Here is a 57,671-nt window from a genome sequence, read left to right as displayed (position 1 = left end):
TGGTCGCCGGGCAGGCCCATGCGGCGGCCGAGCCGGACGGTGCCCCAGAAGGTGGCGGCCACGACGCAGACCACCATGCCGGCCGTGGCCCAGCCGAGGCCGAGCACGTCGTCCAGGCTCAGCTGCAGCCCGAGGACGACGATGCCGACCCGCATCAGCCGTTTCCCGGCGAAGGTCAGTCCGGCCCGGGCACGGCCGCGCAGGGTCGTGCGCAGGCCGGGCAGGTTGGCGGCGGCGATGCCGAGGACGACGGCGGTGGTGGGCACCGGCACGGCGGGCAGCAGCAGGTGCACCACGGTCGCCAGGGCGGCGCCGACGGCGGCCACCAGCAGGCCGGGCAGCACGGCCGCGGCGGCGCGGCGGCGGCCCGCACCGGCTCCGGCGGGGGCCGCGGCACCGCGGGTGGCCGGGGCCGCCGCGGCGGGGGTGGTCGCGGGGGCGCGCGTAGGGGTGCGGAGGTTCACCGTTCGCCGACCGGCAGCCGGTAGACACGCCGCACGCTGGAGCCCAGGCGGGAGATGTCGGCCCCGTAGATGTGCAGCGATATCGCCTTTCCGCGGCCGCCGTTCCACACCTCGTGGATGTCGCCGGGCGGCGCGAAGCCGCAGACCTCGCCCTGGGCGTTGACGACGTCCTCGGTGGGGACGAGGCGGGAGCCCTCGCCGTCCGGGACCAGCCGGTAGCGGCGCTCGTGCTCCCGGCCCTGGTGCACGCCCGTGACGCACCACGAGACGTGGTCGTGGATGGACGTCCGCTGCCCCGGCAGCCAGACGAGGGCGACGATGGAGAAGCTGCCGTCCTCCTCGGCGTGCAGGACGTGCTGGCGGTAGCGGTCCGGGTCGCCCTCGGTGTGCCGCTCGGCCAGCAGGCCGGGGGCGCCGAGGTGCGGCGCGAGCCGTTCGCCCACCAGGTGGGCCGTGGGGCCGGGCGGCAGGCCACGGCCGACGGCCTCGCGCACCTCGTCGACGAGGCGGGCCAGCCGGGCGGTGGGCGCGGAGAGCGCCGGAACGGTCGCGGAGGTCATGCCCGCAGCGTCCGTGCGCCCGGGCCCGCGCGTCCACTGACAGTTCCTTCACCCCGCTTTGCCCCTCCTTATGGATGGGCTCCGGGTCAGCAGCCGCTGCGCCGCTCGGCGACCGTCCGGAGCGCGTCGAGCACCAGGACCGTGGCCGGGATCCGCAGGTGGTCCCGCGGCACGTACGCCGCGACCCGGCGGCGGGAGACGGGGTCGAGCGGCCGGCCGGTGACCCGGTCCAGCCGCATGAAGGACAGCACCAGCCCGGGCATCATCGCGACCCCCAGCCCCTCGGCGACCAGCGACTGCACCACGAGGTTGTCGTCGGTGGCGAAGGCGATGTCGGGGGCGAAGCCCAGCTCGGCGCACTCGTGGAGGAAGTTGACCCGGCAGCGCATGCAGCCGGCGATCCAGCGTTCGCCGGCCAGGTCGCCGAGCCTGACCGAGCGGGACCCCGCGAGCCGGTGCCCGGCCGGCATCAGGACCATGAGCTGGTCCTCCAGCAGCGGGATCTCGACCAGGTCGTCCGGCACCGCCTCGTGCAGCCCGGGGTAGGTGAAGGCGAGGGTGATGTCGCACTCGCCGCGGGTGACCCGCTCCAGGGAGTCGGGCGGCTCGTCCCCCAGCAGCTCGACCCGTATGCCGGGGTGCTCGGCCGCGAGCAGGGCCAGGGCCTCGGGGATCAGGGTGGCGTTGGCGCTGGGGAAGGCGCACAGCCGCACCCGGCCGGTCTCCAGCCGGGTCACCGCCCCTATCTGCTCCCAGGCCACGGACATGCTGTCGAGGATGGTCTCGGCGTGCCGGGCCAGGGCCTCGCCGGCCTCGGTCAGCCGCATGCGCCGTCCGACGCGGACGAAGAGCGCGGTGCCCACCGAACGCTCCAGCGCCTTCATCTGCTGGGTCACCGCGGGCTGCGTGTAACCCAGCGCCACGGCCGCGGCCGAGTACGAGCCGGCCGTGACCACGGTGTGGAACGTCTTGATGTGCCTGGAATCGAACACCCACGAATCATAAGAGGAACTTGGGTCAACCCGGCACGGGGCCTCCCGGTGCTTCTGGGACCCCTGCGCCGGGAGTGTTTGCGTCCGCAATCCGGTGCGCGGTGTCCGCTGTGGGTCCACCATGTCACTACGGCCTCAACCACACCGCGAGGAGCCTTCATTGAGCGCAGCGCGAACCGCCTCGTACCGCCGGTATCTGATGTGTCCTCCCACGTACTTCCGCGTCACGTACTCCATCAATCCCTGGATGGACCCCACGAAGCCGGTCGACCCCGCGCTCGCCCTGCTGCAGTGGGAGGACCTCCGCGACCGCTACCGCTCGCTGGGGCACACCGTCGAGATCCTGCAGCCGCTGCCGGGCCTGCCGGACATGGTCTTCGCCGCCAACGGCGCCACCGTGCTCGACGGCCGGGTCTTCGGCGCCCGCTTCGCCAACCCCGAGCGGGCCGCGGAGGCCCCCGCGCACCGCGAGTGGTTCCTGAACCGCGGCTACGGCGAGGTGCACGATCCGCACCACGTCAACGAGGGCGAGGGGGACTTCGCCGTCACCGAGAGCTGGCTGCTGGCCGGGAAGGGCTTCCGCAGCAGTCCGCTGTCGCACGCCGAGCTCCAGGAGTTCTTCGGCCGCCCCGTCATCGGCCTGGAGCTCACCGACCCGCACTTCTACCACCTGGACACGGCGCTGTGCGTGCTCTCCGGCGACGAGATCATGTACTACCCCGACGCCTTCTCCCCGGGCAGCCGCGCGGTGCTGCGCCGGCTCTTCCCCGACGCGCTGACCGCCACCCGCCAGGACGCCACGGCCTTCGGGCTCAACTGCGTCAGCGACGGCCTGAACGTCCTGGCCCCCTCCGGGGCCACCGGGCTGCTGCGGCGGCTGCGCGAGCGCGGCTACCAGCCGGTGCCGGTGGACATGTCCGAACTGCACAAGGCGGGTGGCAGCGTGAAGTGCTGCACCATGGAGCTGCGCGACTGAGCGTGATACCAAGGGGCACATGTCGCAGCAGCTGCCCCTCCGCACCTCGTACGACGCCGTGATCGTCGGCGGCGGCCACAACGGCCTGGTCGCCGCCGCGTACCTCGCCCGCGCGGGCCGCTCCGTGCTGCTGCTGGAGCGGCTGCCCGGCACCGGCGGCGCCGCCGTCTCCACGCGGGCGTTCACCGGTCTGGACGCACGGCTGTCCCGGTACTCGTACCTGGTGAGCCTGCTGCCCCGGAAGATCGTCGACGACCTGGGGCTGCGTTTCGCTGTGCGGCGGCGGCGCATCTCCTCGTACACCCCGCACGGTGACGGCGGGCTCCTCGTCGACGCCGAGTCGCCGTCCGCGACCCGCGAGAGCTTCGTCCGGCTGACCGGTTCCGACCGCGACTTCGAGGCCTGGCAGCGCTTCTACGGCATGACGCAGCGGGTCGCCGAGCGCGTCTTCCCGACGCTGACCGGGCCGCTGCCCTCCCGGGCCGGGCTGGAGCGGACCGTGGACGACCCGGAGGCCTGGTCGGCGCTGTTCGAACGGCCGCTGGGCGAGACCGTCGAGTCCGTCTTCGAGGACGACGTGGTGCGCGGCGTGGTGCTGACCGACGCCCTGATCGGCACCTTCAGCCACGCCCACGACCCCTCGCTGCTGCAGAACCGCTGCTTCCTCTACCACGTCATCGGCGGCGGCACGGGCGACTGGGACGTTCCCGTCGGCGGCATGGGCGCCCTCACCGACGCCCTGGCGGACGCGGCGCGGGCGGCCGGGGCGGAGATCGTGACCGGCACCGAGGTCACGGCGGTCGAGACCGACGGCACCCGGGCCGAGGTGTCCTTCGAGGGCGGCAGGGTGGGGGCGGGCCACGTGCTCGTCAACGCCTCCCCGTACGCGCTGGCCGGGCTGCTGGGCGAGGCCGCCCCGCAGAAGCCGGAGGGCGCCCAGCTCAAGGTGAACATGCTGCTGAGGCGGCTGCCGCGGCTGCGCGACACCGCGGTGGACCCGCGCGACGCCTTCGCCGGCACCTTCCACATCGCCGAGTCGTACACCCAGCTGGACCGGGCCTACCGCGAGGCGGCCGAGGGCACGGTGCCCTCGGCGCCGCCCTCCGAGATCTACTGCCACTCGCTGACGGACCCCTCGATCCTCTCCCCCGAGCTGGCCGCCCAGGGCGTGCACACCCTCACCCTCTTCGGGCTGCACGCCCCGGCACGGCTCTTCGCGGACGACCCGGCGCAGGCGAAGGAGACCCTCCTCAAGGCCACCCTGGCGCAACTGGACGCGGTGCTCGCGGAGCCGCTGGCGGACTGCCTGGCGGTGGACGGGGACGGACGGCCGTGCATCGAGGCGAAGTCCCCGCTCGACCTGGAGCGGGAGGTCGGCCTGCCCGGCGGGCACATCTTCCACCGCGACCTGGCGTTCCCCTACGCGGAGTCGGGCGGCGGCGCCTGGGGCGTGGGGACCGCTCACGCGAACGTGCTGCTGTGCGGGGCGGGCGCGGTGCGCGGCGGCGGGGTCAGCGGCGTCCCGGGCCACAACGCGGCGATGGCGGTGCTGGGCGGCCGGTGACGCGGGGCGCTACTCCTGCTCGGCCTCGGGCGGCCAGGCGTCGCCCCACGCGACGTCGCGGGCCGCGCGGTACAGCGGCCCCTGCCGCTTGGTCACGGTGTCGCGGCGCAGGCCGTCCTCGACCGTGCACAGGTCGATGAGGACCTGCCCCTTGCGGATCTGCGGGTGCCGCACCACCCGGTCCGGCACACCGGCCCGGGCCGCGGGGAAGCGGGCGGCGGCGACGTAGCTGAACTTCTCGTCCTCGTACGGCAGGGAGCCCCCCTTGACCTGCCGGTGCAGCGAGGTCCGGGCGACCCGAGCCGCGAAGTGGCACCAGTCCGGGGCCTGCACCGGGCAGGTGCCGTCGTGGGGGCAGGGGGCGAGGACGTGGAAGCCCTCCGCGACGAGCCTCTCGCGCGCCGCGAGGACCCGCGCGTAGCCGTCGGGGGTGCCCGGCTCGACGACGAGCACGGCCCCGCGCGCCGCCCTGGCGGCCTCGGCGACGACCGCCTCGCGCTCCGGCGCGGTGAGCTCGCCGATGACGTACGAGAGCGTGACCAGGTCCGCCTCCGGCAGCCGGGCCCCGCTGCCCAGCGGTGTCTTCTGCCAGCGCGCGTCCCGGACGGCCGCGTGCTCCGAGTCCGCGGCCAGCTCACGGCCGAGCGAGAGCGCCGCGTCCGACCAGTCGAGGACGGTGCTGGTGTGCGTCCCCTCCTCCCAGGCGTCGGCGACAGCCCAGGTCGCGGCCCCGGTCCCGCCGCCCACGTCCAGGTGGCTGTCCGGCGCCCACTCCCCCGCCCGGGCCCGGAACTCCGCCAGCGCCGCGCCGACCGCGGCATGGGTGGCAGGCATGCGGTACGCCGCGTAGGCGGCGACGTCGGAGCGGTCGCGGAGGATCGGGGTGCTGCTCGGAGTACGCCCCCGGTAGGTGGCGATCAGCCGGTCGACGGCCTGGGTGGCACGGCCGGGCGGGAGCCCGTCGAGGAGACCGGCGAGGGCGGATTGCAGAGAGGACACAAGGGTCAAGGGTAAGGCTCGCCCGGAGCGGGCCGGGCCGGTCGGCGGCACCGCCTGCGCCTCCACGGCCGCGGCTGACGGGCCGAGCCGGGGCCCGGCGACCGTTCGGGCAGGCGGGACGGGGCTTCGAGCCGCGTTCGGCTGTCCCGCCGTCTCGCGCCCCGCGGGCGCACAGATGCGGGCTGCGGACGGGGAGGGTGGGCGCGGGCCTTCTCGGCGGTGTGCGGGTCGGTGGTCGGCGGGGGTTCAGGCGCCGGAGCGGGCGGGCTTTACGGCGGCCGAGGTCTCATCGCCGTCCGCGGGTATGGATGGCCGGTTGCCACGCCCACCCTTGGTGGGTGGCGCGCCCGCCGCAACCCACGTCCGCGGGTGCTTCCCCTGCAGTCCTTTCGGAGATCGGGCTCTGCTCCGCCGAGCATGCCGGCGAAAGCGGGCCCGATCTTCCCCCGCTCAAAGATCGGGCTCTGTTTCGCCACCTGTATCGGCGAGAGCGAGCCCGATGTCCCCTCAACAGCACCTCGAAGCACCCGCGGACGCCGGTTACGGCGGGCGCGCCCACCACCACGAGTGGGCGTGGAAGCCGTTATCTCCACCCGCGGACGGCGACGAGACCCCGGCCACCGTCAACGCACCCCGCTCCGGCGCCTGAACCCCGCCCCGCACCCACCCGCGGACCGCGGCCAAGGCCCACGCCCACCCCTCCCCCTCCGCAGCCCGCCGCTGTGCGCCCGGAGGGCGCGAGACGGTGGGACAGCGGCACAACCAGGTGAGGAACTCAAAGTCCTGGCCGGCCCGGGGGTGTGGCACCCGGCACCCGGCACCCGGGGACTCCGGAAGCCAGGCCCTAGGATCAGCCGCCATGACCTCTGCGGGCGATCAACCAGGCGACCCACGGCGGGACTTCGGCCGGCTGTGGGGCGCCTACGCGGTGAGCGCGGCGGGGAGCGCGGTCGGCTCCGGGGCCCTGCCGCTGGTGGCCGTGCTGGCGCTGGACGTCACGACCTTCCAGGTGTCCCTCCTCGCGGCGCTGTCGGGGCTCGCGGGCGCCGCCATCACCCTCCCCCTGGGCGGCCGCGTCGAGCACCGCCGCAAACGTCCCGTCATGATCACCGCCGATCTGCTCCGCTGCCTCGTGCTGCTCAGCGTCCCCGTGGCGGCGGCCCTCGACGTGCTCGCCTTCGCCCAACTGTGCCTGGTGGGCATCGTCCAGGCGGCCGCGGCCATCGTGTTCGGGGCGGCGAGCACCGCGCACCTCAAGGGCCTCGTCCCGCCGCGGGAGCGACTGCGGTCGGCCTCGCGACTGGAGACCACCAACTGGCTCAGCCTGAGCGCGGGGCCGCCGGTCGGCGGGCTGCTCGTCACCGCCTTCGGGGCGACCGTCACGCTGGCCGTGGACGCGTTCTCCTTCCTGCTGTCCGCGCTGGGCGTCCGCCGGATCCGCCGTCCCGAGCCGGAACCCCCGGCACGGTCCGGGTCGCACGGCCGCGGCCGGGACCTCGTGGCCGGCTGGGCCTACGTCCTGCGGCACCGCGGACTGCGACCGCTGTTCTGGAACGCCATGCTCTTCGGCGGGGCCATCATGATGAGCAATCCGCTGCTGGCCGTCCTGATGCTCCGTGAACTGCACTTCACCCCCTGGCAGTACGGTCTGGCGCTGGGGCTGCCGTGCCTCGGCGGCGTCCTGGGCTCCCGCCTCACCGCCCCGCTGACCGGCCGGCTCGGTCCGCACCGGGTGCTGCTCCTGTCCGGGGTGCTGCGCACTCCCTGGCTCCTGCTGCTCGCCTGGGCGCCGGCCGGCCCCCTCGGGCCCGTCGTCCTGATCACCGCCGACACCTTCCTGCTGCTGGCCGCCGGGGTCTTCAACCCGTCCTTCCTGACGTACCGCATGGCCGCCACGGACGACGGCGTCATGACCCGGGTGGTCACCGCGTGGTCGGTGGGCTCCAAGACGGCCCAGCCCCTGTCCATGCTGGTCGGCGGTGCCGTCGCCGCCGCAGGGGGCGTCCGGCTGGCGATCCTCGTCGCGGGCGTGCTGTGCCTGGCCAGCGCGCTGCTGCTGCCGTGGCGTGCGCTGCCGTCCGCGGCCGCCGGCCCCGGGCCGGCGGAGGCGCGGGCGGAGGCACGGGAGGACGCGCGGGAGGAAACCGGGCCCTCGGAGAAGCCCGCCGCGATGTGAACGGGCGCCCCGCAACGGGGGGTTGACGTTGACAACCCCGGGTTGTCACCCTGGGGGCATGGCTGACACCAAGGACCTCTCCCCGTACGAACCGGCCCTCCGCCGCATCAAGGAGGTGCGGGCCCAGGCCGTCCACCACGCCCGCCTGGCCCAGGAGTTCGCCGCCGAGCGCCGCACCCTGATGCAGGAACTGATAGACCAGGGCGTGTCGCAGGCCGACATCGCCCGGGAGCTCGGCGTGAGCCGTCAGGCGATCCAGAAGATGCTCGCCTGAAGCGCGGCGCGCGGACCATGGCCCCGGGCGGCGGTCCGTGCGAGGGTGGCCGCATGCTTCCCATCACCGTGCGCAGGGAGAACGGACGGCGGCACGTCCGGGTCTCGGAGAGCGAACTCGCGGAGCTGGTGGGCGGGATCGGGGCCGGTGGCGATCTGTTCCTGATCGTCCAGCGGATACCGGACTTGCCGGAGCACTTCCTGCAGGTGTGGCACATGGCCGGCGACGACTACTACCAGCTGGAGCACCGCGACGGCGGGAACGACCGCCACTACGTCGTGTATGTCGACACCCCCGAACCCGTGGCGGACGTCGTGGCCGCGATGACCGGCTGGGCCCGCGGGGAGAAGGGCTGGGACGACGGGCTCGCCTGGACCCGTCTGAAGCTCCGGGCCCCGAAGCGGGCCCGCCCGCTCGAGCTCGACGACCACGAACGCGCACGCCTGGAGGCGCGGGTCCGCGAAGTGCTGGTCGGCGGATACGCCACACGGGACGAACTGGCCGAGATCGCCGAGCAGTTCCCCGTCCCCGGGAGACGGCGTCCGGTCTCCCCCGAGCAGGCACGGGAACTCGCCGACCGGATGTGGCTGGAGCGCGTGGCGGAACAGGCCCACTGGCAGGGCGAGACCGACCCGGAACGGCTCACCGCCGCGTTCGAGGCTCTGGAGGCGGCGGGCATCACGGCGCGGGAGAACTTCACCGGCCCCCGCTCGTCCGGCGACTCCGGGATCGGCGCGGCGGGCGCGCCGGACGCCCGCGGATTCGTCTGCTTCCACCCCGGGTGCACGGACGCGGCGGCCGCCGGACGGGGACTGCCCCTCCTCTACGGCGGCTTCGACGGCTCACCCGGGACGACGGCGGCGATCGGCCGGGAGGTCGTCGCGGCCCTGACGGCGGCCGGTCTGCCGTCGGAGTGGGACGGCGCACCGGGCAGCGTCATCACGGTGACCCCGCTTGACTGGCGCAAACGGCTGGTCGGCTAGGCCCTGTCGTCAGCGCGGGGCAGGGGGACCCCGACGACATCGCCTGACGCCCGCCCGGGGGGCTCCGGGGCGTCCGACGTGCCGTGCCAGGAACGCCAGAGGGCCGCGTAGGCGCCGCCGGCGGCCACCAGGGCGTGGTGGGTGCCGAGTTCGGTGACCACGCCGCGGTCCATCACGGCGACGCGGTCCGCGTCGTGCGCGGTCTGCAGCCGGTGGGCGATGGCGATGACGGTGCGTCCCCGCAGGACGCGGGCGAGGGCGCGCTCGGTGCTGCGCGCCGTCGTGGGGTCGAGCAGGGCGGTGGCCTCGTCCAGGACCAGGGTGTGCGGGTCGGCCAGGACGACCCGGGCGAGGGCGAGTTGCTGCGCCTGGGCGCCGCCGAGGCGGTGGGCACCGCCGCCGAGCTCGGTGTCGAGGCCGTCCTTCAGCTCACCGGCCCAGCCGGCGTCCACGGCGGCGAGCGCGGCGCGCAACTCCTCGTCGGTGGCGGACGGTCCGGCGATGAGCAGGTTGTCGCGGAGCGTGCCGTGGAAGACGTGGTGCTCCTGGGTGACCAGGACGACCTGGCGGCGCAGCTCGTCCGGGGCGAGGTCGGCGACCGGCACGCCGCCGACGGTGACGAAGCCGCTGCGGGGCCGGTCGACGCCCGCGAGCAGCCGGCCGAGGGTGGACTTCCCGGCCCCGGACGGGCCGACCACCGCGAGCCGTTCCCCGGGCCGTACGTCCAGATGGACGCCGTGCAGCACGTCGCCGCCGTGACCGTAGGCGTAACGGACGTCCACGATCTCGATGCGGCCGTCGGCGGGCACGGCCGCGGTGGGCGGCCCGGCAGCGGGGACCACGGCCAGGCCCTCGACGCGCGCGTACGAGGCCGCGCTGCCCTGCAGGTGCTCGACCCACATCAGGAGGTTGTCCAGCGGCCCGACCATCTGCCGCAGGTAGACAGCGGAGGCGATCACGGTGCCGAGGGAGACGGCGCCCCGCGCGTGCAGCGCGCCGCCGGCGAGCAGCACGCACACGACCGGCAGCGTGTAGGAGACGTCCACGGCCGGGAAGAGCACCGTGCGCAGCCCGAGCGTGCGCAGCCGGGTGCGGCGGGCCTCCGCGATGGCCGCCTCGGCCGTGGCGACACGGCGTTCCTGCAGGCCGAGGGCCTCCACGGTGCGGGCCCCGCCCGCCGTGGCCGCGAGCTCCTCGGCGAGCCCCGAGTTGGCCGCGCCCTCGGCGAGGTAGGCGGCGCGGGCCCGGCGCAGGTACCAGCGCAGGGCTACCGCCATCACCGCCATGCCGGCCAGACCGCAGAGCCCGAGCAGCGGGTCCAGCAGGACGACGGCGCAAACGACGAACAGCACCTGGACGCAGGAGATGAGGACCTCGGGCAGCGCGTCGCGCAGCGTGACGGCGACGGCGGTGACGTCGGTGGTGCCGCGTGCGGCCAGGTCGCCGGTGGGGACCCGCTCGACGGTGGCGGCGGGCAGCGCGAGGGTACGGTCGAGGAAGCGTTCGCGGATCCGGGCCGCGGCGCGCTCGCCGAAGCGGGCGCCCGCCTTGAGGGCCTGCCGGGACAGCAGGATCTGCAGCAGTGTGCAGGCGGCGATGGCGAGCGCCAGCCGGTCCACGGACGCGAGGGCGGCGCGGCCCGGCGCGTCCTTGACGGTGTCCACGATCGCGCCGAGCAGCCGCGGCCCGGCGAGCCCGGCGGCCGCGGCCAGCGCGTTGAGGACGAGTACGCCGGTGAACGCACGGTGGTCGGCGCGGAGTTCGCCCAGGGCCGCACGGCGGACCCGGGCGCGGTCGGCGACCGGCAGCGCGTCCGCCGTCATCCCGCCACCTCGCCCGCGCCCCGTGCCACCAGCGCCCGGTAGCCGGCCTCGTCGCGCATCAGGTCGTGGTGCGCGCCGGTGGCGGCCGCCTTGCCGTCGACGAGGAACACGACGACGTCGGCCTGTTCGAGCACGAGCGGGGACGTCGTGGTGACCAGGGTCGTGCGGCCCTGCCGTGCGGCGCGGAGCCGCGCGGCCATCGCGGCCTCGGTGTGGGCGTCGACGGCGGAGGTCGGTTCGACGGCGAGCAGGGTCTCCGGGGCGGCGTGCAGGGCGCGGGCGAGTCGCAGGCGCTGCCGCTGGCCTCCGGAGATGTTGCGTCCCTGCGCGGCGACGGCGGAGTCGAGGCCGTCGGGGAGGGCGTCGACGACGTCGTCGGCGACGGCGGCATGGACGGCCGCGCGGATCGCGTCGTCTGCGGGCTCGTGGCGTCCGGCGACGACCTCGCGGACGGTACCGGCGAAGAGGTCGGCCTCGTTGTCCGCGACGAGGACGCGGTCGCGCAACTGCCCGACGGGGATGTCGTCCAGCCGGACGTCGCCCCAGGTGGCGTCGGAGGAGGCGAAGCGGCCGAGCCGGTCGACGACGGCGACGGCGTCCTCGGGGTGGGTGGCCGCGAGCGCGGTCAGCAGCCCGGGGCGGACCTCCACTCCGGAGTCGGGGTCGCGCAGCACCGCGGGCCCGTCCGGGACGTGGGCGGTGGCCCGGCCCGGGTCGTCCGGGTCGTCCGGGTCGCCGGCGTGCTCGGGCCGCAGGGCGAGGAAGCGGGTGACCCGCCGGGCGGCGACGGTGGCCCGGGCCAGGTCGGCGCCGCCCTCGATGAAGAAGGCCACCGGAACCACCAGGACGGCGACGTAGCCGTAGACGGCGACGAGGTCGCCGACGCTGATCGAGCCCTCCGCGGCCATCCGCGCGGCCAGCCAGGTCACCACCGCGAGGAAGAGCGCGGGGAGCCCGTTGCCGAGGGCACCGACCCAGCTGGTCACGGCGCCGACCCGGTACCCCTGCTCGCGCAGGTGCGCGGAGTCGCGGCGGTAGCGCGCGGCGTGGGCCTCCTTGCCGCCGAGGCCGCCCAGCACCCGCAGTCCGGTGACCACGTCGACCAACCGGGCGGTCAGTGCGCCCTGTTGCTCGCGGTAGCCGGCGCCGACGCCCTGCAGCCGGCGCAGCAACGGCCCGACGGTGACGGCGAGCAGCGGCACTCCGGCCAGCACCACGGCGGCGAGCAGCGTCGATATGGACAGCAGCAGCACCGCGACGGCCACGTAGGCGACGACGGCGCCGACCCCGGGTCCGGTCACGGTGAGCGACTGGGCGATGGCCTGCACGTCGCTCATGCCGATGGCGACGACCTCGCCCGCGGTGACCCGGCGCGGCAGGGTGGCGCCGAGGCGCGTCGCGTGCGCCACGGTGGCCCGGACGGTGCGGAAGGAGGCGTCCATCCGGACCTTGGTCATGGTCCGGTGCCGGGCGATGCCCAGCCACGCCGTGACCGCGCTGCCGGCGAGCAGCGCCGCGGACCAGCCGGCGAGGGCGCCGTGATCGTGGGCGCGCAGGCCGTCGTCGACGGCGCGCGAGAGCAGGTAGGGCGACAGGGCCAGGCTCGCCGTCCATGTGCTGCCCAGCACCGCACCGAGGGCCACGCGGCGGCGCTGGCTGACGACCAGCCACCACAGGAACCGGACCGGACTGCCGATGTCCATGGCGGTGGGAGCGGTGCGACTGCCTGGCATGGCCACACCATACTGACCCGGTCCGTCCGCTCCGTCACCCTCCCCCCACCCGTCCCGGAACGAGCGGTTCCGACAGCGCGCGCCCGTATACGAAGGGACGGCGCGCACCGCGCTCCGGCCGGGGGCGCACGAACCGCACGCCGGAGTGCGTCCGGAGCGCGGACAGGGGACCCTCGACCCCGTACGATCAGGAACGATCCCCAGACGGCGTCGTACCGCATCACAGGACCCCCCAGCGGACAGATCAAGCCGAATGTGAACTTCAGGACAACTGGCCTCCGAAATTTCGTAAACCGCAGCGAACGCACAACTGTTTGGCATAGCGTTCCGGGTTACTACGGCGCACGGCTGCTTGGGGAAGTAGCGGGTGCGCCCACATTTGTCGCGTTGTGCCAGGGGGGTCCATGCGGCGTGTCGGTATACCCAATTCAGGCCCGACGGATACGTCTTCCGCGCGCGGCCGTACGGCCACCCCGCGCGGGCTGAGCGACAAGGCGCGCTGGTACCTGCCGGCGGCGCTCGTCACGGACGCGGTGGGGATCGCGCTCCCGGTCGGGGTCGTCTTCGACGCCACGTTCCAGCCGCACCCGGTGCTGTGCGCCGTGACCGCCGCGGCGGCCTGGCTGATCGTCCAGACCGCCCGGCGCCGGTACGCCCAGCGCGCGCTCGGCGAGTCGCGCAGCGGGCTGTCCGTGCTCTACGACTGGCTGGTCCTGCTCGGTGTGCTCGCGGTGGTCCGCGCGCTGCTCGGCGAGCAGTCCGAACCGTCCGTGGCGCTGCTCGCGCTCACACCCGGTCTGCTGCTGACCACCGCCTGCCGCAAACTGACCTACCGTCATCTTCTGGCGTCCCGGCGCGAGGCGCACGCGGTGCGCCGTGTCCTGGTGATCGGCGAACCCAGCGCGGCCGACTACGTCGTCGACCAGCTGGCCGCGCGCACCGACCACGAGTACGTCGTCGTCGGCACCATCCCGGTCGGCCTGGCCAACCTGGAGTGCGGCGCGCCCGTGGCCGCCCGGCTGGAGTCGCTGGCGCCGGCGCGGCCGAGCGCCGATTCCGGTGCGGTGCTGACCGCGGCGCGGGAACTCGGCGCCGACCTGGTGCTGGTCGCGCCCGGCCCGCGGATGGCCGGCGAACGCCTGCGGCGGCTGTCGTGGTCCGTGCACGACGCGGGCATCCCGCTGGCCGTGCTCCCGGGCCTCACCGACGTCGCGGTGCGGAGGGTGGAGCTCACCTCCGCCGCCGGTCTCACGCTGCTGCACATCAGCCCGCCGCTGCGGCGCGGGGTGCAGGTGAGTCTGAAGGAGGTGCTGGACCGCGCCGGGGCCGCCGTCGGACTGCTGCTGCTCTCCCCGCTGTTCGGCCTCATCGCGGCGGCCATCCGGCTCGGCTCCAAGGGACCGGTGTTCTACCAGCAGATCCGGCACGGGGTGAACTGCGTGCCCTTCACCATGTGGAAGTTCCGCACGATGGTGACGGACGCCGACGACCGCAAGCCCGAGCTGGCCTCCGCCAACGAGAACGACGGCCTGATGTTCAAGCTCCGCCGCGACCCGCGCGTCACGCGGGTCGGGCGGATCCTGCGCCGCTGCTCACTGGACGAACTGCCGCAGCTGATCAACGTGCTGCGGGGCGAGATGTCGCTGGTCGGCCCGCGCCCGCCGCTGCCGGAGGAGGTCGCCCGCTACGACGAGGTCGCGCTCCGCCGGCTGTCGGTGAAGCCCGGCCTGACGGGCCTGTGGCAGGTCAGCGGACGCTCGGACCTCTCGTGGGACGAAACGCTCCAGCTGGACCTCCGGTACGTCGACAACTGGACCTTCACCAGCGACGTCGACGTGATGGCCCGCACGTTCCGGGCCGTGGTGGACGGCCGCGGAGCGTACTGAATGTCAGGAAGCAGAATCGTCCCTCCACCAGCGGTACGTGGCGGCGATCCCGTCCCGCAGCGGGATCTCCGGCTTCCAGCCGAGGGCGGAGAGCCGGGAGATGTCCAGCAGCTTGCGCGGGGTGCCGTCGGGCTTGGAGGTGTCCCAGGCGATGGCACCCTCGTAGCCGGTGACCTCCCGTACGGTCTCGGCCAGTTCGCGGATCGTCAGGTCGTTGCCGCAGCCGATGTTGACCGGCTCCTCGCCGTCGTAACCGCGCAGCAGCACCGCGCACGCGGCGGCGAGGTCGTCCACGTGCAGGAACTCCCGGCGCGGGCTGCCGGAGCCCCAGAGCACCACCTCGGGGGCGCCATCGCGGCGCGCCTCGTGGAAGCGGCGGATGAGGGCGGGCAGCACGTGCGAGGTCTCGAGGTCGAAGTTGTCGCCGGGGCCGTACAGGTTGGTGGGCATCGCAGAAACGAACGAGGCGCCGTACTGCCGCCGGTAGGACTGCACCTGGACGATGCCCGCGATCTTGGCGAGCGCGTACGCCTCGTTGGTCGGCTCCAGCGGGCCGGTCAGCAGGGCGTCCTCGCGGATCGGCTGCGGCGCGTGCTTGGGGTAGATGCACGAGGAACCGAGGAAGAGCAGCCGGCCCACCCCGGCCGCGTGCGCCCCGGCGATCACGCTCAGCTGGATGCGCAGGTTGTCCTCGAGGAACTGCACCGGGTAGGTGCTGTTGGCCATGATGCCGCCGACCTTGGCGGCCGCCAGCACCACCGCGTCGGGCCGCTGCTCCTTCAGGAACGCCTCGGTGCGCGCCGCGTCGCGCAGGTCGAGTTCGCCGCGGCCACGGGTGATCACCTCGTGCCCGTCGGCGGTCAGCCGCCGGGTCACCGCCGATCCGACCAGACCGCGGTGGCCCGCGACGAAGATCCGGGCGCGGTCGGGCAGGAGTGCGTTCGCTTCGCTCATGGAAGCGGATTCTGCCAGCAGGGCTCACCCCACCGGGGGTGAATCCAAACATCAGTACGCAAAAGAAACATAACCGACCCAAGGGGGGAGATCGCATGGGCAAGAGCGCCCTGATCACCGGTGTGACCGGCCAGGACGGCTCCTATCTCGCGGAGCTGCTGCTGGGCAAGGGGTACACCGTGCACGGCCTCGTCAGACGGTCGTCCAGCTTCAACACCGAGCGGATCGACCACATCTACCAGGGGCCGCAGGAGGCGAACCGCTCCTTCGTGCTCCACCACGCCGACCTCTCCGACGGCGTGGCCCTGGTGAACCTGCTGCGCGACCTGCGGCCCGACGAGGTCTACAACCTGGGCGCCCAGTCCCATGTCCGGGTGTCCTTCGACGCCCCGCTCTACACCGGGGACGTCACCGGACTCGGCTCGATGCGGCTGCTGGAGGCGGTGCGGGCCAGCGGCGTGGAGACCCGGATCTACCAGGCCTCGTCCTCCGAGATGTTCGGCGCCACCCCGCCGCCGCAGAACGAGCGGACGCCCTTCCACCCCCGCAGCCCGTACGGCTGCGCCAAGGTCTACGGCTACTGGGCGACGGTCAACTACCGCGAGGCGTACGACATGTTCGCGGTCAACGGCATCCTCTTCAACCACGAGTCCCCGCGCCGCGGCGAGACCTTCGTGACCCGCAAGATCACCCGCGCCGTCGCCCGCATCAAGGCCGGGCTGCAGGACCGGCTCTACCTGGGCAACCTCGACGCCGTCCGGGACTGGGGCTACGCCCCGGAGTACGTCGACGCGATGTGGCGGATGCTGCAGCGCGACCAGCCGGACGACTACGTGGTCGCCACCGGCGAGGCCGCCACCGTGCGGCAGTTCGTGGAGACCGCCTTCGCGCACGTGGACCTCGACTGGGCGGAGTACGTCCGCTACGACCCCAAGTACGAGCGCCCCAGCGAGGTCGACGCGCTGATCGGCGACGCGAGCAAGGCGGAGGAACTGCTCGGCTGGAAACCGTCCGTAAGGGTGGACGAGCTGGCCCGGATCATGGTCGACGCCGACCGCAAGCAGGTCGAGGACCAGCTCGCCGGCGTGACCGTGCGCATCGACCGCTGAACAGGCCCCGGGGTACGCCGCGTTAAGCCCTGGCAACGCCCCGCCGAGCCAAGAGTGAACACAATTTCGTCAAACTTTCACACGAGGGGCTTCACAGACCCCTACGCTGCCGTCCACAGGCGGGCGAATGGGCCGCTTGTGCACGAGTGAGGCCTTGGGGGGCACATGCGAAGACTTGGGGCGATGACCGCCGCCGGGACACTGGTGGCGGGGGCTCTGGCGGGGGTGGGGGTGGCCGCGGCTCCGGCCGCGACCGCGCTCACCCCGCCGGTCGCGATGACCGCGGACGAACTGCCGACCTGGCAGACCAACGGCATCGTCTGGGCGATGGCCCAGTCGGAGGGGGTCGTCTTCGCCGGCGGGACCTTCTCCACCGTCCGCCCGCCCGGCAGCGCGGCGGGCACCAACGAGCAGTCCGCGGTGAACTTCGCGGCGTTCGACGCCGCCACCGGCGCACCGACCGACTGCCATCTGTCGTTCACGATCGGCCCCGGCAGCACGGCCACCGTGCGCGCCCTCGCCGTCTCGCCGGACGGCGACACCCTCTACGCGGGTGGATACTTCAGCGCCGTGAACGGCGTCCAGGTCAACAGCCTGGCCGCCATCGACATCGCGACGTGCACGCCGGTCGCCTCCTTCCACCCGGGGATCTCCGCGACCGTCAGGGCGCTGGACGTGACAGCGGACACCGTCTACATGGGCGGTGACTTCACCACCGTCGCCGGGCAGTCCCGGCGGTACTTCGCGGCGCTGACCACGGCAGGGGCGCTGAAGGCCTGGGACCCGCAGGGCGACGAGCCGGGGCGGGCCGTGCAGGCCGCCCGGGACGGCTCCCACGTGATGATCGGCGGTGACTTCGACACCATCGGGGGCAGCGACTCGCACGCCCTGGCGGTCGTCGACACCGGCACCGGCGCGCTGACGAAGGCGTACCCGGTGGGCTTCTTCCCGGCCACCTCGGTCGTCAAGGACATCACGGACGACGCCACGGGCCTGTACGTGGCCAACGAGGGCACCGGCGGCGGTGTCTTCGACGGCCGTACCGCCTTCGACCTGAGCGACTTCGACCAGCGCTGGCGCGACACCTGCCTCGGCGCGACGCAGTCGCTCGTCGTCTACCGGACGGTGCTGTACAGCGGTTCGCACGCGCACGACTGCAGCAGCATGGGCGAGTTCCCGAACCAGCGGCGCAAGCACCTGCTGGCGCAGTCGGTGGACGACCCGAAGCTGCTCGGCTGGTTCCCCGACACCAACGACGGCCTCGGCGAGAGCATCGGCCCGCGCGTGATGTCGGTGTCGTCCGCGGGCGGCAAGGACTACCTCTGGGTGGGCGGGGAGTTCACCACCGTCCAGGGCGCCCCGCAGCAGGGCCTGACCCGCTTCTCCGACGGTCCCGACACCGGAAACCCGACCACGCCGGAGGCGAGCGCGGCGAGCCTGGCGGCCGGGCAGGTCAAGGTGAGCTGGCAGGCGAGCCTGGACGACGACGACAGCGCGCTGACGTACAAGGTCTACCGGGACGGCTCGGCCACCCCGGTGTACACCACCTCCGGCAACTCGCTGCCGTGGGTCCGCCCGCAGCTCAGCTTCACCGACACCGGGCTGACCGTGGGCTCGACCCACAGCTACCGGGTCAGCGCGAGCGACGGCACCAACACCAGCCCGCTGTCCTCCACCGCCACGGCCACCGTGGCGAGCGGCAGCAACAGCTACGCCGCGGCGGTGCTCTCCGACGGCGCCAACCTCTACTGGCGCTACGACGAGAGCGGCGGCACCTTCGCCGCCGACGCCTCCCCCGCGGACGACAACGGCGACTACGTCGGCGCCCCGTCGTACCGGCAGAGCCCCGGGGCGGTCAGCGGTTCCAGCACGGCGATCGCCTTCAACGGCTCGAACCAGTGGGTCTACAGCGACCGCAGCCACCCGCGCCCGGCCACGTTCAGCGTGGAGTCGTGGTTCAGGACGACCACGACCTCGGGCGGCAAGATCGTCGGCTTCGGCAACGCCACCACGGACACCAGCAGCCAGTACGACAAGCACGTCTACATGACCAACAACGGCCGGCTGGTCTTCGGCGTCTACACCGGCGCCACCAACACCGTCACCAGCAGCGCCGCCTACAACAACGGCGCCTGGCACCACGTGGTGGCCACCCAGGGCGCCGACGGCATGAAGATGTACGTCGACGGCACCCTCGTCGGCAGCAACCCGCAGACCTCCAACGAGAACTACACGGGTTACTGGCGGGCGGGCGGCGACAACCTCAACGGCTGGCCGGACCAGCCCTCCAGCGGCTACTTCAGCGGGCAGATCGACGAGACCGCCGTCTACCCGTCCGTGCTGACGGCCGCCCAGGTCGCCAACCACTACGCGCTGGCGAGCGCCCCGGCCGACACCGTCACCACGCTCACCCCGGCCGAGGACACGTACGTCAACGCCGGTGCTCCGTCGGCCAACTACGGCACCTCGGGCTCGCTGGCCGTCCGCGGCAGCTCGGCCTACCTGACGTACCTGCGCTTCAGCCTGCCGCCGGCCCCGGCCGGCCAGACCCTGAAGAGCGCCGTACTGCGGGTCATGACCAGCAGCGACCCGACGGCGGGTACCAATGACACCGTCTCCGTCGTGCCCGTCACGGGCGCGTGGACGGAGACCGGGGTCGCGTACAACAGCCGGCCGGCGCTGTCCCCGACCGTGCTGGGCACGCTGAGCGGGGCGACGACGATCTCGACGTCGTACACCGTGCCGCTGGACGTCTCCCAGCTCACGGGTTCGCTGGGCGGCTCGTACGCCCTGGCGCTGACCAGCACGGGCACGGACGCGATGTGGCTCTGGTCGCGTCAGGCCGCGTCCCAGGCGAACGGACCGCGGCTGGTGCTCACCTTCGGTTCGTAACAGGCAATCCGGAGACCCCGGCGGAAAGTGCCCGCCGGGGTCTCCTCCGGGCCGCCCGTCACGGCGTACGCTGCCGTGGCAGGCGGTCCGTTCCCGCACCGCCGGGGGCGGCGAGGGCTGGGGGGCTCATGCGCACTTGGGGAAGACTGTCCGCTGCACTGGTTCTGACGGCGGCCTCGCTGGCCGGCGCGGGGGTCGCGGCGGCACCGACCGCCGGGGCGCTCACGCCGCCCGTGGCCATCACCGCGGATCCGCTGCCGACCTGGCAGACCAACGGCGTGGTGTGGGCGATGGCCCACCAGGGGAGCACCGTCTTCGCGGGCGGGACCTTCTCCGCCGTCAGGTCCTCCGGGTCCGGCGGCACCACCCAGTCCGCCGTCAACTTCGCGGCGTTCAACGCCGCCACCGGCGCTCCCACCAGCTGCCGGCTCTCCTTCACGATCGGCTCGGGCACCGCGACCGTCCGCGCCCTGGAGGTCTCGCCGGACGGGCGCACGCTCTACGCGGGCGGCTGGTTCAACGCCGTCAACGGAGTGACGGTCAGCAGCCTCGCCGCGATCGACATCGCGACGTGCACGCCCAACGCCTCCTTCCGGCCGTCCTTCTCGGCGACGGTGCGGGCGATCGACGTCAGCGAGGACACCGTGTACGTCGGTGGTGACTTCACCTCCGTCGCGGGACAGTCCCGGCCGCGGTTCGCGGCGCTGTCCACCGGCGGCGCGCTGCGCGCGTGGAACCCGAACGCCGACAAGCCGGGCCGGGCGGTCCAGCTGAGCCCGGACGGCGCGCACGCGGTGATCGGCGGTGACTTCGACACCGTCGGCGGCACCGGCTCGCACGCCCTGGCCGTGGTCGACACCGGCACCGGTGCCGTGACCAGGGCCTACCCGGTGGGCTTCATCCCGGCCACGTCGGTGGTCAAGGACCTCGCCGCGGACGCCACCGCGGTCTTCACCGCCAACGAGGGCACCGGCGGCGGTGTCTTCGACGGCCGCATCGCCCTGAACACCAGTGACTTCGGGCAGCGCTGGCGGGACAACTGCCTGGGCGCGACGCAGTCCGTCGAGGTGTACCGGACCGTCCTGTACAGCGGTTCGCACGCCCACGACTGCAGCAGCATGGGCGCCTTCCCCAACCAGCGGCGCAAGCACCTGCTGGCACAGTCGGTCGACGACCCGGCGCTGCTGCCGTGGTTCCCCGACACCAACGACGGCATCGGCGAGGGACTCGGCCCGCGCGTGATGACCGTGGCCTCCTCCGGGGGCACCGACTACCTCTGGGTGGGCGGGGAGTTCACCACCGTCGCCGGCGCGGCCCAGCAGGGCCTGACCCGCTTCGCCTCCGGCCCGGACACCGGGGCGCCGAGCGTGCCCGAGGTGAACGTGGCGAGCATCCGGCCGGGTCAGGTCACCGTGCGCTGGCGGTCCAGCCTCGACCTGGACGACGGCCCGCTGACCTACCGCGTCTACCGCAACGGCTCCACCACGCCGATCCATACCGCCACCGGTTCCTCGCTGCCGTGGGCGCGCCCGCAGCTGGCCTTCACCGACACCTCGGTCACGGCGGGCACCACGTACTCGTACCGGGTCACCGCGAGCGACGGCACCAACACCAGCGCCCTGTCCCCCGCCCAGTCGGTGACCGCCGCGTCGGCGACCCAGGCCTACCCGGCCCGGGTGCTCGCCGACGGCGCCACGCTGTACTGGCGCTACGACGAGGCCTCCGGCCAGTTCGGCGCCGACTCCTCCCCCGGCAACGACAACGCGGTGTACCTCAACGGCCCGTCGTACCGGCAGACCCCGGGCGCCGTGCCCGGCAGCACGGCACTGGGCTTCAACGGCAGCAACGACTACGCCTACAGCGACGCCCGGCACGGCCGCCCGGCCGCGTACAGCATCGAGACCTGGTTCCGGACGACGACCACGGCCGGCGGCAAGCTGATCGGCTTCGGCGACCGCAACGTGGACGACAACCTGAGCAGCAGCTTCGACAAGCACATCTACATGACCAACAACGGGCGCCTGGCCTTCGGGGTGCGCAACGGCGGCAACCGCACCATCACCACCACGGGGACCTACAACGACGGCGGCTGGCACCACGTCGTCGCCACCCAGGGCAGCGGCGGCATGCGGCTGTACGTGGACGGCGCCCTCGCCGGCAGCGACCCCACCACCACCAGCCAGAACTACTCCGGCTTCTGGAGGGTCGGCGGCGACAACCTCAGCAGCTGGCCCAACCGCCCCACCAGCAACTACTTCGCCGGTCAGCTGGACGAGACGGCCGTCTACCCGTCGGTGCTGACCGCCGCCCAGGTCGCCGACCACCACACGCTGGGCACCGGGGGCGGCGGCACTCCCCCCGAGTCCGAGGTGACCGTCGAGGCGGCCGAGGACTCGTACGTCAACGCGGGCGCGCCGTCGGCCAACTACGGCACCTCGGGCTCGCTCGCGGTGCGCGGCAGTTCGGCGTACCTGACCTATCTGCGCTTCTCGCTGCCGGCCGCGCCCGCCGGGACGGTGCTGAAGAGCGCGCGGCTGCGGGTGCACACCAGTTCCGACGCCAGTGCCGGATCGGCCGACGGCCAGAGCGTCGTCCCGGTCACCGGGAGCTGGACGGAGACCGGCGTGACGTACACCGGCCGGCCCGCGCTGTCCTCGACGGTGCTCGGCACGCTCACCGGGGCCACGGCGGCCCAGAGCGCGTACGAGACGGCGCTGGACGCCGGCGCGCTGGCCGGGGCCCTGGGTAGCTCCTACGACCTCGCGTTGACCAGCACGGGCACCGACGCGCTGTGGCTGTGGTCGAGCGAGGCGGCGGGAGCGGGCAACCACCCCGTTCTCGTACTGACATTCGGCGCACCTTAGTGCTCACATTTTCTTCAAACACCGTCCATCAGTCGTATGTCAACCCATACCCTGCGGTGCACGGGCGGCCAAGCGGGACGCTCGGGGGCATTGGGGCCTTGGGGGGCACATGCGCAAGCTCAGATCCATATCCGCTGCCTTGACCCTGGCGGCGGGATCCCTGGCGGCGGGGGCGTTGGCGCCGCAACCGGCGGTGGCACTGACACCGCCGGTGGCGCTGACGGCCGACAGCCTGCCGACCTGGCAGACCAACGGCATCGTCTTCGCCATGGCGCAGGCGAACGGCACCGTATTCACCGGTGGCACCTTCTCCTCGGTCCGCCCGTCCGGGGAGGCGGCGGGCGGCCCGAACGAGCAGGAGGCGGTCAACTTCGCCGCCTTCGACGCGGCCACCGGCGCGCCCACCGACTGCAGGCTGTCCTTCACCGTCGGCTCCGGCACGGCGACCGTGCGGGCGCTCGCCGTGTCACCGGACGGGGCCACGCTGTACGCGGGCGGCTTCTTCGGCGCGGTCAACGGCACCCCGGTCAGCAGCCTCGCCGCGATCGACATCGCCACCTGCACCGTGAAGACGGACTTCGCCGTCGCGGTCAACGCGACCGTGCGGGCGCTGGCCGCCACCGCCGACACCGTCTACCTGGGCGGTGACTTCAGCTCCGTCGACGGCCAGCCGCACGACAACTTCGCCGCCGTCACCACCTCCGGCGACGTCACCGCCTTCACGGCCAACGGCGACGCGCCGGGCCGTGCCCTGGAGATCACCCCGAACGGGGCGAACATCGTCCTCGGCGGCGACTTCGACCGCGTCAACGGCACCTCCTCGCACGCCCTGGCCGTGGTCGACGCGACGACCGGCGCCGTGGTGAAGGGTTACGGGTCCTCCTTCATCCCGTCGACGTCGGTCGTCAAGGACGTCACGACCGACGCCACCGGCGTCTACACGGGCAACGAGGGCACCGGCGGAGGTGTCTTCGACGGCCGCATCGCGCTCAACCTCAGCGACTTCAACCAGCGCTGGCGCGACACCTGCCTCGGCGCCACCCAGTCCGTCGAGGTCTACAAGTCCGTGCTGTACAGCGGTTCGCACGCGCACGACTGCAGCACCATGAACGAGTACCCGAACCAGCGGCGCAAGCACCTGCTCGCGGAGTCCGTCGACAACCCCGCGAAGCTGGGCTGGTTCCCCGACACCAACGACGGCCTCGGCGAGGGCATCGGCCCGCGCGTCATGTCGGTCTCCTCGTCCGGCGGCACCGACTACCTGTGGGTCGGCGGCGAGTTCACCACCGTCAACGGCGTCGCCCAGCAGGGCCTGACCCGCTTCTCCTCGGGTCCGGACACCGGCGTGCCGACCACCCCGAACGTCAACGCCTCCAGCGTCACCCCGGGCTCGGTCAACGTCCGCATCCAGACCAGCCTGGACCTGGACGACAGCTCACTGACCTACCGCGTGTACAAGAACGGCGCCGCCACCCCCGTGTACACCACCACGGCCTCCTCGCTGCCGTGGGTGCGGCCGCAGCTGACCTGGACCGACACCGACGTGACGGCCGGTGCCACCTACACCTACCGGGTCACCGCGAGCGACGGCACCAACACCACCGTCAAGTCGCCCACCCAGACGGTCACGGCGGCGACCGTGCCCGAGGCGTACCCGACCCAGGTCCTCGCCGACGGCGCCACGCTGTACTGGCGGTACAACGAGACCGCCAACACCTTCGTCGCCGACAACTCGCCGGCCGACGACGGCGGCAACCACGTCGGCGGCCCGACCCGCGGAGTCAGCCCCGGCGCGCTCGCCGGCAACGGCAGCACCGCCGTGACGTACAACGGCACCACGCAGTGGTCGTACAGCGACGCCAAGCGCAACCGGCCGTCCTCGTACAGCATCGAGACCTGGTTCAGGACGACCACCACCACCGGCGGCAAGATCGTCGGCTTCGGCGACCGTACGACCGAGGCGAGCGCCACCACCGACAAGCACGTCTACATGACCAACGCCGGCCGGCTGATCTTCGGAGTGCGCAGCGGCAGCAACCGCACCATCACCACCTCCGGGGCCTACAACGACGGCGAGTGGCACCACGTCGTCGCCACGCAGGGCTCCAGCGGCATGCGGCTGTACGTCGACGGCTCGCTGCAGGCGTCGAACTTCCTGATCACCGGTGGCAACGACTACGTGGGCTACTGGCACGTCGGCGGCGACAACCTGTCCGGCTGGACCAGCCGCCCGACGAGCAATTACTTCGCCGGCTCGATCGACGAGACCGCGATCTACCCGAGCGTGCTCTCCGCCTCGCAGATCGCCCAGCACTACAACCTGGGGAAGAACGGATGACCCACCCGCCCCGCCGGGTCGCCACCGCCGCCGCCGTCCTCGTGACGGCGGCGGCGGTGCTGCTCACCGGCTGCTCCAGCGGCTCGGACGGCAAGGACACCGCGGCCAAGGACACAACCGCACCCACCGCCGCCGCGTCGGCCTCGGCCTCGGTCTCCGCCGAACCGGCCACGCCCACCGACCCCGCATCCGACGCGGTCCCCAGCGGACCCAAGGTCCCCGAGGACGAACTCACCCCGGCCACCGGCTCCTTCACCAAGAAGGAGAAGGGCTACCTGTCGGGGCGGGTGCCCAAGGGCACCGACCCCGCGGCCGTGCTGCAACTGGGCCAGGAGACCTGCGACCGCATCGCCCGCGTCGCCGAGGTCGACAAGGACGCCGCGATCGGCGGCATCATCACGGGGCAGATCGGCGGCGCCAAGGGCGCCGTCACCCACCTGTGCCCGGCCCAGCAGGACGTCCTGGCGGCCGCCGAGACCGGCTTCGCCGACGGCTCCTACACCGTGGGCGCCGAGGCGAAGGCGGGCAGCGTCGTCGCACCCGGCACCTACCGGGCCCTGACCCCCACCGAGGACTGCACCTGGACGGCCGGGACGAAGACCGGCACGGCCCACAAGGTCACCATCACCGCGGCCGTGAGGACGTTCGACTCGCGCGGCTGCTTCGCCTGGGCACGGGAGGGCCGATGACCGAACTCGTGAGCAGGCTCCCCGTCGTGGTGGCGATCCCGACCAAGAACGAGGCGGAGAACATCGCCACCACGGTCGGCTCGGTCATCGGCCACTTCGAGGCGGTGGTGGTCGTCGACTCCGACAGCACCGACGACACCCGCGCCATCGCCGAGTCCCTGGGCGCCCAGGTCGTGCCGTACACCTGGGACGGCAAGTACCCCAAGAAGAAGCAGTGGTGCCTGGACAACGTCCACCCGGACATCCCCTGGCTGCTGTTCCTGGACGGGGACGAGGTGCCCACGCCGGAGCTGATCGCCGAGCTCCGCGAGGTCTTCGCGCGGCAGCCCGTCCTGCCCGCGGCCTTCGACATCCCGCTGCTGTACTGGTTCGCCGGACGGCCGCTGCGGCGCGGCTACACCGTGGTCAAGCGGTCGCTGCTGGACCGCACCCGGGTGTCGTACCCGGAGGTCGACGACCTGGGCGCGCCCGGCATGGGCGAGCAGGAGGGGCACTACCAGCCGACCGCCGACGGACCGGTGGGCCGGCTCAAGGGCCGGATCGAGCACCGCGACCTGGACCCGGTGCGCACCTGGTTCGAGCGGCACAACCGCTACTCGGACTGGGAGGCCTGGCTGGAGCACCACCCGGGCGCCAAGGAGCAGGTGCGGGGGCTGAAGACCCGGCAGGGGCGGCTCTTCCAGAAGGTGCCGTTCAAGCCGCTGCTCTTCTTCGGCTACACCTACCTCGCCCGGCGCGGTTTCCTCGACGGCCGCGCCGGTTTCGACTACGCACTCGCGCTCAGCTTCTACCGCTGGCAGATCGGGCTGAAGACGCGCGAGAACGTTCCGTCGTAGCCGTCCCGTACACCTCCTGGAGGACGTCGAGGACGGCGTCGAGCGACAACTCGTCCCGGATGAGGCGCCAGGCGGCCTGTGAGGCCGCCTGGTTCGCCTCGGGCTCCAGCAGCTCCAGGACCGCCCCCGCGATCTCCTCGGGGCGGTGCACGACCCGTCCGGCGCCGGCCCGCTCGATGTCGGGGGCGAGGCCGTTGGACTCCCGTACGACGACGGGCGTGCCCACCGACATCGACTCCAGCAGCGACATCGCGAACGGCTCGTCCACGGACGGCAGGACGTAGACGTCGGCGGCGCGGAAGGCCTCCAGCGCCTCGGCGTGGCTGAGCGGGCCGACGTGCCGCACGGACTTCTCGACGCCCAGCGTGCGCACGGTCTCCAGGGTGCCGGCCAGCTCCCCGGAGTCCGGCCCGGCGAGGACGAAGCGGGCGTCCGGGTGGCGCCGCAGCACCTCGGGGATCGCCTCCGCGAAGGCCTTGGGGCGCTTGCGGGTCTGGAAGCGGGCCAGGTAGAGCACGGTCGGCGGCCCGCTGGGGACCCTCGGCTGGTGCAGCGCGGTGCCGTTGGGCAGGCGTACGGGGCGGGCCAGGTTGCCCGCGCCCACGACCGCCTCCAGGTCGGTGCGCTCCCACTCGGTCAGGTGCAGCACGGCGTCGGCGCGGCGCAGCAGCCGCTTGGTGGCGAGCGCGTCGAGCACCTTGGCCAGCGGCTTGTCGCTGGGGTCGACCATCCCGTGGGTCTGCAGCACCAGCGGCCGCCCGCACTGCAGGGCGGCAACGGCGACCGGCAGGGTGATCAGGTCGCGCATCAGGTGGACGTGCACGACGTCCGCCGAGCGCACCAGCCGCCGCGCTCCGGCCAGCAGGGACGGAGAGGTGATCCCGGAGACCTCGAAGCGCGGCAGCACGTGCCGGGCCCGGAAGATCCGCGCGGGCACTCCCTCCACCTCGTCGGGCAGGGGGCCCTCGGGGAAGCCGTCGCCCAGGGTGACCAGTTCGGCGTCGACACCACGGCCGCGCAGCCCCCGGGCGAGGTTGAGGGCGACCCTGGTCGGGCCGCCGAAGGCGTTGGTGGGCGTGTGCAGGGTGACGACGTGCAGCACCTTCACGGCTGGGGCTCCTTCACGGCTGGGGCTCCTTGAGCGTCCGGGTGCCCTCGGCGGTGTGCAGGGTGAGTTCGGGCAGGTCCTTCGACAGGACGGTTCCGGCGCCGACGACGGCGTGGCGGCCGACCGTCACCCCGGCGAGCACGATGGCGCGGGCGGCGACCCAGGCGCCGTCCGCCACGGTGATCGGCGCGTTGCGGTAGCGGAAGTCGACGGTGCGGTGGTCATGACTGCCGGTGCACAGCAGCGCCTCCTGGGAGACGCAGACGTCGGTGCCGATGGTGATGGGCTCCAGGTTGAGCAGCCAGGCGCCCTCGCCGATCCACGTACGGTCGCCGACCGTCAGCTTCCAGGGCCACAGCACCCGGACGCGGTGCCGGATGAGCACCCCCTCGCCGATGGTGGCGCCGAAGGCCCGCAGGATCGCCACCCGCAGCCGGGCCGGGCAGAACCAGGCGGAGAACACGGTGTTCATCACCGCGAACCACAGCGCCTGGACGGCCTTGCCCCGTCCCTTGTCGTACCCGGCCAGTGTGAAGGCCGACAGATCACGTGCCGTCACGGACGCACCCCCAAGAACCCCAGCCCCTGGTGCCCTCCCCGGCACCGTTCGCACAGATTATCCGTGGACACGCTTCCGGGGAGGCAGGATCTATAGACTGCGCGAGGGGAATCGTTGGGGGGCTGTTGCATGGCCGTTCAGGCACACGAAATCCAGCCGCGCGGATTGCGACCGCGAGGGCCCGGCGGGCCGGGGGGCCCGGCCGGTCCGGGGACGGGGGCGGGAGCCGAGGGCGTCGAGGTCCCGCCGGTCTCGCCGCGGGCGCTGCTCTCCCGCGCGCTGGCCGTACCGCTGATCCTGGGGCTCGGCCTGTTCCTGCCCGCGGTGGTCGCGGTGCAGCCGGGCCCGGGGGTGCACGACGGCGTCTTCTGGCTGCAGATGGTGCTCACCTGCTACTCCGGCACCCGGCTGGCGGTGATGGCGCTGACGGCCCACCGCAAGCTCATCCAGGGCTCGTTCTGGCTCTTCGTCTACGTCGCCATGGGCGTCGCCCCGCTCGTGCAGGACGTCCTCGACCAGACGCCGACACCGGTCGTCGGCACCCGCGCGGACCTGCTGGTCGCGGTGGCGCTGGTGCTGATCGGCTGCGCGGCCTTCGACGTCGGCGCCCTGCTGTCGCGGCACCGGCCGATCCGCCGGGCCCGGCGCAAGGACCGCTCCGCCTCCTTCCACCGCAGGCGGGTGTTCCTGCTGGCGGCGATCGCGTTCGTCGGCAGCGCGCTGCTGGTGGTCAAACTGGGCGGCCCCGCGGTGTTCTTCAGCAGCCGTCAGGCCATCACCGACACGATCCGGGCCGACGGCGCCGCCTCCGCGGAGTCCAACGTCGGCTCCGCCTTCCTGCGCGGGTTCGGGACCGTCCCCGCACTGCTGGCGCTGCTGGTCTTCACCCGCTGGCTGGTGACCTCGCGGCGGGCCCGCCGCCGGCCGCTGGTGATCGCCACCTGGGTTGCCCTGCTGCTGCTCAACGGGGTGGTCAACAACCCGATCAGCAACCCGCGTTACTGGTTCCTGACGGTGCTCTTCTCGTTCCTCTTCACGGCCTTCCCCAAGAGCCCGACGATGTACCGGACGGCCCTGGCGCTGGGGGTGCTGGCCGCGCTGGTCGTCTTCCCGTTCGCCGACCGCTTCCGCTACGACGACGACGGCTACAAGCCGGTGCAGACGACGTCCGTCTTCGAGCCGCTGGCGATCAAGGACTACGACCAGGTCGGCATGTTCGCCAACACGATCACCTTCTCGGACTCCGGCCCCGGCCACTTCTACGGCCGCCAGCTCGCGGGCTCCGCGTTCTTCTTCGTGCCGCGGTCGGTCTGGCAGGGCAAGCCCCGCGACACGGGCGTCATGATCGGCCAGTGGATGGGGATGAAGAACGTCAACCTGTCCTCCCCCATGTGGGCGGAGGTCTGGATCGACTTCGGCGCCGGGGGCGTCGTCGTCGGCTTCATCGCCCTCGGCTACCTCGCCGCCCGGGGCGACCGCCGCTACGCCCTGCGCACCTCGGTGGACCCGCGCCCGGGCAATGTGATGGCGATCGTCATCCCGCTCGTCGCGGGCTACTCCTTCATCCTCCTGCGCGGCCCGCTGCTCCAGGCCTCGGGCCGCATCGGAGTCGCCCTGATCTGCTTCGCGCTCGTCACGACCCTGCGCTCCGACGAGCGCAAGCAGCTGCGCTGAGCGGGCCGGCGCGGGCCGGGGGTCAGCGCCCGGCCGCACCCGCCGCGGGAGTCGTCAACGCGTCGAGCGCGCGGCGCAGCTGCGTGCTGGAGGTGTGCACCGTGTACGGGAAGTAGACGACCTCGACGCCGACCGTGGCGAAGTCCCGCTCGAGCCTGGCCCCCTTCTCGGTGCCGCGCCAGTCGTCGCCCTTGAAGATGACGTCGAACCGGACCTGCTCCCAGGTCTCCAGCTTGTCCGGGACGGTCTCGACGAACGCCGCGTCGACGAAGCGCACGCTGCGGACGATCTCCAGCCGTTCGATGAGCGGGACGACCGGCTTGCGCCCCTTGGCCAGGGCGGCCATCTCGTCGGAGACCACCCCCGCGACGAGGTAGTCGCACTGGCTGCGGGCGTGCCGCAGGATGTTCAGGTGGCCGACGTGGAACAGGTCGTAGACACCAGGTGCATACCCCACACGGTGCGCCATGTTGCGAATCCCCCCACAGGAATACAACCGTTCCGCGAGTTGCGGAGTCTCAGACATTAGCGTGAAGCCAGTGTGTTTCTCCGGTGAACGGATAAGGTGAGCATCTGGTCACTTCTGGGGGGAAGGGGTCCTTCCGTGCCCGAGTTCAAGGGCCGCACTCTGCTGATCGTCTCCACCAACTACGCGCCCGAACACGCGGGCATCGGCCCGTACGCCACGCAGATCGCCGAACACTGGGCGGCCGCGGACGGCGGCGGCGCCGAGGTCCACGTGCTCGCCGGGATGCCGCACTACCCGTCGTGGCGGCTCGACCCGGCGTACCGGGGCGTGTGGCGGATCGAGGAGCGGCGTGCCGGGGTGCGCGTGCACCGTCGGCGGCACACCGTGCCGCCTCGTCAGACGGCGCTCAAGCGCGCTCTGTTCGAGGCCTCGATCCTCGCCCACGGGCTGGTCGCGGCGCCCCGTGTCCGGCCGGACGCGGTGGTGGCGCAGATGCCGAGCCTGGCCGGCGGGGTGATCGGCGCGCGCATCGCCGCCCGGCACAAGGTGCCGTACGTACCGATCGTGCAGGACCTGATGGGCGCCGCCGCCGCGCAGAGCGGCATCCGCGGCGGTGACCGGGCGGCGGCGGCCGCCGGGGCCGTGGAGGCGTACGCGCTCAAGCGGGCCACGCTGGTCGGGGTGATCCACGAGAGCTTCGTGGACAAGGTCGCCGCGATGGGCGTGGACCGGGGACGCATCCGGCTGGTCCCCAACTGGTCCCACGTGGCCCGCCCTTCGCGGCCGCGCGAGGAGACCAGGGCCCGGCTGGGCTGGGGCCGGGAGCAGACGGTCGTGCTGCACTCCGGCAACATGGGGCTCAAGCAGGGCCTGGAGGTGCTGGTCGAGGCGGCCCGTCTCGACCCCTCGGTGCGGATCGTCCTGATGGGCGACGGCAACCAGCGCGAGCACCTGCGGGACCTGGCGGCGGACGTGCCGAACCTGGAGTTCGCGCCGCCCGCCGACGACGCCGACTTCCCCGACGTGCTGGCCGCCGCCGACGTCCTGGCGGTCACCCAGCGCGCCTCGGTGCTGGACATGAGCATCCCGTCCAAACTCACCTCCTACTTCGCCGCCGGACGGCCCGTGGTCGCCTCCGTCGCCGCCGAGGGCGGCACCGCGCAGGAGGTGCTGCGGTCCGAGGCCGGGCTGCTGGTGGAACCGGAGGACCCGGGGGCGTTTCTCAAGGCCGTGCGCGCCCTCGCCCAGGACCCGGAGGCCGCCGGTGAACTCGGTGCCCGGGGACCCGCGTACGTGACGGCGCACCTGAGTCGTGAGGCCGGATTGTCACGGATCAGTGCGCTCCTCGCGGAGGCACTGGACACGGCCGCAGAAGCTGTCGATCCTGAGGGATCGGACGTATGGGGGGTTCCACGCACGTGAGCGATCAACCGCACGCATCGCAGATGTCCGAGGCCCACGACGAACCGGACCTCCTGCGCGACCAGTTCCGTCAGCTCGTCCGCTACCGCGCGCTGCTGGTGGCCGGTGTGCTGATCGGGCTGCTCGGCGGCGGATACCTGGCCGTCTCGGGCAAGGACACCTATGTGGCGACCAGCGAGGTCGTGCTGCGGGCGGCCACCGTCGACGAGTTCGCGGCCGGCGGTACGGCGCCCGACAAGGCGATCAACATCGGCACGGAGCGGCAGACGGCGATGAGCAACGAGATCGCCAAGCGCGCCGCCAAGAAGCTGCACCTGCCGGAACGTTCCGTTTCCTCGCTCCAGTCCGACCTCCAGGTCACCAACCCGCCCAACACGCTGGTGCTGCGCTTCGCGTACACCTACACCGACCCGGACCAGGCGGCCCGCCGCGCCAACGCGTTCGCCCAGGCGTTCATGGACGCGCGCCAGGAGGCCACCGAGAACACCATCAAGAACACCGTCCACAACCTGCGCAAGCAGCTCGACCCGGTGGTCAAGCAGCGCCAGGAACTCGACGACCAGATCGCCAGGCTGGGCGAGGGACCCACCCTCGACGCGGCCACCACGGTGCAGGCCACCCTCGTCGGCCGCATCTCCGAACTCAGCACCAAGATCACCAGCCTGCAGACCCTCGACACCACGCCCGGCAAGTGGATCCGGGTCGCCTCCCCGCCGGCGGCGGCCTCCGGGCCCGGGCTGCCCATGATGCTCGGCCTCGGCGCGCTCGTCGGCATCGCCGTCGGCCTGCTGGCCGCCTGGGTACGGCTGGTCTTCGACCCGACCGCGCGCTCCGAGGGCGACGTCGTGCGGGCACTGCGCGCGCCCGTGCTGGGCACCCTGCCGCGCGGCAAGGGCGGGCCGCTGCTCGCCGTCGACAACGCCGACCCCCGGCTGGCCGAGGAGTTCCGCTCGGTCGCCTTCCGGCTCGCCTACGACCAGCGGTTCGCCGAGCACCGCCGACTGCTCGTGGTCGCCCCGCGCGGCACCGGCGAGACGGCCGCCTCGGTGGCCGTCAACCTGTCCGCGTCCTTCGCCGAGATGGGCATGGAGGTGCTGCTGGTCGAGGCCGACCTGCGCACCCCCGGGCTGTCGGCGCGGCTGCGCGCGGCCGACGGCTCCCGGCCCGGCTGGGCCCGCGCCCCGCACCTGAGCGAAGGCGGCTGGCCGGCCGGTCTGCAGGTTCCCATCGACGCGGGCGAGTCGGGCTCCTTCGACCTCGTACCGGGGCGCCGGGTGCGCAACGTGGCGCGTGCGCTCACCTCGTCCGCGGCGAGCCGGCTGTTCGCGGAGGCGGACGCCCCGGGCGCCGCGGTGATCGTGCTGGCCCCGGCAGTCCTCACGTACGCCGACGCGCTGGCGCTGGCCGACCGCATCGACGGGGTCCTGGTCGTCGCCGACCCGCACGCGGTGCACCGCGCCGACCTCGACCGGGTGCGCCAGCTGATCAGCGGCGCGGGCAGCACCGTGCTGGGCGCCGTCCTGCACACCTCGCCCGGCCGCGGCTGGTGGGCCCGGCGGTCCCGGAGGGCGGCGCGCAAGCGGAACGCCGCCGCGGCGCGCTCCGAGGCCGCGGTCCCGGCCGCCGGGGCCGCGGCCTCCGCGGAGGGCGGCGTCACGGTCCCGGCCGCCTCCACGGCCAGGGCGTCCCTCCCCTCCGGCGACGACACCCCGGCGCCGACCACCGACACCATCCCGCTGCGCACGGTGACCCGGTGACGGTGCGCCCGGCGCCGGGCGCGAAAACCGCGATCGTCTGCTCCGTGCTCGACCAGGGCGTGGCGGCGCTCACGAACATCCTGGTGCTCGTGGTCGCCGCCCGGCTGTCCAGCGCCGCGGGGTTCTCGGTCTTCTCGATGGTCTACACCGTCTTCTCCGTGCTGCTGGGCGTCAGCGTGTCGTACGTCGGCCAGGCCCTGGTGCTGGAGCGGGGCGAGGCGGCCTCGGTGGCCGCCGCCTGCCGCTCCGCGGCGTCCTTCGTGGCCGTGGCGTCCACGGTGGCCGGGGGAGCCATGGCGGCGGTGCTCGCCTTCGTCCCCGGCGAGACGGCATGGGCGCTGGCCGTGCTGGGCATGGTGCTGCCGCTGGTCCTCACCCAGGACGGGCTGCGCTACTGCTTCTCGACCCTGCGGCTGCCCCATCTCGCCCTCGTCAGCGACGTGCTGCGACTGGCCGTCGCGCTCCCGGCGCTCGCCCTGCAGCCGCACGGCACGGGCCCGGCCCGGCTGGTCGCGGTGTGGGGCCTGTCGGCGGTGCCCGCGCTGCTCGCCGGCGCCGCACTGCTGGCCCCCAGGCTGCGCGGCACCAGGGCCGACCTGCGGCGCTTCGTGCGCCGCGGCCACCTCGGGCGGCGCTTCGTCGTCGAGTACGGCGTGGGCAACGCCTCCAGCCAGCTCGCGGTGGTCGGCCTCGGTCTGTTCGCCAGTCAGCTGGCGGTGGGCGCGCTGCGCGGTACGACCACGCTCTTCGGCCCGATGAACGTGCTCTTCAACTCCGCCACCGCGTTCGGGCCCCCGCTGCTCAACCGGGTGCCGGGGATGCGCGGTCAGGTCCGGGCCACCGCCGTTCTCGCCGCCGTCCTCGCGGGCGTCGCCGCCGGCTGGACGGCCGTGCTCGTGGCGCTGCCGGACCGCGCCGGCCGCGAACTGCTCGGCGAGACCTGGTCGGCGGCGTCCCGCCTGCTGCCCGCCACGGGCACCCAGTACGCCGCCATCGCCGCCGGCACCAGCGCGCTGCTCACGCTCCGCGTCCTGCGGCCGAAGGCCACCCTGCCCATCCAGGTGGTGTTCTCCCTCGCATCGGTCGCCTTCATGATCGGCGGCTACGCCCTCGGCGGCGTCCTGGGCGCCGCCTGGGGCCTCGCCCTCGGCTCGGCCCTCAAGGCGCTGGTCCTCTGGGCCCGCATCGCCGTCGTCCGCCGCGAGGCCGCCCCGGCGGACGACCCCGAAAGCCGCGCCGAACCCGCCCCCGCGTAGCGCCGGGCGGGGGCGTAGAGCCCCGGTTCGCGTACCGTCCGGTGCCGGTGGTCGGGCGGTTGCGCGGTTGCCGGCTTGCCTGCGCGCCGGTGGGGCTGGGGCCGGTGGGTGGGGGTGGGTTTCGTCTGGCTCCCTTCGGTCGCACGGCGGCGGGCTGCGGATGGGAGGGTGGTGCGGACTCCCGATGTCCGGGCTGCGGGTGCGTGCGTGGCGCCTGAACCCCTGCCACGCACCCGCCCGCACACCGCAGCGAAGCGCCGAGCCGCCGCCCTCCCATCCGCAGCCCGCCATCGGTGCGACCAAAGGGAGCCAGACGAAGCGACAGCCAGACCACCCACCCCCGCCATAACCCCCACAACCCCGGGCGGCCACGCCCCCTCACACCTACCCGCTGCCCAGGCCCGCTCGGGCGCCGGAGTGCGGGAACAGCGGGGCCGGGGGCGGGAGGCGTCCGTCGTCGCCGGCCGCGCAGCGGTGCGCGATCAGGGCGGCGGCGCCGGGGAGGAACGGCCCGAGTTCCCCGGCGAGGGTGCGGCAGGCGAGCACGAGGGCGGCCAGGACCGCGTCGAGGCGGTGTCCGGCGGAGGCGCTGCGGTGGCGGCGCTCGGCGCGGGCCAGTTCCCAGGGCCGGGTCTCGTCGATGCAGCGGTTGGCCTCGTCGACGATCCGCCACACGGCGGCCGTGGCACGCCGGAAGTCCATGTCGTGCAGCGCCGCCGCGACGGCGTCCGGCGTCTCCTGACACGCCGCCAGCACGGCCTCCGTACCGGGCTCGCCCGCCCCGCCCCCCGCGGGGACCACGCCGTCACGGAACCGGTGGACCATGGTCACCACCCGGTGCACCAGGTTGCCGAGCCCCCCGGCCAGGTCCGCGTCGGCCCGGGCGACCAGCCGTTCGCGCGTGAAGTCGGCGTCGCCGACCCTCGGCACCTCGCGCAGCAGCCACCAGCGCACGGCGTCCGTGCCGTGCTCGGCGGCCAGTTCCTCCGGGTCGACGGTCGCGCCCGCCGACTTGCTGATCTTGCGCCCCTCCACCGTCAGGTAGTCGTGGACGAGGATGTCCGTCGGCAGCGGCAGCCCGGCCGACAGCAGCATCGCGGGCCAGTAGACGGCGTGGAAGCGCAGCACCCCCTTGCCCACCAGGTGCACGCGCCGTCCGTCGCCCGCCCACCACCGGTCGTACGCGGCACCGCGCTCCCCGTCGGGGCCGCCGTAGCCGAGGCTGGTGACGTAGTTGCCGAGCGCGTCCCACCAGACGTAGATCACCTGCCCGGGATCTCCGGGCACCGGGATGCCCCAGCCGCGGGCGCGGGTCTGGGAGCGGGAGACGGAGAAGTCGCGCAGCCCGCGCGTGAGCAGGGCGAGCACCTCGTTGCGGCGCGCGGCCGGTTCGATGCGCAGCCGCCCGTCCTCGATCAGCGCGCGCAGCGCGTCGGTGTGGCGGGACAGCCGGAAGAACCAGTTCTCCTCCGCGACCGTCTGCGGCTCGGTGCCGTGCTCGGCGCAGCGGCCGCCGACCAGGTCGTCCGGGGTGTAGAACTGCTCGCAGCCCACGCAGTACAGGCCTTCGTAGTGCTCTCGGTAGAGGTCGCCCGCCTCGGCGCAGCGGCGCCACAGGCGCTCCACGCCGGCGCGGTGGCGGGGGTCGCGGCTGGTGCGGATGAAGTCGTCCAGGGAGAGCGCGAGCGGGGCGTCCAGTGCGGCGAACGCGGCCGCGTTGCGGTCCACGAGGTCCTGGACGGGGATGCCCTCGGCCTCGGCGGCCAGCACGTTCTTCAGCGAGTTGTCATCCGTGCCGCTGAGGAAGCGCACCGGTTCGCCGCGTCTGCGGTGGTGCCGGGCGAGTACGTCCGCCTGCACCAGTTCGAGCGCGAAGCCCAGGTGGGGGCGGGCGTTGACGTACGGGATCGTCGTGGTGACGTAGAAACGGGACGTCTGGGGCGCGGTCATCGGAACCTCCGGGAGGGACGGGGGCGGGGCTCCGAGCGCAAAAGGATCGAGGCCCCGGAAGGGGGCCTCGGAAGACGCGGACGCGTCCGGTGTCAGCGGCCCCGGGCGGGGGCCGTCATTCGCCGGTGGTGCGGGTTCGCGATCATGCCTCGATGCTAGCAGCGGGCGCGCTCAGTTCGCGGAACCATTTCGCGAGGAAGGCGACGAGGAAGAGCGCGTGCACGGCGAACAGCACGGTGTACGCGGCGAGGAAGACCCGCGGTGCCCCGAGGGTGAGGAAGACCAGGCAGAACACCCCGTAGTCGACGGGCAGCAGCGCGAAGGCGCGCAGCCGTGACGGCGCGGCGGCCGGGACCGCCTGCGCGGCCGCGGGGGGCTTCGGCTTGAGCTTGTCCGCCAGCAGGCCGCCGCTGAAGATCATCACGGCGACGAACTGGAAGCCGAGCGGCAGCAGCAGCCAGCCCTCGGAGGGCAGGTCGAAGAAGCGGTGGAAGGAGATCAGGACGGCCGCGTGGATCGCGGTGATCTTCCCGGCGTCGACCACGTGGTCCAGCCACTCCCCGGCGGGGCTGCCCCGCCCCAGCAGCCGCGCGAGCTGTCCGTCCGCGGAGTCGAAGGCGAAGCCGACGACGAGCCCCAGGTACACGGCCAGGGCCAGCGGCCACGAGGGCCGGGCCAGGGCCAGGGCCGCCACCGCGCCCAGGCTGAAGGCGGCGCTGACCAGGGTGACCTGGTTCGGCGTCAGCCCGGCCCGGTAGGCGCCGGCGGCGAGGACGCGGCCCGCCGGGCGGTTGATGTGGCGCGAGTACAGCGACACGCCCTTGGCGGACTTCTGGGCCGTGCGCAGCTCGCGCAGCGCGCCACCGATGGTCAGCGTCACGTGATCCCCCAGCAATGCGACATTCGTGCGCATCACATCATGGCAGGACGCGGGCCCGGCGTGGGGCGGGTCGGCCTCCTGAGTGGCCGTCACACCGGCGGCGGGTCCGCCCGTCCCGTCATGTGGGTGAGCAGCAGGGCGATGTCGTCGTTGCGCGGGCCGGACCGCTGGGCGTGCCCGAGGAGGCTGTCGGCCAGGGCGTCCATCGAGGCGTCCGGGCCGGCCCGGGCGACCTGCGCCGCCAGGTCGGCGGCGGACGCGTCGAGGTCGACGCCCGGGGTCTCCACCAGGCCGTCGGTGTACAGCGCGAGCACCGCGCCGGGCGGCAGCGCGATCTCCGTGGTCGGGTAGCGGGCGTCGGGGTCCACGCCCAGCAGCGGGCCGGGCGGCAGCGGCAGCACCTCGGTGGTGCCGTCCGGATGCCGCAGCACCGGCGGCGGGTGGCCGGCGGTCGCGATGCAGGCGGTGTGCCGTTCCAGGTCCAGCTGGGCGTAGAGGCAGCTGGCGAGCAGGCCGGGGTCGAGGTCGACGAGCAGCCGGTTGGAGCGGGCCAGCACTTCGCTCGGCGAGGCGCCCGCGACGGCGCGGACGGCGGTGCGGACCTCCCCCATGAGCGCGGCGGCGTTCACGTTGTGGCCCTGGACGTCGCCGATCGCCACACCGCAGGTGGTCGTGTCGAGCCGGATCACGTCGTAGAAGTCGCCGCCGATGTCGATGCCGCGGGTGGCCGGCATGTAGCGGGCGGCCACCTCCAGGCCGGGGACCTCCGGCAGGGCCCGGGGCAGCAGCCGTGCCTGGAGGCTGATGGCGAGGTTGTGCTCGGCGTCGTACAGCCGCGCCCGGTCCAGGGCCTGAGCGACCAGACCGGCGATCGAGATGAGGACGCTGCGCTCGCCCGAGGAGAAGGGGTGCGGGCGGTCGTAGGCGAGGGCCATGGAGCCGACGGGCCGGCCGGAGGTGATCAGGGGCAGGAACGCCCAGGCGGCCTTGCGGTCGCGGACGACCGTGCCGGGGTAGATCCGCAGCAGTTCGTCGACGTTGGCGAAGAAGCTCGGGACGCCGGTCCTGAGCACGCGCACGGCGGGGTTGTCGAGGTCCATCGGCATGCTGTCGACGGACTCCATGAAGTCCTCGTGGTAGCCGCGGTGCCCGATGACGCGCAGTCGTCCCTCCTCGGCCGTCAGCAGCGCCACGGCCTGCACGCCGAAGACCGACAGCATCTGCTCGACGACCAGGTCGATGACGTCCTGCGCGCCGACGGCCTCGGTGAGCGTGGCCGCCATGTGCAGCAGGTGGTAGAGGGCGATGGCCCGGTCCGGCGTGGGGCCCGCGGGGAGCTGCGCCGCGGGCGTCTCCGCGGCCTCGGGCGTGGGGGCGGGGGTGACGCGGACGCTGACGCCCGTGCCGTCCGGGTAGAGCTCGAAACTGAGCCACCGGTCCGGTGGCCGGAGTGCCGTGGCCGTGCCGGGACGCCGGCTGATCATCGCGCCGCGGAAGCGGTCCTCGAAGACCGGGTCGTCCAGCCAGGGCAGCAGCTCCCAGGGTTCGGTGCCCAGGAGGTCGGTCACCTCCGCGCCGAGAAGGGCTGCGGCGGTCTCCGTGACGAAGGTGATCCGGCCGTCCAGGTCCAGGGCGAAGGAGCCCTCCGGGAGCCGTTCGGCGAGGTCGGCCGCGGCCGACGCCTCGCTGGGGCCGTGGGTGCGGGTGCGCAGCGCGGGCAGCACCCGCGGCTCGTCGGGGGGCAGTACGGGCCTGCCGTCCTCGGCGGCCCTGCGCAGGAGGCGTCCCATGCGGTCGCAGGCCCCGCGGTGCGCCTCGCGGGCCCGCCGGCTGATCCGCCCCGGGTGCCCGCCCGGCCACACCAGGCACAGCGCGCCCCAGATGGTGGGGCCGCTGGTGATCGGGGCCGCGGCGAGCGGGAAGTCGTACGGCAGGACCAGGGCGAGCCTCGGGTACGAGCGGGCGGTGTCCTCGTGGCCGTCCAGCAGCACCAGGCGCCGTTCGCGGACGGCGTCGGCGACAGGGCTGGAGGCGCTGGGTGCCACCCGCCCCCAGATGGTGTCGATCTTGCGGGAGACGCCGACGGCCACGGCCAGCCGCAACAGGTCCTGCTCGGGGGTCATCAGGTAGATCAGGCCCATGGAGGCGCCCGTGTCGCGCACGACCTGGCTCAGCGGGGAGTCCAGCAGCGCCGGACCGGGGTCCGCGGCGACGAGACCGGCGAGCTCCGGCGCCATGCCCTCACCGCCCTCCGGCCGTCGCCGGGCGCTGTCGCGTCCTGACCTCGGGGTCCATCGCCTGCTGCGCCTCCGTTCCGCCGTGGGGGCCGGCCGGCCGACGCGGCTGCCGGGCAGGATCCCCACCCCACGTCCGCTGCCAAACTACCTGATGTACCGCATGGGGCACCTTTCGGGCGCCCGTCCCCGCCGTCCCGCCGCGTCCGGTGCGCCCCACGCGCCCCAGGGGGCTCACGCCACGCCGAGCGCCCTCGCGAACCGGGTGCCCGCCGCCGCCCGGGGCGCGCTGCCGTCGCGCCACGTACGGCACGGGTGCACGGAGTTGGCGAGCAGCACCAGGAATCCGTCGGTGGCAGGGTCGATCACCAGGCTGGTGCCGGTGAACCCGGTGTGGCCGGCCGCGCCGCGCCCCGCGAGGGCGCCCATGAACCAGGGCCGGTCCATCTCGAAACCGGGGTGGGGGCCGCCGCGGTCGAGCAGCGCGCGGCAGAACAGGGCGAGGTCCCAGGCGGTGGAGAACAGTCCGGCGTGCCCGGCGACACCGCCCATGACGTGGGCGTTCTCGTCGTGGACCGTCCCGCGGAGCGGACCGCGGTCGAGCCGGGCCCAGGGCCTGCGCTGGTCCTCGGTCGCGGCGATCCGCGGGGCCCACGAGGCGGGCGGGTTGTAGCGGGTGTCGTACATCCCGAAGGGGTCGGTGACGTCCTCCCGCACGAGGGCGTCCAGCGCCTCGCCGGTGGTCCGCTCCAGGACGTGCTGGAGGGCGACGAGGTTCAGGTCCGAGTAGATCCGCTCGGTGCCCGGCGCCACGACCGGGGCCTCCTCCCAGAGCAGCTTCGCCCGGGCGTCGGCGTCGGGGTGGTCGTAGAAGGGCAGCTCGGGACGGAGCCCCGAGGTGTGGTCCAGCAGCTGCCCCACGGTGATGCGCTGCTTGCCCGCCGCGGCGAACTCGGGCACGTAGGCCGCGACCTCCCGGCCGAGTTCCAGGCGGCCCACCGCGACGACGGCCGTGAAGAGCTTGGTCAGCGAGGCCAGGTCGAAGACGGTGTCCGGCCGCATCGCCACCCGGCGCTCCGGCGGCAGCTCCACGCCCCGGTCGGCGCCCTCGTCGTAGGAGGCGTAGCGTTCCGCCCAGCCCATCGCCTCGTGGAGGGCGACGGTGCCGCCGCGGCCCGCCAGGACCACGGCCCCCGCGCACCAGGGGTGCGCCGAGGGGGGCACGGGCTCCAGGTATGGGGTGATGTCCGTGACGAGCCGGCTCAGCTCGTCGCCGCGCAGCTCCGCCTCACGGGAGGTACCTCTCGACAGCTGCGGGGCCATGCTCCTCCAGCAACTTGCGGGCCTTCTCGATGAGGGCCGGCGTCGGCTCGCGACCGGAGGCCATGACCAGGTCCTCCGGATCGATCATGTGCTCGGACCCGGTGTGCAGGCAACTGTCTGCGGTCTTCCAGGCCCACTTGCTCTCGTCGATCGGCTCGGACATCGCTGCCTCCTGACTCGGCGCGGCAATGGCGGCACAAATCACCGTGCGTCCACAGTACGCCGCCACGGTCGGCACAGCCCGGCGAAGCAGACCCAGGCCGCCAGGACGCTGCCCAGCTGCACCACGGCCATCGGCACCGCCGTGTGCTCGCCCGCGATGCCGACCAGCGGCGAGGCGATGGCACCCACCAGGAAGGAGGTCGTGCCGAGCAGCGCGGAGGCCGAACCGGCGGCGTGCCGGGTGCGCATCAGCGCGAGGGCGTTGGTGTTCGGCAGCACCAGACTCATCGCCGCCATCAGCACGAAGAGCCCCGCGGCGACCGGCAGCAGCCCCACCGGGCCGAACCACCCCGCGGTCAGCGCCAGCAGCACGGCCGCGGCGACGGTGATCACCGCCAGCCCCACCCCGGTCACCCGGTCCATGCTGACCCGCCCGACCAGGAGCTTGCCGTTGACCTGGCCCAGCGCCACCAGGCCGACGGAGTTCAGGCCGAAGAGCAGGCTGTAGGTCTGCGGCGAGGCGCCGTAGATCTCCTGGACGACGAACGAGGAGGCCGAGACGTAGGCGAACAGCGCGGCGAAGGTGAAGCCGCCGGTGAGCATGTAACCGGTGAAGGCACGGTCCGCGAGGAGCCCGCGCATCGCCCGCAGCGTGGAGCCGAACCCGCCGCCGTGCCGGTCCGCGGGGCTCAGTGTCTCGGGCATGCAGCGCCACACCACGAGGGTCAGGAGCACGCCCACCACGGTCAGCACGACGAAGACCCCGCGCCAGTCGGTGAGCCGCAGCACCTGGCCGCCGATGAGGGGCGCGACGATCGGCGCGACCCCGGAGATCAGCATCAGGGTGGAGAAGAAGCGGGCCATCGCGACGCCGTCGTACAGGTCGCGGACGATCGCGCGGGCGATCACGATGCCGGCCGCGCCGCTGAGGCCCTGCAGCAGCCGGAAGCCGATCAGCAGTTCCGTGGTGGACGCGAAGGCGCAGACGGCGGTGGCCAGGACGTAGAGCACCATCCCCGCCAGCAGCGGGCGGCGGCGGCCCCAGCGGTCGCTCATCGGGCCGACGACCAGCTGGCCCAGGGCGAGTCCGGCCAGGCACGCGGTGAGCGTGAGCTGCACCGTGACGGCCGGGCTGCGCAGCTCCTCGGTGACCTGCGGCAACGCCGGAAGGTACATGTCCATGGAGAGCGCGGGGAGCGCGCTGAGCGCCCCGAGCAGGAACGTCACCATCAGGCTGGTGCGAGCTCCTGGGAGCTCTCCGGCGCGTCGTACCGGGGTTGACGGCCCCGGTGTGGATATCTGGTCGGGCGGGGTCGCGCCGGCTTCCGGCATGGGTCTCTCTCCGTGGTGTGTGAATCGTTCTCTATGCTCTCAGCAATCACGAGGTGGTCGAGGCCAGGTGGGGGCAGATTCATGACGGAATCGGTCGGTTCCGGTAGGAAAGTGCGCTGGGGCATCCTGGCCACCGGCGGCATCGCCGCGTCCTTCGCCGAGGACCTGCGCGAACTGAAGGACGACGCCGAGATCGTCGCGGTCGGCTCACGCCGGCTCGACTCCGCGCGCGCCTTCGCGGACCGCTTCGGCATCCCGCGCGCGTACGGCAGCTGGACCGAACTCGCCGACGACGAGGGCGTGGACGTGGTGTACGTCGCCACCCCGCACTCGGCGCACCGGGTCGCGGCCGGGCTGTGCCTGCGGGCCGGACGGTCGGTGCTCTGCGAGAAGCCCTTCACCGTCAACGCGGTCGAGGCGCGCGAGCTGGCCGACCTCGCCCGGGCCCGCGATCGCTTCCTGATGGAGGCGATGTGGACCTACTGCAACCCCGTGGTGCGGCGGCTGACCGAGCTGGTCGCGGACGGGGCCGTCGGCGAGGTCCGCAGCGTGCACGCGGACTTCGGCCTCGCCGGCCCCTTCGACCCCGGCCACCGGCTGCTCGACCCCGCGCTCGGCGGCGGCGCCCTGCTGGACCTCGGCGTCTACCCGGTCTCCTTCGCCCACCTGCTGCTCGGCGAGCCCGACGAGGTCCAGGCCTGGGCCCACCTGACCGAGGACGGCGTGGACGACAACACCGGCATGCTGCTCGGCTACGACAGCGGCGCCATGGCGGTGCTCAGCTGCTCCCTGACCGCCGGCACCGCCCAGACCGCGGTGGTCACCGGTTCCGCGGGACGGATCGAGGTTCCGGCGAGCTTCTTCCACCCGGACCGCTTCGTGCTGCACCGGGACGGCCGCGAGCCGGAGGAGTTCGGCGCCCCGGACGACGGCCTGCGCGGACTGCAGTACGAGGCGGCCGAGGTCATGCGCTGCCTGCGCGCGGGCGAGCGGGAGTCCCCGCTGGTGCCGCTGGAGGGCAGCCTCGCCGTGATGCGGACGCTCGACACGGTCCGGGACCGCATCGGCGTCCGCTACCCCGGCGAGGGCTGAGCCCCGTCAGGTCTCCCGCAGTCCGGGGTCGCCGGCCTCGGTCACGAAGGACGCGGCGGTGGTCAGGGCGGCGCCCGGAGTGGTCACGAAGTCCACGGTCTTGAAGTCGGCCCGCGCCTCCTCGGCGTCCAGCCGGACGGTCAGGTAGCCGCGCCGCCCGTCGAAGAACCGCAGGTGCGGGTTGGCGGCCATGGCCGCCGACCAGTTGGACGGGCGCGGGGACCCGTCGCGGCCGCTGGCGATCGAGCTGGTGACCAGCTCCGTGCCGACGGTGCGCGAGGTGGGGTCGTCCCAGTCCGCCTTGATGTCCATCGCGAAGTGGACGTGCACGTCGCCGGTGAGCACCAGCAGGTTCTCGACGCCGGCGGCTCCCGCGCCGGCCAGCACCCGGTCCCGGCAGGCCGGGTAGCCGTCCCAGGTGTCCATGCTGAGCGGGGACGCGGCGGCGGTGGTGTTCTTCCGGCGGGACAGCACGACCTGCTGCGGGATCACGTTCCAGGTGGCGTGCGAGCCGCGGAAGCCGTCCAGCAGCCAGCGCTCCTGGGTCGCCCCCATGATGGTGCGCGCCGGGTCCTGCGACTCCGGTCCGGGGAGGTGCCAGCGGCCCCGGTACGCCTGGTCGGTGCGGTACTGACGGGTGTCGAGGATGTCGAACTGCGCGAGCCGCCCGTAGTGGAAACGGCGGTAGAGCGTCATGTCCGGGCCCTGCGGCAGCTGCGGCGCGCGCAGCGGCTGGTTCTCCCAGTAGGCGCGGTAGGCGGCCGCGCGGCGGACCAGGAAGCCGTCGCCGGGGGTGCCGTTCTCGTCGGAGCCGCCCGCGTAGTTGTTCTCGGTCTCGTGGTCGTCCCAGGTGACGAACCAGGGGAAGGCGGCGTGCGCGGCCTGCAGATCGGGGTCGGACTTGTAGAGGGCGTACCGCAGGCGGTAGTCCTCCAGCGTGACCGTCTCCTTGCCGAACCAGGACGGCAGGGTGCGGTCGGTGTAGGCACGGGCGCCGCCGGTGGGGCCGACGGCGTACTCGTAGAGGTAGTCGCCCAGGTGGAAGACGGCGTCGACGTCCTCGTCCGCGAGGTGGCCGTACGCGGTGAAGTAGCCGTCGTGGTAGGCCTGGCAGCTCACCGCGGCCAGGCGCATCTCGTACGGGAGGGCCTCCGGCGCGGGGGCGGTGCGGGTGCGGCCCGGGGGGCTGATCCAGGGGCCCGCGCGGAAGCGGTAGTAGTACACCCGGTCCGGTGCGAGGCCCTGGGCGTCGACGTGCACGGTGTGGTTGAACTCCGGGTGCGCCGTCGCGGTGCCGCGGCGGACGACCCGCGTGAACCGGTCGTCGCGGGCGATCTCCCACTGGACGGGCACCCGGGCGTCGGGCAGCCCGTTGCCCGGCGCCGGCTCGTACGGGCGCGGGGCGAGCCGGGTCCACAGCACGACCCCCGAGGGCGTGGGGTCGCCCGACGCGACGCCCAGGGTGAACGGGTACTCGGCGAGCAACCCCGGCGCCGCCTCGTCCGCCTGGGCGGCACCGGCGACGGGCAGGTTCGTGCTGAAGGCGAGGGCCGCGGCGGCCCCCGTGACGGTCAGGAAACGGCGGCGGTCGAAGCGCGCGGCGGCGGCGCGCAGCGTGCGGTCGTGGCGGTGGTGGGCCTGCGGGTGCGTCACGTGTCCCTCCCCGGCGGTGGGTTGCGTGGCCCCGGTCCGGTGGCCAGGGGGACGATATGTTGACGCGCTCACGACATTTCGACGGCGCGCGCACCGACTCCCGGAACCGCCCGTTCGGCCCACAGCGCCCCCGTCCGGTTGTTGACGCCGCGTCACCTCCGCGACCCGGAACGGCCACCCTAACCGCCACGCCCCACCCCCGCGACGCGAAGCCCGCCGTCCGGGGAGCCCCCGCGCAGCGCGCCGGGCGGGACGCCCCGGCCAAGATCACCCTGACCGGTGACAGCGGACGCCGCAGGTCACCCCTCCGAGGGACTGGCATGACGGAGCGTCACATGTGGATGGTGCGGGCATCCGTACGGTGCGGGAAGCCCGGGAGCGCGCCGTCGCGAATACGGCGACTCAGGGGTGACGGTGCGTCACGAGCGCCGCACCGGGTCAGTTACCGGACCGGCGGCACCGAACGGGTCCAAGGCCCGGGGGAAGGTGAACGGGAGAGCCGTACGCCTTGCGCTCGTGCCGGCGAGGCCGACGAGCGCCGGGCGGAGCCACCCCACCCGCAACGGACCGGACGGCACGGGCTCCCACAGCGGACACTTCAGCCTGCCCACGACCGCAGAACACCGGCACCGCCACCGCGCTGCGGCGGCGGCAAGGGCGGGCGGGCGGGCGGCAAGAACGGGAAGCACCTCGCCGGCCACCCGCATGCGCACGCGTACCCGCTCCCGCCACGCCGACGGCTGCGGCGGGACTGCGCTGCGCGACCCCGTGGACCGGGGCGGCACCCTCGCTGCGATGGACCGGACAGCCGGATGGGGAGCCACCCGCAACGAACCGCGCGGCGCAGGCACCCCCACGGCGGACACCGGCACCCTCGCGGCACCGCCGTCGGCCGCACACCAGGCCGCCGACCCGCGAACGCGGACTCCCCGCGCCTCGCGCCGGGAGGGAGGTCCGCGGAATGCACCCGCACCGGCCCGCGGACGCAAACGCACGCGCGCCCACCCCCGGGCACACGGACGGTGCCGCTACGCGGCCCCGTGGGCCGGGGCGACGTCCTCGATGCGCCGTGCCAGGCCGAAGTCCCGTTCCGTGAGCCGGCCGCCCGCCGCGTGCGTCGTGACGGTGACGGCGACCGTCTGGTAACCCAGCGTCAGGTCGCTGTGGTGGTTCAGCTCGTCCTGGATCTGCGCGATGTGCATCACGAAGACCGCCGCCGGGATGTGCGGCAGCCGGTACGTGCGCTCCAGGCTCGCGCCGTCCTCGGAGAGGGACCAGCCGGGCAGCTCGGCGAGGCGGTCCTCGATCTCCTTGTGCGACAGGGGTTCGGCGTAGGGTGACATGGTTTCATCGTGGCACCGCATACCCTGCGGAGCCATGACTGAGATCGCGGGAAATGGAACGGGCGCGGCGCTCCGGGTCGCGGTGGTCACGGGGGCCGGGTCCGGCATCGGGCGGGCGGTGGCGCGCGAACTGGCCGCCTCGGGCTGGGCCGTGGCGCTGGCCGGCCGGCGGGAGGAGGCGCTGCGCGGCACGGCCGGGGGGCTGCCGGACGAGTCGGTGGCGGTCATCCCGACGGACGTCACCCGCCCGGAGGCGGTGGACGCGCTGTTCGCCGCCGTGGGCGCCCGCTTCGGCCGCGTCGACCTGCTGTTCAACAACGCGGGGGCGGGCGCGCCCGCCGTGTCCCTGGACGAGCTGACGTACGAGCAGTGGTGTGCCGTCGTGGACGTCAACCTCACCGGGGCTTTCCTGTGCGCGCAGGCGGCCTTCCGGGCGATGCGCGCGCAGCGGCCGCAGGGCGGGCGGATCATCAACAACGGGTCGATCTCCGCCCACACGCCGCGGCCGCTGAGCGTGCCGTACACCGCGACCAAGCACGCCGTCACCGGGCTGACGAAGTCCCTGTCGCTGGACGGCCGTCCGTACCGGATCGCCTGCGGCCAGATCGACATCGGCAACGCGGCGACGGAGATGACGGAGCGGATGGTCGCCGGGACACTGCAGGCGGACGGGCGGTTGACGACCGAGCCCCGGATGGACGTCGCCGACGTGGCGCGCACCGTCGCGCACATGGCCTCGCTGCCGCTGGAGGCGAACGTGCAGTTCGCGACGGTGATGGCGACGACGATGCCGTACATCGGCCGCGGCTGAGGACACGGCCGGGGGCCCTGCTGGGAACAGCGCCGGGACTGCCGGGGAACACCGCCCGGGCCGCGACCCGGGCCACAGCCACCCACGGCCGAATTCGACCACTTCACCCCCGGAAATGGTCAAGTCCGAAATACGTCCCATAGGACTGCTTGCGTCGCGTTACGTTGCGGCATGCTCTCCAAGCACCACCGCGACGTATGGTCAGAAACACCCGCAGACGAAGCCGGGTCCGAGGCCGGGGCCCCCGAGCCGGAGACCGAGCTGATAGCGCTGCCCGGCCCCGTGTTCGTCGATTCCAGCGGGAGACGGGCCCGCGCAGTGCGCAGGGCCGGCTGGCTGGTCGGCGCGGCATGCTCCGTCTACACGGCGGCGCTGGCACTCAGCCTCTCCGGCGCGACGCCGATCGCGCCGAAGACGCTGCTGCCGCTGCCGGGGGTGCCGAGCACAGCGCCGGACGACGGGGGCTCCTCGGGGACGGGGGAACTCGACGAACCGGCCGACCAGGCCGCACCCCCGGCCACGGCGGGCTTCGTCCGGGCGGGGGCGGCGGCCGCGCCGTCCCCGTCCGTCACGGCCCGCGCCGCCACGTCCTCCCCCAGTCCCAGCACGTCCCCGACCACGCGCCCGGCCAAGGGCGGCGGCGCCCCCGGCACGCCGCGGGCGACCGCGGGCAGCCCTGCCGCCCCCACCCCGACCGTCGGCGCGACCGCCACCGAACCGGTGCCGTCCGGCTCCCCCTCGGGGCAGCCCAGCGGTTCCGCGTCACCCGCGCCGGGTGCCTCCGACGCCCCCGTCGACCAGCAGCCGCAGGGCGGACAGTGACCGCCCTGCGCCCCCGCCTCGTCATACCCCTGCTCGCCCTCGTGGTACTGGTCTGCGTCCTGCTGCTCGGCGGCTACGTACGCGGCGACTTCGAGGCCGACCACCGGGTCCACCCGCCGGTCTCGGCGGACAAGGTGCCGGAGGCGGTGCTGGAGGGCGGACCGGTGGTCGACGCCACCGGTGACGAGCCCCTCTCGTACCGCGCCCCGGACCGCACCATCGCCCTCACCTTCGACGACGGACCCGACCCGGTCTGGACGCCGAAGGTGCTCGACGTGCTCGAGCGGCAGCACGTGCGCGCCACCTTCTTCGTGACCGGCGGCATGGCCGCGAGGCACCCGGGGCTGATCCGGCGGATGGTCGCCGAGGGCCACGAGATCGGGGTGCACACCTTCTCCCACCCCGACCTGGTGTACCAGTCGCCGGGCCGGATCGACCGGGAGCTGTCCCAGACCCAGCTGGCGCTCGCGGGGGCCGCCGGCATCCACACCTCCCTGTTCCGTCCGCCGTACTCCTCCACCGCCGACGCGCTGGACGACCTGTCCTGGCCGGTCGTCCAGCGGGTCGGCAGGCAGGGCTACGTGACCGCCTTCATCGACCGCGACGCCGAGGACTGGCGGCGGCCCGGCGTACAGGCGATCGTCGACGCCTCCGTACCGGCGAAGCAGGGCCAGGGCGCGATCGTGCTCATGCACGACGCCGGCGGCGACCGCTCGCAGACCGTGGCGGCGCTGGACCGGCTGATCCCGCTGCTCAAGGAGCGCGGCTACCGCTTCGACACGGTCGGCGGGGCGGTCGGCGCCACGTCCACCAACAACAGGGTCGGCGGCTCGGAGCTGTGGAAGGGACGGGTCTTCGTCGCCGCGGTGGAACTGTCCGAGGCCGCGGTCCCGGCGCTGGCCGTCCTCCTCGCCGGGGTGGGCCTGCTGGTGCTGGCCCGGTTCGCCGCCATGCTGGTGCTGGCGCGCCGGCACGCACGGCAGCGCCGGGCACCCGGCTTCGCCTGGGGGCCGCAGGTCACCGAACCGGTGAGCGTCATCGTGCCCGCGTACAACGAGAAGGAGTGCATCACCCAGACCGTGCACTCCCTCGCCGCGAGCGACCACCCCGTGGAGATCGTGGTCGTCGACGACGGCTCGACCGACGGCACCGCCGACATCGTGGAGGCCCTGGACCTCCCCGGCGTCACCGTCGTGCGCCAGCCCAACAGCGGAAAGCCCGCGGCCCTCAACAACGGTGTGGCGCACGCCCGCAACGACCTGATCGTGATGATGGACGGCGACACGGTCTTCGAGCCGGCCACCGTCCGCGAACTGGTGCAGCCCTTCGGCGACCCGCGGGTCGGCGCGGTCGCCGGCAACGCCAAGGTCGGCAACCGCACCCGGATGATCGGGCGCTGGCAGCACATCGAGTACGTGATGGGCTTCAACCTCGACCGCCGCATGTACGACCTGCTGCGCTGCATGCCCACCATCCCCGGCGCGTGCGGCGCCTTCCGGCGGGACGCGCTGCGCGACGTCGGCGGCATGAGCGACGAGACCCTCGCCGAGGACACGGACGTCACGATGGCGATGCACCGCGCCGGCTGGCACGTGGTGTACGCGGAGAACGCCCGCGCCTGGACCGAGGCGCCCTCCTCGGTGCGGCAGTTGTGGAAGCAGCGGTACCGCTGGAGCTACGGCACCATGCAGGCGATGTGGAAGCACCGCGGCGCCGTCCTGGACCGCGGGCACTCCGGCCGCTTCGGCCGGGTCGGGCTGCCGCTGGTCGTCCTCTTCCAGGTGCTCGCGCCGCTGCTGGCGCCGCTCATCGACGTGTTCGCGATCTACGGGCTGGTCTTCATGGACCCGTTTCGCACCGCGCTCGCGTGGGCGGGCGTGCTCGCTGTGCAGGCCGCCTGCGCGGCGTACGCCTTCCGGCTGGACGGCGAGCCGTTGCGGGACCTGTGGCCGCTGCCCCTCCAGCAGGTGCTGTACCGGCAGTTGATGTACCTGGTGCTGCTGCAGTCCTGCGTGACGGCCGTCAACGGCGGCCGGCTGGGCTGGCACAAACTGCGGCGCACCGGCGAGGTCGGCGCGCCGACCGTCGGCAGCGGCACCGCAGGCCGCGTCTGAACACCCGTACCCTCCGGAGGAGTTGTCCCATGCCCGAAGCACGCGAGGCGGGAGCCCCGGCGGCCCCTCCCCGGCCCGCGGACGGCGCCGGGACGCACATACCGGGTCCGCGCGGCTCCGCCCCCGCCGCCTCCTCCGGGAGCGGCGGCGGGGGCGGCGGCCGGGACCGCTACCTCGACCTGCTGCGCGCCCTCGCCCTGGTCCGGGTGGTCGTCTACCACACCTTCGGCTGGGCCTGGCTGACCCTGGTGTTCCCGTCCATCGGCATCATGTTCGCCCTGGCCGGATCCCTGGCGGCACACTCCCTGCAGCGGCCCGCGCTGTCCGTGGTGCGTGGCCGGCTGCGGCGGCTGCTGGTGCCCTTCTGGCTGTTCGCCGCGGCCGTGACCGTCCTGATGCTGCTGCACGGCTGGCGGCCGCACTCCTGGCACCGGATGCTGCTGTGGATCCTGCCGCTGGCGGACCCGCCCGGAACCGCCTGGGCCGAGCAGATCATCGCCCCGCTCTGGTACATCCGCACCTACCTGTGGCTCGTGCTGCTCTCCCCGTGGCTGCTCAAGGCCTTCCGCGCGGCGCCGCGGTCATGCCTGGCGGCGTGCGGCGCACTGGTCGTCCTCGCCCAGTACGACCGGCTGCCGATCGCCGAGCCGGCCCTCACGCCGGTGGTCGACCTCGTCACCTTCGCCGCCTGCTGGCTGCTCGGCTTCGCGCACCGCGACGGCCTGCTGGACGCCCTGCGGGCCCGCACGGTGCTCGCCGCCGCGGCGCTCTGCCTCCTCGCCGGCGGCTGGTTCGCGTACACCCACCCCACCGACGAGGGCATCGACCTCGGGGAGATCCCGCTGGCCCAGGCGCTGTGGTCGGCCGGCTTCGTCCTCCTGCTGCTGCGCTTCCGGCCGCGCCGGATGCGCCGGGTGCCCTTCGCGGACGGAGCGGTGGGACTCCTCAACGCCCGCGCCGTCACCGTCTACCTGTGGCACGAGGTCGCGCTCTTCGCCAGCGTCCCGCTGATCGACCTGATGTGGGACGTGCCCTTCTTCGAGGACCATCTCCCGCTCGACGCCACCTGGTTCCAGTTCATCGTCGTCTGGCCGCTCATCGGCGCGGCCGTCGTACTGGTCGGCTGGACCGAGGACCTCGCCTCACGGCGCCGCCCGCGCCTGTGGCCGGCGGGCGGCAGGAAACGCGGCCGGCGCGCCCGCGGCCGCGCCGCGCGGGCACGCTGAACACCGGGACGCAGGACCGCCCGTCGTCACGACGGGGTCCGGACCCCTCACCACCGTGATCGGGACCCGGGGCGGGCGCCGGCAGCAGGACCGTTCCCGCCGCCCCGCCCAGCCGCCAGGGAGCCACCATGGCGACCGGCCGGCCGGCCGAGCATGAGCGTGGCCGGAAGTCGGTGCCCGCCACCGTGACGCCGACGGTCGCGGCGCGCCGGACCCGCCGCCTCCGTCCCGCTCCTGGCGGAGTCGACCGGAAGGCCGCCAGAAGAGTCACGGCCCCGGAACGGCGAGGGGAACGGGCATCCGGGGAACCCCTCGGGCCGCACGTGCCCCCGCCCCATCGAGCAGACCTCTGACCGGGACCACGGCCCCACGAGGGCGAACACCCAGGCCACGAAGCGGGCGGAGCCGACGCCCGTCCGCGACGTCCCGGTCCCCCCGAAGGGCACCGACCGCGCGGACAGCGTGTGGAAGCGGCGCGCGCCGCGCCCCGGAAGTCCGTGACGACGACCCAGCCGGAAGCCGTCGCCCACAGCCCCCATGCCACCGAGAACAGCCCTCCGGCCCCACCGCCGCCTTCCCGTGGTGCCGGCGGCGCGGTACCGGCCCGGACCGGTGCGAGGCCGTCCCCTGTGCGGTCTCCCACCGGCCCGGGGCCGCCACCGCCCCCCTGCGCTATCCGCGGTCGACGTCGAGTCGTACGCGGTGGCTGTCCCCTGTCACCGGGTCGAAGGCCTCCACCTCGATACCGGAGCGGCCGAAGGAGAACAGCAGCCGGATCGCCCGCTCGTGCAGCGGACGTCCCAGGGTGTCGCCAATGTCCACGGTGACGCGGCCGACCTCCTCGCAGCCGGCCTCGTCGACGTAGCGCGGCGCCGACTCGGCGGTGCGGTGGATACGCAGCTCGATCTCGGTCTGGTCCTCCCAGGTGGGAAGGATGGTGAAGGAGAACTCGTCCTCCACCGGCCCGCTGTCCGGGCGCCCTACGGCGACGGCGAAACGGCCGCCGCACAGGACGTCGCCGTCGTCGTCGCGGAACCTGCGCTCCGGCGGGTCCACACCCTCCTCGAACGCCATCGAGGTCTCGAAGCCGTAGGCGTACCTGGCCTGGCGGAACAGGAACACCCTCGTCCCGTGAGCGAATCGGCCCGCCCCCGGCGCGGTGAAGCCTCCCATCGCCCGCCGCCCTCCCTCCGGCCATGGGGCTCCCGGACCGCCCCGCACATCCCAGGCTGGCCCAATTCCGCAGTTGTCCGCAGTGTCCGGGTGTTGCCAGGGCATATTTGGCAACAGCGGCCGGGCACCGGGCGATGGAAGACGGAGGCGGCCCTTGGAGGAGCAACAGAACGGATTCGGGGCGGAGTTGCGCCGGAGGCGGCAGGCGGCGGGCAAGTCGCTGAGCGAACTGGCGGAGCGCGTGCCGTGCAGTCGCAGTTTCCTGAGCCGGGTCGAGAACGGCCTGCGCCGGCCGACGTACGAACTCGCCGAGAAGTGCGACGCCGTCCTCGACGCCGGAGGCGCACTGCTCGGCCTCGCCCCGGAACCGCGGCCGCCCCGCGAGCCCCGCGGCGGCGCGCGACCGCAGGGGGTCCGCGGGCCGGCCCGTACCGCCTCCAAACTGGTGGAGCGGACCGGGGCCGGCGTTCCCGCCACGGCTTCCGGGTACGGGGAGGAGTTCGACCGGCTCGTCCGTCGCGGGGATCTGCGGCACGCAGCGGGCCGGATGCGCGAGGCGGACCGCTGCTACCGGGAGGCGCACCGGCTGGCCGAGGGACAGCCGCGCGCCCAGGCCCTGGCCGTGGTGCGGATCTGCCGACGCTGGTCGGACCCGGGCCAGGTCGACCGGGAGCTGCTGCACCTGATCGGCGACAGTTTGGCCGCCCTGCGCGACGACCCGGCTCCCGAGGCCGGGGCGCTGCGCCTGCAGCTCAACGCCCACCGGGCGAAGAAGCTGTCCATGGCGGTCAGTGCGGACACCGCCGTGGCACGGGCGGGCCCGGACAGCGGCGCGGCCCTGGCCCGGCACACGCTGCGCGGCCTGGAGGACGCGGACACCACCGGCGCCACCGGCGCCACCGGCGTCGGCGAGGAGGTGCGCTGCGAGGTGCTGACCGAGTGCCGCTGGGGCCTGTACGACTTCGCGCCCGCCGCCGCCTCCCTGGCGCTGTCGGAACGGCTGCGCGACGCCGCCGTAGGCCTCGGCTCCGCGCACTTCCGGGGCGAGGCGCTCATGGCCCTGGCCGTGGACCAGCTGCGCATGGGCCGGGTGTACCCGGCACTGTCCACCGCCCAGGAGCACCGCAGGCACGCCGCCGCGAGCCGCAGCGAACTGGCCCGCTGGCAGCAGCGCACCCTCGACACCACGCTCGACCTGTGGCACGGCCGGTTCGCGGCCGCGGCCGACTGGATCCTGCGGGAGTCCGCCGAGTACGCCGACCGGCTCGCCGCCGACCTCGACGTGCCGGCCGGCAACTTCCGGCAGACCCGGATGGGCCAGGCGTACTGGCTGCTGCGCGAGCAGGGCCGGATGCGGGAGCTGTTCGCCGGCGGCCTCGCCGACGACGTCCAGGAGCACGGCTACTTCCCGGTCTGGCGGGCGGGGCTCGTCCTCGCGCTGTGCGAGACCGGCGCCCTGCACCAGGCCGCCGACCTGCTGCAGGCCTTCGCCGACGACACCGACGGCTTCCGCGCCCTGCCGCCGCACGGCTGGGCGGTGCCCACGTTCGCCCTGCTCGCCGAGGCCTGCGCCGCGATCGGCGACCACGCCGAGCTGCGGCCCCTGGTGGCCCGGCTGCGCGAACGGCTGGCCCCGCACAACGGGACCGGCATCGCCCTCGCCGGCTGGCCCACGGTGCTGGTCGCCCCCACGGCCCAGGCGTGCGGCGTGCTCGCCCTGGCCGCCGGGGAACCGGACGCCGCCCTCGCGCACTTCCGTCTGGCGGCCGGCCCGGCCCGTACCTCAGCCCCGCAGCTCGCCCGCCTCCGCCTCTGGCAGGCCCGCGCCCTGCGCGCCTCCGGCCGCCCGGACGCCGCCGCGGAGGCCCCCCGCCTGCTGCGCCCGGCCCGCGCGGTCGCGGAGGAGTACGGGATGGCACGGCTGGCCGAGGAGTGCGCAGCGCTGCTGGCGGAGGCCGGCGGGGTGGGGTGAGGCAGACGAGTCGAGCTGTACGCCGGGTTCTGTCCCCGGTCGGCCTCGCGGCCGGCCGGGCGACGGCCATCCATCTAGGGCCGGCGTTGCCGCCGGCCTCGTGCGGTCTACCCGCGGACTCGGGCGGGCAGCCCTCGATCGTCCGCGCAGGGCCGTCTCTCGACGGCCCCTCTTGACCTTGCTCCGGGTGGGGTTTACCTAGCTGCCCAGGTCACCCTGGGCACTGGTGGTCTCTTACACCACCGTTTCACCCTTACCGGGAGCCTCGCGGCCCCCGGCGGTCTGTTTTCTGTGGCACTGTCCCGCGGGTCACCCCGGGTGGGCGTTACCCACCACCCTGCCCTGTGGAGCCCGGACGTTCCTCGGCAGGACCAGGGTCCTGACGCGGCCGCCCGCTCGGCTCGTCTGCCGTGGCGACCATGCTACCGGGCGATCACGCCGGGGTGAAAAGCACCGTGTGGCGGCCGGGGTCGGCCTGGGTGAGGCGGACGGGCAGCGGCTCGCCGAGCGGGAGGGGGGCGGTGCCGCCGCGGACGCGGGCGACGACGGCCGGGTCGCGGAGGTGGACGGTGCCGGCGGTCGGGTCGGAGTCCTTGACGTCGATGACGAAGGCGTCGAAGACCTCGCCGACGCGGTCCTTGAGCAGGGCGGCCTCGACGAGGTCCAGGGAGGCGCTCTCGATGGTGCCCGCGAAGTGCGAGCCGCCGCGCATGTCCCGCGGCAGGTCGCGGAACGCCACCCCGACCCACTCCGGCGGCTCCTGGCCGGCGACCGCCGCGAGGCAGAACTCGGCGGCGTAGCGGTCGACCAGGCGCCGCAGGGGCGCGGTGCAGTGCGTGTACGCCTCGGCGACGGCGGCGTGCACGGCCGGCTCGGCGGGATGACCGGGCCAGAAGGGCGTGTAATCAGCGCCGCGGAACAGACTGGTGGCCTCGTGCAGGAAGGCCGCGTGGGTGGTGCGCTCCGGGTCCAGGGTGCGGACGAGCTCGGCGTACGAGGTCATGTGCGGCCAGTCGATGCGCAGCGCCGCGGCGACCCGGCGCAGCCTGGCCACCTCCCCGTGCGGGGCCAGCGGCAGCGTACGCAGGATGCCGGTGCCGGAGCGCAGCATGACGCCGGCCGCGACCATGCCCGTGAGCAGGGAGATCTGTGCGTTCCAGGCGTCGGCGGGGAGCGGCGCCCGGTACCGCAGCGCGTAGCCGCCGTCGAGCTCCACGACCTCCTGCTCCGGCACGTTGAGGGAGATGCCGCCCCGGGCCCGCTCCTGCTCCTCGCGCAGCCGGCCGACGTTGCGCAGCAGCGCCACGGGCTCCTCGGCGGTACCGGCGTCGATCGCGTGCTGCACGCCCGCGTAGTCGAGCCGGGCGCGGCTGCGGACGAGCGCGCGGCGCACGTCGACGTCGGTCACCGTGCCGTCGGCGTCGAGGTCGATCCGCCACAGCACGGCGGGCCGGTCCTGCCCGGCCAGCAGGCTGGCCGACCCCTCACCGAGCACGGGCGGGTGCAGCGGCACCCGGACGTCGGGGAAGTACAGGGTCTGCACCCGCCGGTGCGCCTCGGCGTCCAGCGCCCCGCCGGGCGCGACGAAGGCGGCGGCGTCCGCGATCGCGTACGACACCCGGTAGCCGCGGCCGCCCTCCCGCGCGGCGATGTGCATCGCCTGGTCCAGGTCGAGGGACCCGGGCGGGTCGACGGTAAAGAACGGCACATCGGTGGCGTCGTACGCGGGCAACCGGGGGTCCCGCGCGGCCTCCTCGGCCTCCGCGAGCACGCCCGCCGGGAAGTCCCGCCGTACGTGCAGGTCGGCGCGGAGCGCGTCGAGCGCGGACCTCAGCTGGACTCCGTCGGCGGTGGTGACGCGCAGGGGACGACGAGGCATGGAGCGAGCCTAAGTCGCACGGTCGTAGGCTGCACTGCACCGGGGAAACGTGAAGGAGAACAACTGTGCTCGTCCTGCTACCGCCGTCCGAGGGCAAGGCCACCGACGGCACCGGCCCCGCCGTCGACCTGGGCTCCCTCTCGCTGCCCGGGCTCACCACGGCCCGCGCGACGGTGCTGGACGAGCTGGTCGGGCTCTGCGCGGGCGGCGACGAGGACAAGGCGGCCGAAGTGCTCGGGCTCAGCCCCGGACTGCGCGGCGAGATCGCCCGCAACGCGGGGCTGCGCGACGCGCGCACCCGGCCGGCCGGGGAGATCTACACCGGCGTGCTCTACGACGCGCTCGGCCTGGACACCCTGGGCGCCGCCGCCCGGCGCCGCGCCGCCCGGTCGTTGCTCGTCTTCTCTGGGCTGTGGGGCGCGGTCGGCATCCGGGACGCGATCCCCGCGTACCGCTGCTCGATGGGTGTGAAGCTGCCCGCGCTCGGGTCGCTCGCCACGTACTGGCGCACGCACCTCGCCGAGGCCCTCCCGGACGCGGCCGAGGCCGCGGGCGGCGGCCTGCTGCTCGACCTGCGGTCGTCGGCGTACGGGGCGGCGTGGAAGCCGGCACCGCGCAGTGCGCTGGCGGGACGGACGGCGACGGTGCGGGTGGTGCAGGCGGAGACGCGGAAGGTCGTCAGCCACTTCAACAAGGCGACGAAGGGGCGGATCGTGCGGGCCCTCCTGGAGGCCGGGGCGCGCCCCAAGAACCCCGACGCGCTGGTCGCGGCCCTGCGTGACCTCGGCTTCACGGTGGAGGTGGCGGGGCCCGGACGCCTTGACGTGCTCGTCACGGACGTCCACTAGGCGCTGTGCGACCGGGCCGGTTGTTGGTGTGCGGGTCGTTTGCGCCTGCGGCGGGCGGTTTCCCGCCGCCCTCCCGTGGCCCCGGTCGGTCAGTGCGGGTCTCGCACCCGTGTGCCTGGGTCGGTGGCGCGCCGGCGCACGTCCTCAGCGCTCGCGGATTCGCCGGGCCATTCCGTCCCGGGTCCGCCGCTCGTCGCTTCCGGGCGCACCCCGCCACACCCCCTCCCGTTGAGTGGGCGCATGACGGCCGGTGGGGGGTGAGGAGGCGGTCCGGGGTGACCCCGGACCGATTCATCCCCCACCCTGCGGCCGTCTCCCGCCCGCCTGCCCTCCCCCGCCCTTGGGCCGGGTCGGCCAGTGCGGGTGAGGAGGCAATCCCGGGGTCACCCCGGACTCCTCCATCGCCCCCCCACCGGGCGTTGGTCGCTCGCGATACGGAGGGGGTGGGGTCGGAGGGGTGGGCGTTCTGGACGCTGACGTGTATTTGTTGTGCGGCAGAG

The 57,671-nt window shown here is 73.8% G+C and carries 43 protein-coding genes and 1 other RNA gene (1 of these 44 running past the window's edge); 23 read left to right on the top strand and 21 right to left on the bottom strand.

Annotated elements, in window-relative coordinates; translation table 11 throughout:
* From ACFW3D_RS24440 to ACFW3D_RS24430, 3 genes are all read right to left on the bottom strand, one after another.
* A protein-coding gene (locus ACFW3D_RS24440) for a YeiH family protein (protein ID WP_500507034.1) crosses the window boundary here: on the bottom strand, positions 1–464 show its beginning. Its footprint begins 664 nt before the window's first position; only the first 464 of its 1,128 coding nucleotides appear in the window; it begins with the start codon at positions 462–464; its stop codon lies off the left edge, out of view.
* A complete protein-coding gene (locus ACFW3D_RS24435) occupies positions 461–1,024 on the bottom strand; it encodes a cysteine dioxygenase family protein (protein ID WP_500507032.1) in 564 nt (187 codons plus the stop codon). Before ACFW3D_RS24435 ends, ACFW3D_RS24440 begins: the two co-directional genes overlap by 4 nt.
* 86 nt (positions 1,025–1,110) lie before the next feature.
* A complete protein-coding gene (locus ACFW3D_RS24430) occupies positions 1,111–2,016 on the bottom strand; it encodes a LysR family transcriptional regulator (protein WP_500507030.1) in 906 nt (301 codons plus the stop codon).
* A 121-nt stretch (positions 2,017–2,137) separates the two neighbouring features.
* Between ACFW3D_RS24430 and ddaH the strand changes: the two genes are divergently transcribed.
* Together ddaH and ACFW3D_RS24420 are read left to right on the top strand one after the other, a co-directional pair.
* Positions 2,138–2,992, top strand: a complete 855-nt coding sequence (gene ddaH, locus ACFW3D_RS24425; RefSeq protein ID WP_500507028.1) for a dimethylargininase — start codon at positions 2,138–2,140, stop codon at positions 2,990–2,992.
* 19 nt (positions 2,993–3,011) lie between these two features.
* Positions 3,012–4,556 carry a phytoene desaturase family protein gene (locus ACFW3D_RS24420; RefSeq protein WP_500507026.1) on the top strand — a complete coding sequence of 515 codons (1,545 nt, stop codon included), beginning with the start codon at positions 3,012–3,014 and terminating at the stop codon, positions 4,554–4,556.
* 9 nt (positions 4,557–4,565) lie between these two features.
* On the opposite strand, the gene ACFW3D_RS24415 is transcribed toward ACFW3D_RS24420, so the two are convergent.
* Positions 4,566–5,555, bottom strand: coding sequence for a small ribosomal subunit Rsm22 family protein (locus tag ACFW3D_RS24415; RefSeq protein WP_500507024.1), 990 nt, complete (start codon positions 5,553–5,555; stop codon positions 4,566–4,568).
* 859 nt (positions 5,556–6,414) lie between these two features.
* Here ACFW3D_RS24415 and ACFW3D_RS24410 point away from each other — a divergent pair.
* The 3 genes from ACFW3D_RS24410 to ACFW3D_RS24400 are packed head-to-tail and all read left to right on the top strand — an operon-like array spanning position 6,415 to position 8,988.
* On the top strand, positions 6,415–7,731 hold the full coding sequence (locus ACFW3D_RS24410) for an MFS transporter (RefSeq protein ID WP_500507022.1): 1,317 nt from the start codon (positions 6,415–6,417) through the stop codon (positions 7,729–7,731).
* Between the two features lie 58 nt (positions 7,732–7,789).
* Positions 7,790–8,005, top strand: coding sequence for a helix-turn-helix domain-containing protein (locus ACFW3D_RS24405; protein ID WP_500507020.1), 216 nt, complete (start codon positions 7,790–7,792; stop codon positions 8,003–8,005).
* Positions 8,006–8,058: 53 nt separating this feature from the next.
* On the top strand, positions 8,059–8,988 hold the full coding sequence (locus ACFW3D_RS24400; protein WP_500507018.1) for a DUF6891 domain-containing protein: 930 nt from the start codon (positions 8,059–8,061) through the stop codon (positions 8,986–8,988).
* On the opposite strand, the gene ACFW3D_RS24395 is transcribed toward ACFW3D_RS24400, so the two are convergent.
* Together ACFW3D_RS24395 and ACFW3D_RS24390 are read right to left on the bottom strand one after the other, a co-directional pair.
* Complete coding sequence (locus tag ACFW3D_RS24395) at positions 8,985–10,811, bottom strand: ABC transporter ATP-binding protein (protein WP_500507016.1); 1,827 nt, start codon at positions 10,809–10,811, stop codon at positions 8,985–8,987. The two genes, ACFW3D_RS24400 and ACFW3D_RS24395, sit on opposite strands and share 4 nt — an antisense overlap.
* On the bottom strand, positions 10,808–12,544 hold the full coding sequence (locus ACFW3D_RS24390; RefSeq protein ID WP_500507014.1) for an ABC transporter transmembrane domain-containing protein: 1,737 nt from the start codon (positions 12,542–12,544) through the stop codon (positions 10,808–10,810). Before ACFW3D_RS24390 ends, ACFW3D_RS24395 begins: the two co-directional genes overlap by 4 nt.
* A 404-nt stretch (positions 12,545–12,948) precedes the next feature.
* Here ACFW3D_RS24390 and ACFW3D_RS24385 point away from each other — a divergent pair, with 404 nt between their 5' ends.
* Complete coding sequence (locus ACFW3D_RS24385) at positions 12,949–14,430, top strand: sugar transferase (RefSeq protein WP_500507011.1); 1,482 nt, start codon at positions 12,949–12,951, stop codon at positions 14,428–14,430.
* A 3-nt stretch (positions 14,431–14,433) separates the two neighbouring features.
* On the opposite strand, the gene ACFW3D_RS24380 is transcribed toward ACFW3D_RS24385, so the two are convergent.
* Positions 14,434–15,384 (bottom strand): GDP-L-fucose synthase family protein, encoded by a 951-nt coding sequence (locus tag ACFW3D_RS24380; protein ID WP_500507009.1) that lies wholly within the window; start codon positions 15,382–15,384, stop codon positions 14,434–14,436.
* A 95-nt stretch (positions 15,385–15,479) separates the two neighbouring features.
* Between ACFW3D_RS24380 and gmd the strand changes: the two genes are divergently transcribed.
* The 6 genes from gmd to ACFW3D_RS24350 all read left to right on the top strand — a co-directional run bounded on the left by gmd (position 15,480) and on the right by ACFW3D_RS24350 (position 26,112).
* Entirely contained in the window at positions 15,480–16,493 is a 1,014-nt protein-coding gene (gmd, locus tag ACFW3D_RS24375; protein WP_500507007.1) for a GDP-mannose 4,6-dehydratase, read from the top strand.
* Between the two features lie 183 nt (positions 16,494–16,676).
* A complete protein-coding gene (locus tag ACFW3D_RS24370) occupies positions 16,677–19,385 on the top strand; it encodes a CBM96 family carbohydrate-binding protein (protein WP_500507005.1) in 2,709 nt (902 codons plus the stop codon).
* Positions 19,386–19,513: 128 nt separating this feature from the next.
* Positions 19,514–22,249: a LamG-like jellyroll fold domain-containing protein gene (locus ACFW3D_RS24365; protein ID WP_500507003.1), complete on the top strand. Its 2,736-nt coding sequence runs from the start codon at positions 19,514–19,516 to the stop codon at positions 22,247–22,249.
* A gap of 109 nt (positions 22,250–22,358) precedes the next feature.
* Entirely contained in the window at positions 22,359–24,587 is a 2,229-nt protein-coding gene (locus ACFW3D_RS24360) for a LamG domain-containing protein (protein ID WP_500507001.1), read from the top strand.
* Entirely contained in the window at positions 24,584–25,276 is a 693-nt protein-coding gene (locus ACFW3D_RS24355) for a hypothetical protein (RefSeq protein ID WP_500506999.1), read from the top strand. The genes ACFW3D_RS24360 and ACFW3D_RS24355 overlap by 4 nt, the downstream gene beginning before the upstream one ends.
* Positions 25,273–26,112, top strand: a complete 840-nt coding sequence (locus ACFW3D_RS24350) for a glycosyltransferase family 2 protein (RefSeq protein ID WP_500506997.1) — start codon at positions 25,273–25,275, stop codon at positions 26,110–26,112. Before ACFW3D_RS24355 ends, ACFW3D_RS24350 begins: the two co-directional genes overlap by 4 nt.
* Here the strand turns inward: ACFW3D_RS24350 and ACFW3D_RS24345 are convergent.
* Complete coding sequence (locus ACFW3D_RS24345) at positions 26,057–27,220, bottom strand: glycosyltransferase (RefSeq protein ID WP_500506995.1); 1,164 nt, start codon at positions 27,218–27,220, stop codon at positions 26,057–26,059. The two genes, ACFW3D_RS24350 and ACFW3D_RS24345, sit on opposite strands and share 56 nt — an antisense overlap.
* Before the next feature lie 13 nt (positions 27,221–27,233).
* Positions 27,234–27,779, bottom strand: a complete 546-nt coding sequence (locus ACFW3D_RS24340; RefSeq protein ID WP_500506993.1) for a WcaF family extracellular polysaccharide biosynthesis acetyltransferase — start codon at positions 27,777–27,779, stop codon at positions 27,234–27,236.
* Positions 27,780–27,908: 129 nt separating this feature from the next.
* On the opposite strand from ACFW3D_RS24340, the gene ACFW3D_RS24335 reads away from it, so the two are divergent.
* Positions 27,909–29,453, top strand: coding sequence for a hypothetical protein (locus tag ACFW3D_RS24335; RefSeq protein WP_500506991.1), 1,545 nt, complete (start codon positions 27,909–27,911; stop codon positions 29,451–29,453).
* 22 nt (positions 29,454–29,475) lie between these two features.
* Here the strand turns inward: ACFW3D_RS24335 and ACFW3D_RS24330 are convergent, their stop codons facing one another.
* Complete coding sequence (locus ACFW3D_RS24330) at positions 29,476–29,922, bottom strand: FAD synthase family protein (protein ID WP_500506989.1); 447 nt, start codon at positions 29,920–29,922, stop codon at positions 29,476–29,478.
* A 165-nt stretch (positions 29,923–30,087) separates the two neighbouring features.
* Here ACFW3D_RS24330 and ACFW3D_RS24325 point away from each other — a divergent pair, with 165 nt between their 5' ends.
* From ACFW3D_RS24325 to ACFW3D_RS24315, 3 genes are read left to right on the top strand one after another with little or no spacing between them, the layout of a single operon-like run.
* Positions 30,088–31,344 carry a glycosyltransferase family 4 protein gene (locus tag ACFW3D_RS24325; RefSeq protein WP_500507073.1) on the top strand — a complete coding sequence of 419 codons (1,257 nt, stop codon included), beginning with the start codon at positions 30,088–30,090 and terminating at the stop codon, positions 31,342–31,344.
* 23 nt (positions 31,345–31,367) lie between these two features.
* Positions 31,368–33,101: a tyrosine-protein kinase domain-containing protein gene (locus ACFW3D_RS24320; RefSeq protein WP_500506987.1), complete on the top strand. Its 1,734-nt coding sequence runs from the start codon at positions 31,368–31,370 to the stop codon at positions 33,099–33,101.
* Positions 33,098–34,357 (top strand): MATE family efflux transporter, encoded by a 1,260-nt coding sequence (locus ACFW3D_RS24315; RefSeq protein ID WP_500506985.1) that lies wholly within the window; start codon positions 33,098–33,100, stop codon positions 34,355–34,357. Before ACFW3D_RS24320 ends, ACFW3D_RS24315 begins: the two co-directional genes overlap by 4 nt.
* 384 nt (positions 34,358–34,741) lie before the next feature.
* On the opposite strand, the gene metG is transcribed toward ACFW3D_RS24315, so the two are convergent.
* From metG to ACFW3D_RS24285, 6 genes are all read right to left on the bottom strand, one after another.
* Positions 34,742–36,307, bottom strand: a complete 1,566-nt coding sequence (gene metG / locus ACFW3D_RS24310) for a methionine--tRNA ligase (RefSeq protein WP_500506983.1) — start codon at positions 36,305–36,307, stop codon at positions 34,742–34,744.
* Between the two features lie 142 nt (positions 36,308–36,449).
* Positions 36,450–37,220, bottom strand: a complete 771-nt coding sequence (locus ACFW3D_RS24305; protein WP_500506981.1) for a CDP-alcohol phosphatidyltransferase family protein — start codon at positions 37,218–37,220, stop codon at positions 36,450–36,452.
* Positions 37,221–37,276: 56 nt separating this feature from the next.
* Positions 37,277–39,424 (bottom strand): SpoIIE family protein phosphatase, encoded by a 2,148-nt coding sequence (locus ACFW3D_RS24300; protein ID WP_500506978.1) that lies wholly within the window; start codon positions 39,422–39,424, stop codon positions 37,277–37,279.
* 231 nt (positions 39,425–39,655) lie between these two features.
* A complete protein-coding gene (locus ACFW3D_RS24295; RefSeq protein WP_500506976.1) occupies positions 39,656–40,744 on the bottom strand; it encodes a serine hydrolase domain-containing protein in 1,089 nt (362 codons plus the stop codon).
* Complete coding sequence (locus ACFW3D_RS24290) at positions 40,710–40,907, bottom strand: hypothetical protein (RefSeq protein WP_018556880.1); 198 nt, start codon at positions 40,905–40,907, stop codon at positions 40,710–40,712. Before ACFW3D_RS24290 ends, ACFW3D_RS24295 begins: the two co-directional genes overlap by 35 nt.
* A gap of 38 nt (positions 40,908–40,945) precedes the next feature.
* Positions 40,946–42,238: a multidrug effflux MFS transporter gene (locus ACFW3D_RS24285; RefSeq protein ID WP_500506974.1), complete on the bottom strand. Its 1,293-nt coding sequence runs from the start codon at positions 42,236–42,238 to the stop codon at positions 40,946–40,948.
* 81 nt (positions 42,239–42,319) lie between these two features.
* Here ACFW3D_RS24285 and ACFW3D_RS24280 point away from each other — a divergent pair, with 81 nt between their 5' ends.
* Positions 42,320–43,330 carry a Gfo/Idh/MocA family protein gene (locus ACFW3D_RS24280; protein ID WP_500506972.1) on the top strand — a complete coding sequence of 337 codons (1,011 nt, stop codon included), beginning with the start codon at positions 42,320–42,322 and terminating at the stop codon, positions 43,328–43,330.
* Positions 43,331–43,336: 6 nt separating this feature from the next.
* Here ACFW3D_RS24280 and ACFW3D_RS24275 read toward each other — a convergent pair whose 3' ends face one another.
* Positions 43,337–44,983 carry an alkaline phosphatase D family protein gene (locus ACFW3D_RS24275; protein ID WP_500506970.1) on the bottom strand — a complete coding sequence of 549 codons (1,647 nt, stop codon included), beginning with the start codon at positions 44,981–44,983 and terminating at the stop codon, positions 43,337–43,339.
* 1,028 nt (positions 44,984–46,011) lie between these two features.
* Positions 46,012–46,326 (bottom strand): 4a-hydroxytetrahydrobiopterin dehydratase, encoded by a 315-nt coding sequence (locus ACFW3D_RS24270; protein WP_500506968.1) that lies wholly within the window; start codon positions 46,324–46,326, stop codon positions 46,012–46,014.
* Positions 46,327–46,360: 34 nt separating this feature from the next.
* On the opposite strand from ACFW3D_RS24270, the gene ACFW3D_RS24265 reads away from it, so the two are divergent.
* From ACFW3D_RS24265 to ACFW3D_RS24250, 4 genes are all read left to right on the top strand, one after another.
* Positions 46,361–47,137 (top strand): SDR family oxidoreductase, encoded by a 777-nt coding sequence (locus ACFW3D_RS24265; protein WP_500506966.1) that lies wholly within the window; start codon positions 46,361–46,363, stop codon positions 47,135–47,137.
* A 171-nt stretch (positions 47,138–47,308) separates the two neighbouring features.
* Positions 47,309–47,959, top strand: coding sequence for a hypothetical protein (locus ACFW3D_RS24260; protein WP_500506964.1), 651 nt, complete (start codon positions 47,309–47,311; stop codon positions 47,957–47,959).
* Entirely contained in the window at positions 47,956–50,073 is a 2,118-nt protein-coding gene (locus ACFW3D_RS24255) for a bifunctional polysaccharide deacetylase/glycosyltransferase family 2 protein (protein WP_500506962.1), read from the top strand. The genes ACFW3D_RS24260 and ACFW3D_RS24255 overlap by 4 nt, the downstream gene beginning before the upstream one ends.
* A gap of 29 nt (positions 50,074–50,102) precedes the next feature.
* Positions 50,103–51,299, top strand: coding sequence for an acyltransferase family protein (locus ACFW3D_RS24250; RefSeq protein WP_500506960.1), 1,197 nt, complete (start codon positions 50,103–50,105; stop codon positions 51,297–51,299).
* Between the two features lie 672 nt (positions 51,300–51,971).
* On the opposite strand, the gene ACFW3D_RS24245 is transcribed toward ACFW3D_RS24250, so the two are convergent.
* Complete coding sequence (locus tag ACFW3D_RS24245; RefSeq protein WP_500506958.1) at positions 51,972–52,421, bottom strand: hypothetical protein; 450 nt, start codon at positions 52,419–52,421, stop codon at positions 51,972–51,974.
* Between the two features lie 205 nt (positions 52,422–52,626).
* Between ACFW3D_RS24245 and ACFW3D_RS24240 the strand changes: the two genes are divergently transcribed.
* Positions 52,627–54,444, top strand: coding sequence for a helix-turn-helix domain-containing protein (locus ACFW3D_RS24240; RefSeq protein WP_500506956.1), 1,818 nt, complete (start codon positions 52,627–52,629; stop codon positions 54,442–54,444).
* A 2-nt stretch (positions 54,445–54,446) separates the two neighbouring features.
* On the opposite strand, the gene rnpB is transcribed toward ACFW3D_RS24240, so the two are convergent.
* Positions 54,447–54,848, bottom strand: an RNA gene (rnpB, locus tag ACFW3D_RS24235) — RNase P RNA component class A.
* 29 nt (positions 54,849–54,877) lie between these two features.
* Positions 54,878–56,323 (bottom strand): RNB domain-containing ribonuclease, encoded by a 1,446-nt coding sequence (locus ACFW3D_RS24230; RefSeq protein ID WP_500506954.1) that lies wholly within the window; start codon positions 56,321–56,323, stop codon positions 54,878–54,880.
* A 65-nt stretch (positions 56,324–56,388) separates the two neighbouring features.
* Here ACFW3D_RS24230 and yaaA point away from each other — a divergent pair, with 65 nt between their 5' ends.
* Positions 56,389–57,171 (top strand): peroxide stress protein YaaA, encoded by a 783-nt coding sequence (yaaA, locus tag ACFW3D_RS24225; RefSeq protein WP_500506952.1) that lies wholly within the window; start codon positions 56,389–56,391, stop codon positions 57,169–57,171.
* Positions 57,172–57,671: the final 500 nt, after the last annotated feature.

Source organism: Streptomyces sp. NPDC058864 (genome assembly GCF_042742985.1).
Lineage (GTDB): Bacteria > Actinomycetota > Actinomycetes > Streptomycetales > Streptomycetaceae > Actinacidiphila.
Note: the sequence above shows the minus strand (reverse complement) of the source record. Positions and strands in the feature narration are given on the sequence as shown.

Excerpts from the sequence above, each read along its gene's own strand:
- ACFW3D_RS24405 (WP_500507020.1), top strand. The coding sequence starts at position 7,790 with ATGGCTGACACCAAGGACCTCTCCCCGTACGAACCGGCCCTCCGCCGC.
- ACFW3D_RS24370 (WP_500507005.1), top strand. The coding sequence starts at position 16,677 with ATGACCGCCGCCGGGACACTGGTGGCGGGGGCTCTGGCGGGGGTGGGG.
- ddaH (WP_500507028.1), top strand. The coding sequence starts at position 2,138 with ATGTCACTACGGCCTCAACCACACCGCGAGGAGCCTTCATTGAGCGCA.
- ACFW3D_RS24285 (WP_500506974.1), bottom strand. The coding sequence starts at position 42,238 with ATGCCGGAAGCCGGCGCGACCCCGCCCGACCAGATATCCACACCGGGG.
- ACFW3D_RS24320 (WP_500506987.1), top strand. The coding sequence starts at position 31,368 with ATGTCCGAGGCCCACGACGAACCGGACCTCCTGCGCGACCAGTTCCGT.
- ACFW3D_RS24435 (WP_500507032.1), bottom strand. The coding sequence starts at position 1,024 with ATGACCTCCGCGACCGTTCCGGCGCTCTCCGCGCCCACCGCCCGGCTG.
- ACFW3D_RS24385 (WP_500507011.1), top strand. The coding sequence starts at position 12,949 with ATGCGGCGTGTCGGTATACCCAATTCAGGCCCGACGGATACGTCTTCC.
- ACFW3D_RS24290 (WP_018556880.1), bottom strand. The coding sequence starts at position 40,907 with ATGTCCGAGCCGATCGACGAGAGCAAGTGGGCCTGGAAGACCGCAGAC.
- ACFW3D_RS24365 (WP_500507003.1), top strand. The coding sequence starts at position 19,514 with ATGCGCACTTGGGGAAGACTGTCCGCTGCACTGGTTCTGACGGCGGCC.
- ACFW3D_RS24300 (WP_500506978.1), bottom strand. The coding sequence starts at position 39,424 with ATGGCGCCGGAGCTCGCCGGTCTCGTCGCCGCGGACCCCGGTCCGGCG.
- ACFW3D_RS24380 (WP_500507009.1), bottom strand. The coding sequence starts at position 15,384 with ATGAGCGAAGCGAACGCACTCCTGCCCGACCGCGCCCGGATCTTCGTC.
- ACFW3D_RS24270 (WP_500506968.1), bottom strand. The coding sequence starts at position 46,326 with ATGTCACCCTACGCCGAACCCCTGTCGCACAAGGAGATCGAGGACCGC.
- ACFW3D_RS24420 (WP_500507026.1), top strand. The coding sequence starts at position 3,012 with ATGTCGCAGCAGCTGCCCCTCCGCACCTCGTACGACGCCGTGATCGTC.
- ACFW3D_RS24250 (WP_500506960.1), top strand. The coding sequence starts at position 50,103 with ATGCCCGAAGCACGCGAGGCGGGAGCCCCGGCGGCCCCTCCCCGGCCC.
- ACFW3D_RS24395 (WP_500507016.1), bottom strand. The coding sequence starts at position 10,811 with ATGACGGCGGACGCGCTGCCGGTCGCCGACCGCGCCCGGGTCCGCCGT.
- ACFW3D_RS24410 (WP_500507022.1), top strand. The coding sequence starts at position 6,415 with ATGACCTCTGCGGGCGATCAACCAGGCGACCCACGGCGGGACTTCGGC.
- ACFW3D_RS24360 (WP_500507001.1), top strand. The coding sequence starts at position 22,359 with ATGCGCAAGCTCAGATCCATATCCGCTGCCTTGACCCTGGCGGCGGGA.
- ACFW3D_RS24280 (WP_500506972.1), top strand. The coding sequence starts at position 42,320 with ATGACGGAATCGGTCGGTTCCGGTAGGAAAGTGCGCTGGGGCATCCTG.
- ACFW3D_RS24305 (WP_500506981.1), bottom strand. The coding sequence starts at position 37,220 with ATGCGCACGAATGTCGCATTGCTGGGGGATCACGTGACGCTGACCATC.
- metG (WP_500506983.1), bottom strand. The coding sequence starts at position 36,307 with ATGACCGCGCCCCAGACGTCCCGTTTCTACGTCACCACGACGATCCCG.
- ACFW3D_RS24265 (WP_500506966.1), top strand. The coding sequence starts at position 46,361 with ATGACTGAGATCGCGGGAAATGGAACGGGCGCGGCGCTCCGGGTCGCG.
- ACFW3D_RS24400 (WP_500507018.1), top strand. The coding sequence starts at position 8,059 with ATGCTTCCCATCACCGTGCGCAGGGAGAACGGACGGCGGCACGTCCGG.
- ACFW3D_RS24260 (WP_500506964.1), top strand. The coding sequence starts at position 47,309 with ATGCTCTCCAAGCACCACCGCGACGTATGGTCAGAAACACCCGCAGAC.
- ACFW3D_RS24230 (WP_500506954.1), bottom strand. The coding sequence starts at position 56,323 with ATGCCTCGTCGTCCCCTGCGCGTCACCACCGCCGACGGAGTCCAGCTG.
- ACFW3D_RS24390 (WP_500507014.1), bottom strand. The coding sequence starts at position 12,544 with ATGCCAGGCAGTCGCACCGCTCCCACCGCCATGGACATCGGCAGTCCG.
- ACFW3D_RS24355 (WP_500506999.1), top strand. The coding sequence starts at position 24,584 with ATGACCCACCCGCCCCGCCGGGTCGCCACCGCCGCCGCCGTCCTCGTG.
- ACFW3D_RS24350 (WP_500506997.1), top strand. The coding sequence starts at position 25,273 with ATGACCGAACTCGTGAGCAGGCTCCCCGTCGTGGTGGCGATCCCGACC.
- gmd (WP_500507007.1), top strand. The coding sequence starts at position 15,480 with ATGGGCAAGAGCGCCCTGATCACCGGTGTGACCGGCCAGGACGGCTCC.
- ACFW3D_RS24335 (WP_500506991.1), top strand. The coding sequence starts at position 27,909 with ATGGCCGTTCAGGCACACGAAATCCAGCCGCGCGGATTGCGACCGCGA.
- ACFW3D_RS24295 (WP_500506976.1), bottom strand. The coding sequence starts at position 40,744 with ATGGCCCCGCAGCTGTCGAGAGGTACCTCCCGTGAGGCGGAGCTGCGC.
- ACFW3D_RS24330 (WP_500506989.1), bottom strand. The coding sequence starts at position 29,922 with ATGGCGCACCGTGTGGGGTATGCACCTGGTGTCTACGACCTGTTCCAC.